Genomic DNA, 42,416 nt, shown 5'->3' on the forward strand with positions numbered 1-42,416 from the left:
CCCGCCATATTCCTTGGGCCAGAGCGGCGCGATCCAGCCCTTCTTGTGCAGGATGCGATGCCACAGCAGCATCTGCTCCTTGGAAAGGTCGGTCTCCGGATTGGGGACGCGCATCTCCGCCGGATAATTGTCCTTGATGAAGGCGCGAACCTCGTCGCGAAACGCTGCATCTTCAGGAGATAGCGCGAGCTCCATCGGACTTGCTCCCTACCACTTCTCGCCGAAGGGGCGGATTTCCAGCTCGAAGGTCCAGGCGCTCTTCGGCTGCTGGTAGAGCTGCCAATAGGCGCCGGCGACCGAGGCCGGCGGCATCAGCAGGTCGGGATTGTCAAGCGCATTGGGGCCGAGCGCCTCGATGCGGCGCTGCCGCACCCATTCGGTATCGACGCCGGAGTCGATGATGAGATGCGCGACATGGATATTCTTCGGCCCGAGCTCACGCGCCATCGCTTGCGCCACCGCACGCAGGCCGAATTTGGCGCTGGCAAAGGCCGCATAACCACTGCCGCCGCGCAGGGACGCCGTGGCGCCCGTGAAGAAGATGTTGCCGCCGCCGCGCGGCAGCATCAGCCGCGTCGCCTCGCGACCGGCGAGGAAGCCGGAATAGCAGGCCATCTCCCAGACCTTGCGGAACACGCGCTCGGTGGTCTCCAGGATCGGGAAGTTGACGTTGGCGCCGATATTGAAGATGCAGACCTCAAGCGGCGCGTGCTTGTCGGCATCGTTGAGGAAGGAAATGATCTCCTCCTCCTTGCGCGCATCGAGCGAGCGGGCGTGGATCTCGCCGCCGGCGGCCTCGATGTCCTTGACCAGCGGCGCAAGCTTGTCGCCGTTGCGGCGGCCGGCAAAGATCGTAAAGCCTTCGGACGCGAATTTCTTGGCGATCTCGCCGCCGATGAAGTCGCCGGCGCCGATGACGGCCACGGTCCTGTTTCTCTTTTGCATGGTGTGCTTCGGCCTTTGTTCGAGTGAGCTGGTTCGAGGACGGCGCGCCAGCCTCAGCTGCGCAGCGACTCCGCCAGTTTGTGCTTCAAGAGCTTGCCCGTCGACGTCGCGGGCAGCGCGTCCATCAGGATAATCTCGGACGGCCGCTTGTACGAGGTGAGTTGCGGGGCGACGTGGGCCATCAGGTCCTGCGCGGTGACCGTCGAGCCCTTGATCAGCTGCACGAAGGCGACGACCTCCTCATTGCCCTCAACCGGCCGTCCGACCACGGCGCACTGCACCACGGCGTCGTGCGTGCTCAGCACGGCCTCGATCTCGGCGGGATAAACGTTGAAGCCGGAGCGGATGATCATCTCCTTGGTGCGGCCGACGATGTACATGGCGTCATTCTCGAAGCGGGCGAGATCGCCGGTGTTGAACCACCCGTCGGGATCGATCACCTTGGCGGTCAGGTCAGGAGCGCGGTAGTAGCCGCGCATCACGTTCGGACCGCGGACGTGGAGCTCGCCGACTTCGCCGGCGGCGACAGACTTGCCGTCGTGGCCAACCAGCCTTGCTTCAACGCCCGGCAGGATCGAGCCGACTGTGTGGTCGTCCCGCGGCGTGTCGGGCCGAACGCCCGAAATGCCCGGCGAGCATTCGGTGATACCGTAGCCGTTGAGCAGTGGCAGGCCGAGCTCCTGCTCGACCCGCGATTTGAGCTCGAGGTCGAGCGGCGCACCGGCGACCGAGATCGCGCGAAGCCTGCCGCGGTCAAGCTTCGCCAGGCCGGCGTTACGCCGGTATTCGAGCAGACGCTGATAGGTTGCGGGCACGCCGTTGAGGATGGTGATGCCCTCCTCCGCCATTGCCTTCACCAGTGCGGCCGGATCGTATTTGGCGACCAGACGCACGGTCGCGCCGACCATCAAGGTCATGGCGAGCAGCGAGATGCCGACGATGTGGGAGATCGGCAGCACGCAATACTGCACGTCGTCGACCGTCATCTTGCGCCAGACCGCCGTGCCCCTGGCGCTGAACAGCAGATTGCGATGGGTCAGCATCACGCCCTTCGGCGTGCCTGTCGTGCCCGACGTATAGATCAGGACCGCAACCTGCTCTGCGCCATCGGCTTCGACCGGCTCGGGCAGCGTCGCGAGATTGAGGCCGGTGACGCCGATGCCGCGGAGCGCGCCGACATCCTGCACGGTTGCCTCGTAACGCGCGGCATGCGTGGCCGCTTCCTGCGAGACACCAGCAGTCAGCATCACGCGGCGGGCACCGCTGTGCTCCCGGATCTGATCAAGCTCGCGCGGCGACAGCCGCGGATTGACCACGATGGACCAGACGTCAAGCCGGCTTGCGGCCAGCAGCAGGCAGGCGAGCGGAATCGAATTCTCGCTGACGATCATCATGCGATCGCCGGGACGGATGCCGAGGCCGCGCAGCGCTTCCACCACGCCGCCCACAGCCTGATCCAGTTCGCGGTAAGTCAGCCTGGTGCGATCGTCGATCAACGCCGGATGATCCGGCGTCGCCACAACATGCCGATCCATCACCTCGTGGATGCGGTTCGGCAAGCCTTCAATACTTCCTTCCACCACCTGCGTCGTCGCCAGCACCGAAACCTCCCTGCGATAGCCCTTCGAATAGTGTTTGGGGCGTGTCGTCGTCTCCGATCAGGCGGTCTTGCGCCGCCCGGCGGCGAGCTGCGCCGCGATCTCTTCCTCGACCTCGCGCAGCTTGTCCTTGCCGAAGAAGATCTCGTCACCGACATAGAAGGTCGGCGATCCGAACGAGCCGCGAGCCACGGCGTTGCTCGTGTTCTCGATCAGCTTCTTCTTGACGTCGTCCTGCTGCGCACGGGCCGTGAGACGGTCGATGTCGAGGCCGGAGGACAGGAACGCATCACGGAACACCCGCGGATCGTCCATCTTCTTGGGCTCGACCCACATGTGAAGATAGGCGGCGCGGAAATAGGGCTCGAACACGCCGTCGAACTGCGCGGCGACTGCGCCGCGCATCAGCGCCAGCGTATTCACCGGGAAGAACGGGTTCGGCTTGAACTTCGTGATGTTGTAGCGCCGCAGGAAGCGTTCGGTTTCGAGCGCGTTGTATTCGGGCTTGTTCTTGATCCCGCGCAGGGACTCACCCGGCGACATGTTGCCGGTGGCCTTGTAGACGCCGCCGAGCAGCACGGGGATGTAGTCGAATTTGACGCCGGTGCGCGTCTCGATCTCCGGCAGCGCGAGCTCGGCGAGATAGGCGTTGGGACTCCCGAAATCGAAATGAAATTCGACCTTGAGCGGAGCAGCCATGAAACGCCCTTCCCTTCGACGGGCAGCCATTGCGCGGCCGCCGGGTTGATCGTGGTCAAACCATAAGTTCTATTTTAGAACTGTCAATATGATATTTATCATCCAATGGCAGCTTGGAAGACATCCCATTGAAATGACGTTAGTTCTGTTTTAGAATTTTATTTGCGCTGTCGTCGCAGACGCTGGAGACGCTGATGAAATGGGATGCCCTCGAGGAGGAGCCGTGCTCGCTGGCCCGCACGGTGGCCGTCATCGGCGATCGCTGGAGCCTGTTGATCCTGCGCGAATGTTTCTTGCGCATCCGCAGGTTTGATGACTTCCAGGCGTCACTCGGGATCACCCGCCATCTGCTCGCCGACCGGCTGAAGAAGCTGGTGCGGTTCGGCGTGCTGCGCAAGATTCCCTATCAGGAAGCGCCGAAGCGCTACGAATACATCCTGACGCAGAAGGGCCTCGACCTCTATCCGATTATCATGTCGATCGTGCATTGGGGCAACATCCACATGGTCGACTCGCGCGGACGGCCGATGCTGCATCAACACAAGGCCTGCGGGCACATGTTCGACCCGGTGATGGTCTGCTCGGAATGCGGTGAGCCGCTATCGGCAAAGGGCGTGCATGTGCATCCCGGCCCTGGGGCGCGGCGTTCCTCGCCCGTGCATGCGAAGGCTTTGGGGACGAAGGTCAAGGCAGGCTGACGACTAAGTTGCGAGCCGGCGTTGACGTTCCGCTTCCGGACGCGGTGGCGCTCGGCTGACCGGCCCTCAATTCAATCGAGGGCCGGTCCCTCCGGCGCCGGAGTGCAACACAGGCCGCTCTAGCCGGCCTTGCGCTGTTTCAGCGCATCATAGAACGTCGTCTCAAAGTTCATGTAGCCGATGAAGGACGTGGGGTCGCCGAACGGAAGGATCTGGGTGGCCCAGAATCCGCCAAAGCCGTTCTGCCGGTCGATCCAGTAGAACAGGTTGGCAAGACCGGCCCAGCCCAGCGCGCCGGCGGGCCGGCCGGTCGGTGCCTGTTCCTCGTTGATCATGAAGCTCAACGCCCAGGATTTTGACTGCCCCGGGAAGAACTCGGCATCGTTGGCGAGCGCCGTGATCACGCCGGTGATCGCCGTGACCTTGTTCTTTCCAAGATGATTCTTCTCCGCCATCCGCACGGTCTCGGCCTTCAGCACGCGGCCATGCTCGCCGACACCGTCGTTCAGCCACATGCGGATGAAGCGCATGTAATCCCCAATGGGGCCGTACAGCCCGTGGCCGCCCATGTGGATCTCGGGGTTGGCCGGCAGCTCGAAGTCCATCGCCGTCAGCGACCCGTCGGCGTTGCGCGCGTGGATCCCGGCGAGCCTTCCGCGCAGTGCGTCGGTGAGTTCGAACGTCATGTCCTTGATGCCGAGCGGCTCGAAGATCCGCGTCTTGAACACCTCGCCGAGCCGCTTTCCGGTGATCGCCTCGACGATCTGGCCGCACCAATCCATGTTGGTGCCATACTCCCACCGCTCGCCCGGATCGAACAGCAGCGGGGTCATCAACGAGGCCTTCGACGCCGTGATGACGCTCGGCTGCCCCTTCTCCTGTGCAAGGCGGTTATAGGTGTGATTGATGAAATCGTAGCCCAGGCCCGCGGAGTGGACCATCAGCATGCGCACCGTGATGTCGCGCTTGGGTGCGCGAAACCGTGGCTCGCCCTTGTCGTCGAACCCCTCGATCACCTGCAGCTTGCCGATGTCGGGCACATAGGCCTTGGCCGGCGCATCGAGATCGAGCTTGCCCTCCTCAACGAGTTGCAGCGCCGCCGTCCCGGTGATCGCCTTGGTGGTCGAGAAGATGGCGAACACGCTGTCGGCGGTCATGTCAGCCGGCTGATCGAGACGGCGCTTGCCCGCGGCGCCCTCGTAGATGTTGCGATGACGATCCGTCACCATTGCCACCACGCCGGGGACACGCGGACTTGACGTCACGACACCGTCGAGAATTGCATCTGCTGCAGCACTGAAATTCGTGCTCATTGTCTTCCTCCCAGTTCGATGATGATGTGATCAACATGGACGTGAACGGCGCCGGCCACCTGCGTGAGAGCCAGCGCCGTGTCGCGATCGGCGCTACTGCACGGCGAAGCCGCGATAGCCGCTCGCAGCAACCTCGTCGCATTTCTGGCGATATGTGCCGACGCCGCCGGTGTAGGACAGAACGCGTCGCGGCTTGCCCTCGACATTCGATCCCAGGTACCAGGAGTTGGTCTTCGCGATCAGCGTTGCATTGGCAGTCTCATCGTGATGCGCCACCCACTGATCCTCGGTATCCCTTGTCGGCTCGATGACATTCAGGTTCTTGCCGCGCATATACTTGATGCAATCGGCGATCCACTCGACCTGCTGCTGCAGGCAGGTCGTCATGTTGCAGAGTGCGGCCGAAGGCGCGAGCGGCACGGCGGTCATGAACAGATTGGGATAACCATGGACCTGCAAGCCCATCGTGGTGCGGATGTCCCTGCCCCAATCTTCCTTCAGCGATCGCCCATCGCGACCGCGAATGTCGATCCGCGTCAATGCGCCGGTGCCGGCGTCGAACCCCGTCGCCAGGATGATGATGTCGAGTTCGTGCACGGTGCCGTCGGCGGTCTGGATGCCGTCCGGCGTGATACGTGCGATCGGATTGTCCTTGACGCTGACGATCCGGACATTGGGCCGGTGGAACGCCTCGAGAAAGTTGCTCTCCAGCGGCACGCGGTGCGTGCCAAAGCCGTAACCGGACGGAATGAGCTGTTCGCACAGCTCGGGGTCCTTGATCCGCTCGCGCATCTTCGCGCGCACGAACTCGGTGATCTCGGCGTTGACGGATTCATCGAAAAACAGCTCGGCGAAGGACGACACCCATAATTTCAGTGAGCCGTCGTTCCAGCAGTCCTCGACCACCTGGCGGCGCTGCTTCGGCGTGAGGTCGGCCCAGGTGTGCTCGAAATCGAACTCGAATCCGGTAAATGTCTTCGGCAACCGCTCGGTGAGAAACTTGAACTTGGATTTGTAGGCCTCGGCGTCCGACGCAGCCCATTTCGGGTTCTTCATCGGGATGATGTATTGTGGCGTGCGAATGAAAACCTTGAGATGGCCGACGTCGCCGGCGATCGACTGGATCACCTGGATCCCGGTCGCGCCGTTGCCGACCACACCGACGCGCTTGCCGGCAAGTTCGACCGGCGTCTTGGGCCAGCGCGCGGTGTGGAACAGCTCGCCCTTGAACGTCTCCTGGCCCGGGAAAGAGACATGCGGGGCCGAGAGCATGCCGCAGCAGGTGACCAGGAACTGGGTGTCGATGACGTCGCCTTGGTCCGTCGTCACCAGCCAGCGTTGCGCCGCCTCGTCGAAGTGCGCGCTTTTGACCGTGGTCCCGAACTGGATGTCCTTTTTCAGATCGAGACGATCGGCGACGTAATTCAGCCAGCGCTCGATTTCCGGCTGGCCGGGGAATCGCTCGCTCCAGCTCCAATCCTTGTAGAGGCTCTCGGAGAACAGGTACTGATAGGTGTGACCTTCGGAATCGAAGCGCGCGCCGGGATAGCGGTTCCAGTACCAGGTGCCACCGACGCCCGACGCGGCATCGATCGCCTTCACGTTCAGCCCCAGCTCGCGCAGGCGGAACAGTTGGTAGAGACCGGCGACTCCAGCGCCGACGACAACGGCGTCGCGCCTGTCCGTTGCATGCGTACCATTGCTTCCGTTGGACCGTGCGGCGGTCTCTCCCATGGCTTCCTCCTGTGTCGGGTCTCGCACGCCCCTTGTCATCCGCCATGCCGCCGGATGTTGGTGCGTTGCGTCAAATTGGGTCTCGGACTCCGCCGAGACGCACAGGAGGCTAGAGGGACTCCGGTCTGCGGGACTTGGATGAAACCGACAATCTCTTGAACGGGGCCATCCGGCCGGCGTCGTGAACCGGTGGCCGGCTTGGCAAACGACGAAAGCGGCCTATTCTACGTGCCACCGTCCGACCAGGAGAAAAGCGAACAATCGCACCCACGGATGTCCAAGGGAGGAGGCACGCGCGATGGGCCAATTGATCACGGTCGAGGAGTTGCCACGCTACGCTCCCGGCGAGTTGAAGCTGGATAGCTCATCGGTCGGCCGGAACGATTTCCGGCTGCGGATTTTCCGCTACGCGCCATCCGATATCTGGGTCCCTCCCTCGGAAAACTTCCTGCTCGTGATTTATCGCGAAGGCACGACCTCGATGAACCGTTGCGTGGCCGGCGCGTGGAAACAAAATAAGGTTGGCCGTGGGGTCACGTCCCTCCTGACTCGCGCCGAGCCGTCGAGCTGGCGATGGAAGAACGACATCGAGGTCAGCCACTTCTACATTGCGCCCGCGCTCATGACGAAAACGGCAAGCGAGGCGTTCGATCGCGATGCCGAATCCATCGAGCTGCACGATCTGCTCGGGGCCGAAGATCCCATCCTGACGTGGATCAACGATCAGATGGTGCAGGAGATCGCGGCAGGCGGTCCGGGCGGGCGCCTCTGCTACGATGCACTCGCGCTGCAGGCGAGCGTGCACATCCTGAGGAGGTACGCGGCGATCGAGTTCAAGACACCTTGCGCCCAAGGCCGCTTCCGGCCGGCCCACGCGCGGATGATCGAAGACTATATCGAGCAGAACATCTTCAGGAATATCACGCTGGAAGAGCTCGCGAACATCTGCAATTGCACACCGGTGCAGTTTGCCCGCAAGTTCCGCATTCATTACGGCATGCGACCCCATGCCTATGTCCTTCGGCGCAAGGTGGAGCATGCCTGCCATCATCTGCGCAAGGATCGCGCGGCGCTGAAGGAGATCGCGCTGCTCAGCGGCTTCGCTGATCAGAGCCATCTCAATCGCGTCTTCCGGCAGCACATGAATGTCACGCCGGCCGAGTATCGCCGACAGGTCTGCAAGGTCACGACGCAGACTTGATTCGGAGCGATTGGTCGACGCGGCGACCCTCACCCGCGCACGCGAAGGCTTTGGAGACGAAGCTGGTCAGAGCTCGAGCCACTTCGCCCAGACGATAGCGATCGGCGGATTCACTCGAATGTTACGCACGGCTCTCCGTCGTCGAAGCGCATCAGCAATCGCAAACCGGCGCGGACGTTGATAGATTGCCCGGATGAAAAAGATCGGATTCCTTTCGTTCGGGCACTGGACGCCCTCTCCGCAATCGCAGACCCGCTCGGCCGCGGATACGCTGCTGCAATCCATCGAGCTTGCCGTCGCCGCCGAGCAATCGGGCGCGGACGGGGCGTATTTTCGGGTCCACCATTTCGCACGCCAGCTTGCCTCGCCCTTTCCGCTGCTGGCGGCCGTCGGCGCCAGGACCAGCCGCATTGAAATCGGCACCGCGGTCATCGACATGCGCTACGAGAACCCGCTGTACATGCTGGAGGACGCCGGCGCGGCCGATCTCATCGCCGGCGGCCGGCTGCAGCTCGGCATCAGCCGAGGCTCTCCCGAGCAGGTGATCGATGGCTGGAAATATTTCGGCTATCAGCCGGCCGAAGGCGAGACCGATGCCGACATGGGCCGTCGTCATGCGGAGATATTCCTCAACATGCTGCGCGGCGAAGGCTTCGCCGAGCCCAATCCGCAGCCGATGTTTCCAAATCCGCCCGGGCTGCTGCGCCTCGAACCGCATTCCGCAGCCTTGCGCGAGCGCATCTGGTGGGGTGCCGGCTCGAACGCGACGGCGGTCTGGGCGGCCAAGCTCGGGATGAACCTGCAGAGCTCGACGTTGAAGAACGACGAGACCGGCGAAGCCTTCCATGTGCAGCAGGCCGCGCAGATCCGTGCCTATCGCGCCGCCTGGAAGGAGGCCGGCCACACCCGCGAGCCGCGCGTCTCGGTCAGCCGCAGCGTCTTCGCGCTGGTCGATGATCGCGATCGCGCCTATTTCGGCAACGCACGCGAGAACGAGGACCAGATCGGCTTCATCGACCCGCGCACCCGGGCCATTTTCGGCCGCAGCTACGCCGCGGAACCGGACGTCCTGATCGAACAGCTAAGACAGGACGACGCCATCGCCGAGGCCGACACCGTGCTGCTGACAGTCCCGAACCAGCTGGGCGTCGCCTACAACGCACATGTCATCGAAGCCATCCTGAAACACGTCGCGCCCGCGCTCGGCTGGCGTTGACGCGAAACGCCCGGCAATTGCGCGCGTAGCAAGAGCCGTTACGGCCCAAGTGGTGCTGGCGATCCCGGGAAGACTCGAACTTCCGACCTACGGTTTAGGAAACCGTCGCTCTATCCGGCTGAGCTACGGGACCGCGAGCCCGCAGCGTGCGCGCGGGCGTGGCCATCCCATAGCAGAGCCGCCGCCTGATCGCCAGCCTGCGCGGACGTCCGGCGTGCATGATGTCCAGGGTATTTCAGCCACACACAGCGTGCGCTGTCCGAGATTCGGTTCCTACGCTGCCTGTCCGGCCGGCTTCGATGACGACCCGGCCGCGGTCGCAGTCCGACGGGCCGGCAGATACTCGATCGCCTCGTCCCTGATCGAGCCGAATCGCAGGCTGACGATATCGAGCGCGTAGTTCTGGTAGAGCCGCCACGGCTTGCGCGAACCCTGCTTCGGGAACCTGGCGGCGGCGCGCTGGATGTAGCCGGAGGAGAAATCCACCCACGGCAGCTCGGCGACGGTCGGATCGTTCCGGCGCGGCGTCACTTGCGCGTAGCCGTTGGCCTTCATGTAGTTGAGCATGCGGCAGACATATTCGCAGGTCAGGTCGCATTTGAGCGTCCAGGACGCATTGGTGTAGCCGAACGCCGCGGCGAGGTTGGGCACGCCGCTATACATCAGCCCCTTGTAGTTCATGGTCTTCGAGAGATCGACACTGTTACCGTCGACATTGATCTGGAGCCCGCCGAGCACCTGCAGATCGAGCCCGGTTGCCGTCACCACAACGTCGGCGTCGAGCACATTGCCGGATTTCAGCTTGATCCCCTTCGGCGTGAAGGTCTCGATCTGGTCGGTGACGACCGACGACGCGCCGCTCCGGATCGACTGGAAGAGATCGCCGTTCGGCACCAGGCAGAGTCGCTGATCCCACGGATTGTAGCGCGGCGTGAAATGGGTGGCGACGTCGTAGTCGGGACCGAGCGCATGGCGCACGCCGCCGAGGATCAGCTTCTTCACCCGGTCGGGATCGCGCTTGCACAGCCGGTAGAAATACATGCCGAGCAGCACGTTCTTCCAGCGGATGATGCCGTAGGCGAGCTTCGCCGGCAGCCATGCCCGCAGCCAGTCGGCGACCTTATCCTTGTCCGGGCGCGCCACGACGTAGGTCGGCGAGCGTTGCAGCATCGTCACATGCGACGCTGTCTTCGCCATCTCGGGCACCAGCGTCACCGCGGTGGCGCCGCTGCCGATCACCACGACCTTCTTGCCGGCATAGTCGATGTCGTCGGTCCATTTCTGCGGATGGACGACGCGGCCAGCGAAGTCGGCGATGCCGGGAAAGTCGGGCGTGTAGCCGTGCTCGTATTTGTAGTAGCCGCTGCACATGAACAGAAAATTGCAGGTGAAGCGCTCGATCGTCTTCTCCGGGCCCCGCTCGACCTCGACCGTCCATTGCGAATCCGCCGACGACCAGTCGGCACTGATGACGCGGTGGTTGAAGCGGATCTTCCTGTCGATGCCGTAGGCGCGCGCGGTCTCGCGCACATAGTTCAGGATCGAGGCGCCGTCGGCGATCGCCTTCGGTTCGGTCCACGGCCGGAACGAATAGCCGAGCGTATACATGTCGGAGTCCGAGCGGATGCCGGGATAACGAAACAGGTCCCAGGTGCCGCCGATGCAATCGCGCCCCTCGAGGATGGCGTAGCTGCGGTCCGGGCAGTTGGTCTGCAGATGATAGCCGGCGCCGATGCCCGACAGCCCTGCGCCCACGATCAACACATCGAAATGAGCGGACATGCCCTGACTCTCCCTCGGCCTCATGGCGTTTCCTGGCCGCATGATTTGACAACACGTCTTGTCAGATAACTTGACATCTGACAATGCGTCATGTCAATACCCTTTCATGGGAATCAGCCGGAAAGTCCGCCTGTATGGCGGCATGGACGCCGAGGAACGCCGCACTGAGCGGCGGCTCAAACTGATCAATGCCGCGGTCGAGGTCTATGGCGAGGTCGGTTATCGCGGCGCGACCGTGAAGGCGATCTGCGAGGCCGCCGAACTCACCGAGCGCTATTTCTATGAATCCTTCGCCAACAGCGAGGCGCTGCTGATCGCAGCCTACACCCATGTCGTCGGCCATTTGCATCAGGACATGGCCGCGGCGGCTGCCGCGGCAGGCAGCGATGCCGAGGCGAGGTTGCGCGCGGCGCTGACGCTCTATTTCACGCGGCTCAAGGAGCATCCGAAGCCCGCGCGGGTGTTCCTGCTCGAGATCTCCGGCATCAGTCCGGCGGTCGATCTCGTCAAGCATGAGGCCCTGCGCACCTTCAGCGACATCCTGGCGCTGCCGGCGGGCGATCCGAAGCAGAGCGACAAGACATCATCCGCGGCACTGCTCTCGGCCGGCATGGTCGGCGCCGTCATCGCGATCGCGCTGCGCTGGGTGTCGAAGCAATATCCGCAGCCGGTCGCGGACGTCGTCGCAATCGCCGCCGGCTTCTGCCGGGTGGCGCTCGGCGGCCAGAGGCCCGGCAACCATCTGCATTCGGTGTAGGAGACAGCCGTGCGCGCTGCCGCGTTCAGGAACGGAAACATCGTCACCGATACCATTCCCGATCCCGTGCCTGCAGCCGGACAGGTGCTGCCTGATCGCTGAGCCGGAACGTCAGTCGTCGACGAGCTGGCCCCATGGATCGGACCGGATCGGAGTGATGTCGATCACGCTGCGGCGGAATTGCCGGACGCTGCGCAGCGCAGCCGCGCCATTGCGCCGATTTCACTTGCATGTTGGGCGGCACCTGCCCTCTTAATCACGGTACCGTGCGTAAATGCGTTTCGTCTGGCGAGGCGAAGGGTTTTGGCATCGGTCGGAGGGAAGCCTTGGTCGACCTGCGCAAGCTTGACGACGTGACTACACGCCTCGGCGACGTGGTTCTCGATCCCGCGGGCTGGCCGTCCTTCATGGACGAGGTCTGCTCTGCCGTCGGCGCGACCGGCGCCGCGATGCTTCAAAGCGACATCCGCACCGAGGACATCCCGCGCACGGACTCGATCAGCGAGTACTTCACCAAGACCTACTTTCCCAGCAACCTTCACGTCACCGATATCCGCGCGGCGCGTGGCGTGCCGCTGATGCTGGCCGGCGTCGATGTCATCACCGATGCCGACCTGTTCGATTCCGAGAGCGAGATGCTGCGCGATCCGCTCTACGCCACGCTCGGCGACTTCGGCCTGAAATGGTTTGCCGGCGTCGGCTTCCGGGCGGGGCCGGCGCTTTGGGCGCTGACGATCCAGCGCTCGCCGAAGGAAGGCATGTTCGAAGCCGACGAGGTCAAGGCGCTCTCACGGCTCTCGACGCGGCTCACGGAAGCCGCGACGCTGTCGACCGTCGTCGGCCGCTCGGCGGTCACCGGCATCACCAGCGCGCTCGACCTGATCCAGGTCGCGGCAATCGCTGTCGGCCGTTTCGGCGCGATCATCGGCATGAACCAGCAGGCGAACGCCTGCCTCGGCGAAGACTTCGCGATCCGCAACAATCGCCTGCTGCTCCGCGACCGGCAGGCCAATGCCGAGCTGACCCGGCTGATCGATCAACTCGACCACACCTCGGATCTACTGACGATACCGTCATCGCCGATCGTGGTGCGCCGGATCGACAAGCGGCCGATCGTGATCCAGATGCAGCTCGTTCCTCCGGCGGCGCGCTCGCCGTTCCTCGGCGCGCGCGCGATCCTCCTGATCCGCGACCTCGAGGGCAGCATCGCGTTCGATCAGACCCTGCTGGCCGCGACCTTCGAGCTGACACCGGCGCAGGCGCGCCTCGCGGCGCGGCTCGCGCGCGGCGATTCGGTCGAGGATGCCGCTCAGGAAGCCGGTGTCGCGGTCGCTACCGCACGCAACCAGCTCAAGTCGATCTTCCAGAAGACCGGCACGCACCGGCAGGCCGAGCTCGTCGCGCTGCTGCACCGGGTGAAGTGAGCGCCGAGCCGCCTCCTTCCGCAGCGATTTCCAGGTTCCTCGTCACTATGAAGGCGGCATGACGGGCTCACACAAGGGAACTCGTCCTTGATGTTGAGAATGCACGTTAATTTTGATCGTTGTGTCCCATCCGTCACACATCGATGGGAACCGGAATCTGTCTACAAGCGACGTGACAAGTTGCCCCAAAATGGCAAAAATTGGCGCAAATCGTGACCGCTGATTTGTGCGGGGATCTTGTCCGTGATTTCGAGTCGTTCATCGGCCTTTGCCATCGCCGCGCTGGCCGCCTGCTTCGAGCTGGCGCCTGCGGTCGCGCATGCCCAATGGTGGCACAGCGGGCCGAGAGATTTCGAGGATTGCGCTGATATCGCCGAGAAGGCGAAGACCAAGCAAGACAAGACCGCGCAACTCGCCGACTGCAACTCCAAATTTGCCGGACGCCGCAAGCCCGGCGGCGGCTACACCTATTACGACTTCATGCAGGACCGCAGCTTCGATATCGCGGGCCCCAACCCGACGCCTGCAGAGCAGAAGAAGATCGACCAGGAATATACCGTCTATCTCGAGAAGCAGCGCCGCTCGGACATCGTCGCGGCGCTCAACGCCAAGCAGCTTCAGCAACAGGAAAAGCTCCAGGAGCAGGAGCAGAAGCAGCAGATGCAACAGCAGCAGCAAATCAGGCCGGCCACGCTGCGCAGAGAGCCCACGAAGGTGCCCGTTCCGGTCGCAAGCCCGATCAAGTCTCGCGCTGCCGCCCCCGGCGAGATCCGCGCGCGGACACGGGGCAGCTGCGTCAAGGGCACGTTCTCCTGCGACTGGCCGCGGCTGTCCGAAGGACTCAACGACCTGAAGAAGCTGTTCACGCCGCCATCGTCTCTGACGCAGCCGACCAAGCTGGCGAAGCGAAGCTGACGTCTTCGTATCAATCCGTAATCACCATCGCCCAGAACCTGCGGTACGGCGACTTCGCATTGTCGACGAAGGCGACACCGACGCGCTTTGCGCCGGGCATCAGCAGATTCTCGCGATGACCGGCCGAGTTCTCCCACTGCCTCAGCATCTCGACGAAGGCGATGAAGCCGGCGCCGATATTCTCGGCGGCGCGCTGCTTCTTCAGCGGCGCGATGCGGATGAAGAAGCTGCCGCGCGCGGAGTGGCTCACCGAGCCGGTCGTCGACATCGCCTGCGCCTGCCTGAGCGCCATCGCGTTCAGCTTCGCGTCGAGCTTCACCGCTGTCATGCCGTGGGCATGCCGGTAGGCGCTGATGGCGCCGGCGTAATCGGCGGCGCTGGCGGCCGCAGTCAGGCCGAGAACGAAGCCGAACGCGAGAACAAGCAATTTCATCTGAGATCGTCTCTCTTCAAGAATGGCGGGAAAAGGTGGAAGGGATCAGTGCGGGTGACCACGCTTGCGGTGCCGCGGTGCGGTCGGTTTGGCGGCAGGCGCGGAACGCTCGCTTGACGCTGTTGCCGCGGCACGTTGCTCCTGCAGCCGCGCGTCATAGCCCGGCGACGGGATCACGGTCGGCGGCGCGGCGTGGGCAGAGCCGGCAGCCACTGCCATCAGCGCGACAAGCACCGCGCAGCTTCTTTTCATGATGTCCCCCTTCGACGTTGCGACGACGATGCTGTGCGAATCGTCGCCCTTTCATGGCACTACGCCGCGCGGATCTGCTCCGGCGTCAATCCGGGCGAGCCCTTGCCGTCGGCCTCCGCCTGATGGATCAGTTGAATGACGCGGCGCGACAGCGGCGCATCCAGCCCGCGGCGGTCGGCGATCGCGGTGATCACGCCCTGCAGATAGTCGATCTCGGTGCGGCGGCCGCGCTGCAGATCCTCCCACATCGATGAGCGTGCCTCGGGATCGATCTTCATGGTGCGGCCGAGCAGCATCTCGAACAATCCGTCCGGCAGCCGCAGCAACGGCGGCATCCAGCTCGAAGGCAGCGGTGTCGGCGACACCGGCGCGATGCCCTCGGCACGGACCGCGACCATTCCCTCCGCCATCTGATCGGCGAGCAGCCGGCGCCAATTGCGTTGTGCGAGCTGCTGTCGCAGCGGAATGTTGGAGAGCGCATTCAGCGCATTGTTGAGATTGACGATCAGCTTGCCCCATTGCACGCCGTCGATGTCGTCGGTCGCGCGGACGGCAAGGCCCGGCACCGAAAGGGCAGAAGTGCCGGCGGCGTCCCTGGCGATCACGATGTCGCCCGAGGTCGAGCGATGGAAGCGGCCATCGCCGAGCGCGACCACATTGAACGGCACCATGCCGCCGAGCACGCTCCGGCCCGGCAGCCGCTCGCGCAGCAGCGGCACATTGCCGACCCCGTTCTGCAAGCTGACCACGATGGCATCAGACGGCGCATGCCGCGCGACCAGGTCGGCCATCTCGCCGGTGTCGGCGCTCTTCACCGTCACCAGCACCATTTGCGCATCGCTAAAGATCGACGGATCGTCCGACAGCGTGAGGCGGTCCGTAGGAACGGTCCGCTCGGAGCCGTCGAAATTGGTGACCCGCAAACCGCTCGTGGCAATCTCCTGGATCACCCGCGGCCGCGCCAGCAATGCGACGCGGCGACCGGACGCCGCCAGCATGCCGCCGACGAAGCAGCCGATGCTCCCCGCACCCGCAATCCCGATCGGCCGGTCCGTGTTCATCTCGCCGAACATCCGTTCATCGGGACTCGATAGCAGACCCGGCGTTGGCTGCCTATTGAGCCCCGCTGTCGGCCCCGAAGCCGCGCCTTGTAACCGTCATGGGCGGCCGTTATGTTTCCTCCGCGGGGCACGGTTGCGGCAGGAGACGATCATGGGTTTACTCGACGTACTCAACGGCATGCAGAACGGGCCCCGCGGTCCGAGCGCGCCGACCACACAATCCGACAGCTCCAGCGGCGGCGGAATGTCGCCGATGACGATGGCCATCCTGGCCCTGCTGGCCTGGAAGGCAGTCAAGCATTTCACCGGCAGCCAGCCCGGCACGGCGGCCCCCGCACCGACACCGACGCAGGCTCCGCCGCTCCCCGGCAACGTGACCGCGGGCCTCCCCGGCGGTGCTTCGGGCGGCGGTCTTCCTGACATCCTCAAGGGCGGGCTGGGCGGCCTGCTCGCGGGCGGCGCGGCCGGCAGCGTGCTTAGCGGCGGCCTCGGCGATCTGCTCAACCAGCTGCAGCAGAAGGGCCATGGCGACACGGCCAACTCCTGGGTCAGCAACGGCCCCAACAAACAGATCTCTCCCGGCGATCTCGCCAATGCGCTCGGCGCCGACCAGATCGACTCGCTGGCCTCGCAGAGCGGCATGTCGCGCGATGATCTGCTGCAGGGCCTGAGCCGGTATCTGCCCGACGCGATCAATCACCTCACGCCGGACGGACGGCTGCCGAGCGGCGACGAGCTGCACGGCCGGCTGTGACGGCGAAATCCCGATGCGTGATTAGCAGCAGAGGACGACAGACATGAGCGGCATCATCTGGGTGATCATCGTCGGCTTCGTCGCCGGCATCATTGCGCGATTCCTGTCGCCCGGGCCGAACAACCCGAGCGGGTTCATTCTCACCACCGTGCTCGGTATCGCCGGCGCGTTCCTGGCCACCTTTGTCGGCCAGGCGATCGGCCATTACGGCCCCGAGCAGGGTGCAGGCTTCATCACCGCCACGATCGGCGCGGTGGTGGTGCTGTTCATCTGGAACCGGCTGGTCGCCGCCCGCGTGATTCCGGATCAGGGAAACAGGTGACGGCGTAGGCTGTCATTTCCCCCAGCGTCATTGCGAGCGTAGCGAAGCAATCCATCTCACCGCTTGGAGGAAATGGATTGCTTCGTCGCTTCGCGCCTCGCAATGACGGAGGAGCCGCCGCAGCGCCACCTCACTGAATCAAATGCATGCCGGCGTCCATGCGGACGAACTCGCCGGTCATGTTGCTCGACGCCGGACTCGCCAGGAAGCAGACGAGGTTGGCGATATCCTCCGCCGTTGACGCGACCTTCAACGGCACCCGCGCCACCACGGCATCGCGCACCTGCTTCGCGCCCGCCTCGCCGCGGCCCTTGGTGAACCACGGCGTATCGATATACCCCGGACAAACCGTGTTGACGCGGATCAAGGGTGCCAGCGCGCGCGCCAGCGACTGCGTCATGGTGTTGAGCGCGCCCTTGCTCGCGGCATAGGCGACCGACGAACCACCGCCGGAAATGCCGGCAACCGAGGAGACGTTCACCACCGCCGACGGCCGGCCGGAAGCCTTCGCACCGGCCTCAAGCAAGGCACGCGCGGCACGCACCATCTGGAACGGGCCGATGGTGTTGACGGCATAGATGCGCTGGAAATCCTCCGCGGTCAGTCCATCGAGGTCATGATGCGGCACATGCTTGGTGGTGCCCGCATTGTTGACGAGCACGTCGAGCCGGCCCCAGCCCTGTGCGGCCGCGGCGATCTTCTTGCAATCTTCGTCACGCGAAACATCGCCCTGCACCACGAGGACGTCGGCGCCCTGCTTGCGGCACGCTTCCGCGGTCGCTTCCGCCTCCGCCTTGCTGTTGGAGTAGTTGATGATGATACGTGAGCCTTCGGTGGCGAGAATTTGCGCGGTGGCCGCGCCGAGTCCCGATGCAGATCCCGTCACGATCGCGCACAAACCTTCCTTCGACATCTGCATTTCCCCTTCGTTGTTCTCTGCCAAATGAATTCCGGCGGTGGCATACCATATCGTGCGAGGCAGTCCCGGAAAATCTGCGAAATCCGCAGTGCGGAATTAATTCATCGCATGGCGGACAGCATGCCGCAGCCGCAAGCGGCCCTGCGGGCAACGCTTGTCACGGCTATGGCTTTTCCGCATCATTGAGCGCAAGACAACACCGCAAGCAGGGCCCCACTGAGTGGCCGGTCCGCGCCAATCAACAAGAGGAACGCTGTGGCGGAGAGTGAGAACATCGTCGCCGAGACCGCGGAAAAGATTTTCGCCGATCTCGCCGATGCCCAAACCATCAATCACGACAAGCAGGGCGCATGGAAGGCGCCGTTGTGGCAGGCGCTGACCGAAGCCGGCCTGCCGCTCTCCTGGGTGCCTGACGATCTCGGTGGTTCCGGCGCCAGCCTCGCCGAAGGTTTCAGCGTCCTCAACGTCGCCGGGCGGCACGCGATCGCAGTTCCGCTGGCTGAAACAATGCTCGCCGGCTGGCTGCTGACGCAGGCCAGGATCGCGTCTCCCGAAGGCGAGATGACGGTGGTGCCGGCAGGCCCGAAGGACCGCATTACCCTCAATTCCGACGGCAGCCTCTCCGGCCGCGCCCGCGGCGTGCCGTTCGCGAAGGACGCGAAGCACTTCGCGGTGCTGGCGAGTGGCAATGGCAGTAACTCGATCGCGCTGGTCGATGCCGCGAAATGCCGGACCGAATCCGGCACCGGGCTCGGCGGCGATCACAGCGATACCGTCACGCTCGACAAGGTGCCGCCGATCACCATCAAGCCTGCGCCAAAGAACTTTGACCAGACCGCGCTGATGCTGATGGGCGGCGTGGTGCGGAGCCTGCAGATCGCGGGTGCTCTGGAAGCCATGCTGGACATCTCCGTGCGCTATTCCAACGAGCGTGTCGCCTTCGAGAAGAAGATCTCGAGATTCCAGGCCGTGCAGCACAACCTCGCCCGCCTCGCCGGCGAGTCCGCCGCGGCACTCGCCGCAGCGACCTCGGCGGCCGACACCATCGTCAGCGCGACGTCGCTCGACAACGACGCCGTGTTCCTTGAAGCGGCATCGGCAAAGATCCGCTGCTCGGAAGCGGCCGAGAAAGGCGGCGGCATCGCGCATCAGGTGCACGGCGCGATCGGCTTCACCATCGAGCACATCCTGCACCGCTACTCGCTGCGCGCACTCGCCTGGCGCGACGATTTCGGCTCGGAAAGCCATTGGGCGGTCGAGCTCGGCAAGCTCGTCGCCAACCGCGGTGCCGATGAATTGTGGCCGCTGGTGGCTTCGCGCTGAGATCAGGACAGAGACATCATGACTGCAGCCCTTCGTTTCGATCCGATCCGCCTGCCGGAAAAGTGCGAGCAGCTCCGCAAGGAAGTGCGCGCTTTCCTGGCCGAGGAAATCGCCGCCGGCACCTTCGACCCCCATTCGCCCAACCGCGAGGACAACGACGCGCCGGAATTCTCGCGCCGCGTCGGCGCCAAGGGCTGGCTCGGCATGACCTGGCCGAAGAAATATGGCGGCCAGGAGCGCTCGTTCCTCGAACGCTATGTGGTGACCGAGGAGATGCGGGTGGCGAACGCGCCGACCCGGCGGTTCTTCGTCGCCGATCGCCAGAGCGGCCCGGTGCTGCTGAAATACGCGCCCGAGCACATCAAGATGGACATCCTGCCGCGGATCTGCCGCGGCGAGGTCTGCTTCGCGATCGGCATGAGCGAGCCGAACTCGGGCTCCGACCTGTTCGCTGCGAAGACGCGCGCGACCAAGACCGACGGCGGCTATCTCATCAACGGCACCAAGATCTGGACCTCGTCGGCGCATATCGCCGACTACATGATCGCGATCTTCCGCACGTCACCGCCGACCAAGGAAAATCGCCGCCACGGCCTGACCCAGTTCCTGGTCAAGATGAAGCAGCCGGGCATCCAGGTGAACCCGATCGGCCAGATCACCGGGCAGTTCGAGTTCAACGAAGTGGTGTTCACCGATTACTTCGTGCCTGACGATCACGTGCTGGGCGAGATCGACGGCGCCTGGAAGCAGGCCACATCCGAGCTCGCCTATGAGCGCAGCGGTCCCGAGCGCTTCCTCGAGACCTACTATGTGCTGACCGAGCTAGTGCGTGCCGTGGGCAAGAACCCGGACACCCGCAGCGCCGAAGGCATCGGCCGCCTGGTGGCGCAGGTCCACACCATGCGCCGCATGTCGGTGTCGGTCGCAGGCATGCTGCAGGCCGGCAAAGAGCCGGTGGTGGAAGCCTCGATCGTCAAGGACATCGGCACGGTGTGGGAGCAGCAGCTGCCGCATCGTGTCCGCGATCTCGCCGCCTTCGTCGAGGAAACCGCCACCAACCGCGAGACGCTGGAAAAGCAGCTCGACTTCGCCATCAAGACCGCGCCCAAGCTGACGATCCAGGGCGGCACCACCGAGGTGCTGCGCGGCATCATCGCCCGCGGCCTTGGCCTGCGCTAGCACGATGGAGCCGATGATCCTACCGCGCGCGCCCTTCACCTCTCCCGGAGGGAGAGGTCGGCGCGCAGCGCCGGGTGAGGGATTACGGTCCCTTGAGAAAGCGCGCCCCCTCACCCGATTTGCTGGCGCAAATCGACCTCTCCCCTTGGGAGAGGTGGCACCTTTTGCGCCGAGAGATTGAAGCCTTACGGAGACAAGAGATGACCAAGTACACTGATATCGGCGTCGAGACCCACGGCCATGTCGGCCTGATCGAAATCCGCAAGCCCCCGCTGAACTTCTTCGACGTGTCGCTGATCAACCAGATCGCCGACGCACTGGAGGAGTTCGACAACAACATCGAGATCCGCGCCTCGGTGCTCGCCGCGCAGGGCAAGGCGTTCTGCGCCGGCGCCAATTTCGGCGATCCGGCTCGCCAGGAGCAGGAGGAGCGCGCCAAGACCGATCCGGCGTCGAACCTGCCGATCAACCATCTCTATGTTCAGGCGGTGCGCATCTTCCGCAACAAGAAGCCGATCGTCGCGGCCGTGCAAGGCGCCGCGATCGGCGGCGGCCTCGGGCTTGCCGTCTCGGCCGACTTCCGCGTCGCCTGCCCGGAAACGCGCTTCGCCGCGAACTTCACCAAGCTCGGCTTCCATCCGGGCTTCGGCCTCACCACCACGCTGCCGGAGCTGATCGGCAAGAACAACGCCGAGCTGATGTTCTACACCAGCCGCCGCGTGACCGGCGAAGAGGCCTATCGCTGGGGCCTTGCCAATGTGCTGGTGCCGCAGGACCAGGTGCGCGCTGCCGCGATGAAGCTCGCGCAGGAGATCGCCGAATGCTCGCCGCTCGGCCTGGTCTCGACCCGCGCCACGATGCGCGCCGGCCTCGCCGACCGTGTGCTTGCCGCAACCAACCACGAGCTGGTCGAGCAGAACAAGCTGCGCTCGACCGAGGACTTCAAGGAAGGCGTCAAGGCGACCGCCGAACGTCGCGTCGCGAACTTCAAGGGGCGGTAGCCTCGCGCGCAATTCTCGCCACGGGTCGTCCCTGCGAAGGCAGGGACCCATACGTCGCGGCCCGCGGAAAGGGCACAAGCGGCGTCGGCTTCTCTCATAACTCAGTTCAGTGGTTATGGGTCCGGCTTTCGCCGGGACGACGCTGGGGAGATAGCTTACTAACCCCTCGGCACCACCAGCGCATCGACGATGGTGACGCCCTGTCCTTCCGGATGCACCAGCACCGGATTGACCTCGATCTCCGCTATCTCGCCTGCGTGCTGGGCTGCCAGCACCGAAATCTCCGAGATCAATCGCGAGAGCGCCGCAACATCTGCCTTCGGGACGCCACGGAATCCCTGCAACAAAGGCACAGCCTTCAGCGCCTCCAGCATCGTCATCGCCTCCGCCGCACTTACCGGCGCCGGACGATAGGTCACATCCTTGAACAGCTCGGTGGTGATGCCGCCGAGACCGACCATCACCATCGGCCCGAACGTCGCATCGACCATCGTGCCGACGATGATCTCGACGCCCTTCTTCGCCATCGGCCCGACCAGCACGCCCTGGATCGCGGCCTGCGGCCGGTGCTTCTGCACGGTCTCCAACATGTCGCGATAGGCCGTGAATGCCGCGCCCTTGGCAGCGATGTTGACACGGACACCGCCGACCTCGCTCTTGTGCGGGATATCGGGCGACTGGATTTTCATCACAAGCGGGAAGCCGACCTGCTCGATCGCGGCGTCGAGCCCATCGCGCTCAATCACCAGCACCTCGCCCGGCAGCGCGATGCCGGCCGCGCGCAGCAGCGACTTGCTGTCGAATTCCGACAGCGTCTTCGACCTCAGATGTGCCGAAAGATCGTGCGCCGGCGACGCCGCGCTTTCTACCTCGGGCGCCAACCTGAATTTCGCGTAGTCGGCCAAGCGCCGCATCGCGACACCGACATGCGTCAGCCCCGACAACACTACCGCACCGGATTTAGCCAGCTCCTGCCGCGCGAATTGCGACGGCAGCGTGTACGAATAGAACACCACCGGCTTGCGCCGCGCCGCGATCACCGGCTTCAGCTCCGCCTCCTTGAACGGCATCCGCACCTCGCTCGACAGCGACAGCACGACCAGCGTCGCGTCGACTTCATCTGAGGTATCGAACAACTCGATGCTCTTCTGCAGGCCGCCACTGGAGACGCCCTGCGCCGTCACGTCCACGGGATTGCCTGCCGCGCCATAAGACGGCATCCACTGCTTGATCTGGCCCTGCACATCAGCCGAAAGCTCGGGCACGCGCAGGCCCTGCATCGACACGGTGTCGGCGCCCCAGATGCCGGCGCCGCCGGACACGGTCAGCACCGCGACGCGATCGCCTTTCGGCAGCGGATTGGTGGTCAGCACCGCAGCGATCGTCACGGCTTCGTCGAGATCGTTGGAGACGATGAAGCCGTATTTGGCGAACACCGCATCATAGGCCGCCGACCATCCCGCCATGCTCGCGGTGTGCGAGGCGGCCGCGCGCTCGCCGGCGCCGGAGCGGCCGACCTTGGTCACGATCACGGGCTTCTTCAACTCGGCCGCCCGCTTCGCAGCGGCCATGAACTTGTCGACGTCGCGGATGCCTTCGATGAACAGCAGGATCACGTCGGTCGACGCATCCTGCACCATGTAGTCGAGGAACTCGCCCGCCCCGAGATCGCTCTCATTGCCGGCGCTGACGATGTAGCTGAGGGCTACGCCGAGCGCCTTGGCGCGATGATAGATCGCAAAGCCGATGCCGCCGCTCTGCGCGACAATGCCGATCCGCCGCTTGCTTGCGACCATCACCGGCGCATCCGGCTTGACGTCGACGGTCGGGCTGAAGGTCGCGGCGACCTTCTGGACCTGGCTGTAAAAGCCTTCCGCATTCGGCCCGGAGATTCGCATGCCGGTCTTCCGCGCCAGCGCCACGATCGCATCCTGCATCGCCGCGCTGTCGCCGCCCTCCTCGGCAAAGCCGGACGAGATGATGACGGCGTTCTTGACACCCACCGCCGCGCACTGCTCCAGCGCCGCCAGCACCGCGCGCGCCGGGATGACAATGACGGCAAGATCGATCGGCGCACCAACGTCGGCGACCGACTTGAAGCATGTCAGTCCGTCGATCTCGTCGTAGTTCGGATTGATCGGATAGAGGCTCCCCGGATAGCCGTTCTTGCGCAGCATCCCGAGCAGCCGCCCGGGGATCTTCTCATGATCGCGCGAGGCGCCGATCAGCGCGATGCTTGCGGGCGCGAAGAATGAATCGAGCGGATGCGGCATGGCGGGCGTTCCGATTGTTGCTGTTGGCCTCGACGATATTGAATCGCCGCTGCCGGCTCAACCACCACTCCCCGCCATCCCACCCTCGCCTTTGCGCGGGATACCGGGTCGGAGAGGTCTGACCACCAAATCCATCCACGTCATTGCGAGCGAAGCGAAGCAATCCATCTCACGGCATGCGGAGCAATGGATTGCTTCGTCGCGTCGCTCCTCGCAATGACAGTAAGCGCGTAGCGCAATCCGGGGGCCGATCATCCACGGAGAGTGCGGTCCCGGATTTCGCTTCGCCCCATCCGGCTACGGATGTCAGGCCGTCAGGCGGAACGTCACGCCACAGAGGGAGAATTCATCGCCCGACACCGCGCAGCCCTTGGCCTTCGCTGCCTCCAGCACCTTCGCCTTGTTCGCGACCTTGAACGTCAGCGCGCTCATGATCTCGCTGTCGCCTTTGACGAAGCGGAAACTGCTGTTCGGCAGCTTCACCGTGGTCTCAGCAGCTGGGATGCCGATGATCCTGCCCCAGTGTTCGGCCAACGCCTGCGGGTCAGGGCTCCGCATCTCGACCTCGGTCAGCGCCAGGGTCGTGTCCTTGCGGATCGACTTCTGCCAGTCCGGACCGGCGGGCGGATACGGACCGAGAATGTCGTCGCTGCCCTCGGTGTGATTGAACTCGATGAAGGCAGCGCGGCAGTCGCGCGGGTGCAGTTGCACGCCGTGATAGGGCGCGTGGGTGATCACGTTCGCGGTGCGCACGCCCATCGCATTGGCCTTCGCACCGCGCGCGTCGGGATCCTCGCAGCAGAAGATCGCCATGTAGCCGCCGCGGCCGCCGGTCTTCTCGATGAAGCGGCCGGCCGCCGTGCCCGGCCCGGGCTGGAACGGCGCGACCACCTCCAGAAGGATGGTGTCGACCGGCAGCAGCGCGTTTTCCAGGCCGTATTTGGCGACATTACCGTCGCGGTAGCAGACATCGAGGCCCATGACCGCGGAGATGTCCGAAATCACGGGTTCGAGCTGCGGCGCCACCAGGCAGATCTGCCGCAGCCGCATGTAGTCGGCCATCGCCTACTGCCCCTGGAAGGTTGGCTTGCGCTTCTCGACGAAGGCCTTGGCCGCCTCCTTGTGGTCGGCGGTTTCGCCGGCGCGCGAGTGGTGGATCGCCTCGCCGTCGAAGCAGGCTTCGAGCGTCATCGTCTCGGCATTGTTGATGTTGCGCTTGATGTAACCGAGCGCGATCGACGGTCCCTGCGCCAGCGACCGCGCCAGCTCGAGCGTCGCCGCCTCGATTTCCGCATCGGGTACCACCTTGCTCACCATGCCGAGGCCAAAGGCCTCCTGCGCCGACAGCACCGGCGACATCAGATAGAGCTCGCGCGCCTTGGCGCTGCCGAGCATCTTGGTGAGGAAATAGGTGCCGCCGTAATCACCGGAGAAGCCGACCTTGGCAAAGGCGGTCGTGATCTTGCACGAGGCGCTGGCGACGCGCAGATCGCAGGACAGCGCGATCGACAGTCCGGCGCCAGCCGCGGCGCCATCGAGTTGCGCCACCACCGGCTTCGGCATCTGGTGCAGGATGCGCGAGACCTCCATGCCGCGGCGGAGGTTCGCCATCTTGTTCTCGAACGACAGCGGCGCCCGGCCTTCCGCCATCGACTTGACGTCGCCGCCGACGCAGAACGTTCCGCCGGCGCCCTTGATCAGCACCGCGCGCACCTCGGGATCGTCCTGCGCGCGACGGGCGGCGTCGACCAGCCCGCGCGTCATGTCGGGATTGAGCGCGTTGCGCCGGTCGGGACGGTTCATCGTGATCGTGAGCAGGCCCTGGTCGAGGGATTGGAGGACCATCTGATTATCGCTCATGGCGTTTTGCCTTTCGTTGTTGTTAGCGTGATCTTTCCGTCGTCATTGCGAGGAGCTCGCGACAAAATTGCAGAACAATTTTGCGCTGAAGCGACGAAGCAATCCATGTTTTGGTTACGCGGCCCGATGGATTGCTTCGCTTCGCTCGCAATGACCGCAAGCTATTTCTTCACCAGCGGGCAGCGCGAGTCTGCCAGCGGCTGGAACGCCTGGTCGCCCGGCACGGTCGCGAGCAGCTTGTAGTCGTCCCAGCGGCCCTTGGATTCCGACGGCTTCTTGACCTCGAACAGATACATGTCGTGCACCATGCGGCCGTCCTCGCGGATCTTGCCGTTCTTGGCGAACATGTCGTTGATCGGCGTGTCCTTCATCAGCTTCATGACGGCAGCCGAATCCGTGGTGCCCGCGGCCTTCACCGCCTGCAAATAATGCAGCACGGAGGAATAGACGCCGGCCTGCGCCGAGGTCGGCACCCGCTTGGTGCGCTCCATGAAACGCTTCGTGAAGGCGCGGGTCTCGTCGTTCATATCCCAGTAGAAGGCTTCCGCGAGCAAGAGGCCCTGCGCGGTCTCCAGCCCGACGCTGTCGATGTCGGTCACGAAGGCGAGCAGCGGCGACAGTCTCTGGCCGCCCTTGGTGATGCCGAACTCAGCCGCCTGCTTGATCGCGTTGATGGTGTCGCCGCCGGCATTGGCGAGGCCGATCACCTTGGCCTTCGAGGCCTGCGCCTGCAGCAGGAAGGACGAAAAATCCGAGGTGTTGATCGGGTGCCGTACGCTGCCGAGCACCTTGCCGCCCGACTTCACCACGACGGCACTAGTGTCCTTTTCCAGATCCTGGCCGAAGGCGTAGTCAGCGGTCAGGAAGAACCAAGTGTCGAGGCCGGATTTCACCGCGGCAAGCCCGGTGACGTTGGCCTGCGCGAAGGTGTCGAACACATAGTGCACGGTGTAGGGGCCGCAGGCCTCGTTGCTGAGACGGATCGAGCCGGGACCGTTGAAGATGATGATCTTGCCGCGGGCCTTGGCGATCTCGGCCGCGGCCAGCGCGGTGGCAGATGCCGCGACGTCGAAGATCATCTCGACGTGCTGGTTGTCGAACATGTCGCGCGCGATATTGGCGGCGAGGTCGGCCTTGTTGAGATGATCGGCGACCACGACCTCGATCTTGCGGCCGAGCACCTCGCCGCCGAAATCCTCCACCGCCATCTTTGCCGCGGTTTCGCTGCCGGAGCCGGTGATATCGGCATAGAGGCTCGACATATCGAGGATGCCGCCGAGCTTCAGCGGGGGCTTGTCCTGCGCCTGCGCCACGGTCGCCGAAATCGCAAACACGCAGGCCAAAGCACCGGCCAAAACTCGTCTCATCAAATGCCTCCCTTGAAGGCCGCGCCGCATTCCATTGCGGCGGGTCCGTTTCACGCGCGGGATCATGCCGCATGCCATTCACAGCGGCAAGCCGTGGAGCCGCCACGCGTTTTCCGCTGAACGGAATGGTCGAGATGTGCGAAGATCAGCCCATGCAGATTCCATGTAGATGTTGTCGATGCAGATTCCGTCGGCGCTGACCGGCACCGTGCTCCTCGCATGCGCGACACTGTTCGCCTGCGGCGCAGGCCGGGCCGTGGAATGCAATTTCGAGGCGCAAGGCGAAGGCCGGGTCGCGGCGGTCGTCGATGCGCGGAGCTTCCGCCTGGATGACGGACGCGAGGTCAAGCTTTCCGGCATCGAGGTGGCGGACGGCGCGAAAGCCCGCGCAGCCTTGTCGGCGCTGCTGATCGGCCGCGACGTGACCTTGCGCGGCGGCGACGATATGCCGGACCGCTATGGCCGTCAGCCCGCCTATGCCTTCCTTGCGGGTAGCGAAACACCCGTCCAGAGCGAGTTGCTGCGGCAAGGCCTGGCTCTGGTTTCACCTGAGATCCCCGACCGGAGCTGCGCTGCCGCGCTGATGGCCGCCGAGGCCGAGGCCCGGCAGGCCCGATCAGGAACCTGGGCCGGGTCCAGCGTCATAAAAAACGCCGAAAGTCCGGGCGATATTTTGACCGCTATCGGGCGCTTTACCGTGGTCGAGGGCAGGGTTTTGTCCGTGCGTCAGGCCGGCGCAACGACCTACCTGAATTTCGGTCGGAACTGGACTCGGGACTTTGCGGCGACTATTTCAAGGCGCATAGTCCCTGCGTTTGAGGCGGCCGGGCTCGCGCCCAAGTCCCTCGAAAATCGTAGGATTCGCGTCCGAGGCTGGGTGGAAGCGCGACGTGGGCCACGAATCGAATTGCTCAGGGTGGGGCAGATTGAAGTGCTCCGCGGAAACTAGGGGATGTGTCCGCATGGACCGTATCCCAGCCGTTTACTCGACAATTGTGAGTTGTAGACGTGATTGAGCGTGCAGGACGGCGTGAGGGACTGACTGGCCGCCGCCTTTCGGCTGCGCCCGCGCTCGTCTGCGCCGCGTTGACGCTCGCGGCCTGCGGCAATATCGGCCGACTTGAGCAGGTCACGCCCACGGCTACGGCCGCCGCCCCGGTGGTGAAGCCAAACCGCGTGGTGCAGCAGACGCCCGCGAGCGAGCGCGAGCACGAGCGCATCCTGTCCTCCTATGGCGGCGCCTACGACGACCCGAAGCTCGAGGCGCTGATCAGCAAGATCGTCGACCGGCTGGTCGCGGCCTCCGAGCGACCCGACCAGGCCTACAAGGTCACCATCCTCAATTCCGGCGCGGTGAACGCCTTCGCACTGCCGACCGGCCAGCTTTATGTCACGCGCGGATTGATCGCGCTCGCCAGCGACACCTCCGAGCTCTCCTCCGTGCTCAGCCATGAAATGGCGCATGTGCTGGCGAAGCACGCCTCGATCCGCGAAGACCAGGCGCGGCAGGCGGCGGTGGTGACGCGCGTCGTCACCGACATGAGCACCGATCCCGATCTCACCGCGCTGGCGCTGGCCAAGACCAAGCTGACGATGGCAAGCTTCTCGCGGCAGCAGGAATTCGAGGCCGACGGCATCGGTGTCGGCATCGCGGCCCGCGCGCATTTCGATCCCTACGGCGCGTCGCGCTTCCTGACCGCGATGGAGCGCAACGCCGCGCTCAAGATCGGCAGGACCGCGCTCGATCCGCGCGCGCAGGACTTCCTGTCGTCGCATCCGGCAACGCCGGAGCGCATCGCCAATGCGCAGACGATCGCCCGGCAATACACCTCGCCCGAGAGCAATGAGCGCGATCGCGAGACCTATCTCGCCGCGATCGACAACATCGTCTACGGCGAAGACCCGAGCGAAGGCTTCGTCCGCGGCCGCCGCTTCCTGCATCCCAAGCTCGGCTTCACCTTTACGGCGCCCGACAGCTTCACGCTCGACAATACGGCGCAGGCCGTAATCGGCGTGCGCGAGGGCGGCAGCCAGGCGATGCGCTTCGACGTCGTGCGGGTGCCGGCCGAGCAATCGCTCGGCGACTATCTCAATTCAGGCTGGATGGAAGGCGTCGAGAAGTCGTCGACCGAGGACCTCAACATCAACGGCTTCCCGGCGGCATCGGCGACCGCGCATGGCGACCAGTGGCAGTTCAAGGTCTACGCGCTGCGCTTCGGCAGCGACGTCTACCGCTTCATCTTCGCCGCCAAGCAGAAGACCACCGAGAGCGAGCGCAACGCGCGCGAGACCGTCAACTCGTTCCGCCGCCTGACGCTCGAGGAGATCCAGGCCGCGCGCCCGCTGCGCATCAAGGTCATCAACGTGCAGCCCGGCGACACCGTGGAATCGCTGTCGCACCGCATGGCCGGCGTCGATCATCCGACCGAGCGCTTCCGCGTGCTCAACGGCCTCGATGCCCATGCGCAGGTGAAGCCGCGCGACCGCGTCAAGATCGTGGTGGATTGAACCGCGCCGGCGCGCGCAGGCCGGCCGTTCCGCGTCGACGGGTTGTTCCGCTAGCCGTCGGCCTCACGCAGACCGCTCAGCCACAGCGCGAGCAGCGTCCAGACCGCGCCCGAGAGCAGATACGCACCGGCTGAGATCAGGCCGAAATGCGTTGCCAGCAACAGCGCCGCCAATGGCGCGAAGCCGGCGCCGAACAGCCAGGCGAAATCCGAGGTCAGCGCGGACGCCGTGTAGCGATAGGTCCGCGCGAAGCTCGAGGCGATCGCGCCCGAGGATTGGCCGAAGGAGAGGCCGAGCAGCACGAATCCGAGCACCATGTAGACCGTCTCGCCGAGCGGACCGGCGTCGAGCAGCTGCGGGGCGAAGCCGCTATACACCGCGATCGCAATCGCCGAGCCGATCAGCAGCGGCTTGCGACCGACACGGTCGGCGATCATGCCCGAGGCAATGATCGCGGCGACGCCGACCATGGCGCCGACCATCTCGATGAACAGGAAGCGCACCGGGCTTTCCTTGGTGAACAGGAACACCCAGGACAGCGGGAACACGGTCACCATGTGGAACAGCGCGAAGCTCGCCAGCGGCGCGAACGCGCCGAGCAGGATGTGACGTCCCTCCTGCGCGATCGTCTCGCCCACGCGCGAGGGCTGCAGGTCGCGGCTTTCGAACAGGTCGGAATATTCATCCGTCGCCACCATGCGCAGCCGCGCGAACAGCGCCACGACGTTGATGGCGAAGGCGACGAAGAACGGGTAGCGCCAACCCCAATCGAAGAAATCGTCCGCCGACAGGTTGCCGGCAAAGAAGGCGAACAGCGCGCTCGCCACGATCAACCCGAGCGGTGCGCCGAGCTGCGGCACCATCGCGTACCAGCCGCGATGCCGGGCCGGCGAATTCATCGCGAGCAGCGACGGCATGCCGTCCCAGGCGCCGCCCCAGGCGATGCCCTGCGCCGCCCGCGCGGCGGCGAGCAGCCAGATCGCGGCCACGCCGATCTCGCTGTAGCCAGGCAGAAACGCGATCGCCACCGTGGCGGTGCCGAGCAGGAACAGCGCGATGACGAGCTTGGCGCCCTTGCCGTGGCGGCGGTCGACCGCCATGAAGATGATGGTGCCGAGCGGACGCGCGGCGAAAGCCAGCGCAAACAACCCGAAGGAATAGAGGGTGCCGGTCAGCTCGTTGACGAACGGAAACACCAGCTTCGGAAACACGATCACCGACGCGATCGCGTAGACGAAGAAGTCGAAGAATTCCGACGTGCGTCCGATGATGACGCCGATGGCGATTTCGCCGGGTTTCGCATGCCCGTGACCTGAGGTCGCCGGGTTGCCGTGAGCCATTGCTGGGGCCTGTGCCATCGCGCCGTGAACCGTCCTTGGAGTGAGGCCGCGGGCAGACTTTGCCCATGGTCCATCCGACTGTTTCGCGCCCCATCTCGCAGTGCAACATTGGACAAATTGTCCAATGTCCGTTTTGTTGCATCGCAGCTACCCCTTGGCGGAACTCATAAAATTCCAGCGGGGTAAGCTGTGCGCGCCTTGAAACTATTGGCCTTATTGCCGTTTGCGGCGCTGCTTGGCGGGTGCGATTTCGTCGTCCTGTCGCCTGCCGGCGACGTCGCCGCCCAGCAGCGCGACCTGGTCGTCATCTCGACCGTCCTGATGCTGCTGATCGTCCTGCCCGTGATGGCGCTGACGGTATTCTTTGCCTGGCGCTACCGCCAGTCCAACACCGCAGTACCTTACGAGCCGGAGTGGGATCACTCCACCCAGCTCGAGCTCGTGATCTGGTCGGCGCCGCTCCTCATCATCGTCTGCCTGGGTGCGCTGACCTGGATGGGTACCCATCTGCTCGATCCCTATCGCACGCTCGGCCGCATCGACGCCGGCAAGGCGATCGAGAGCAAGGACGCACCGCTCAATGTCGAGGTCGTCGCGCTCGATTGGAAGTGGCTGTTCATCTATCCCGATTACGGCGTCGCCGCCGTCAACGAGCTCGCCGCTCCGGTCGATCGCCCGATCCGCTTCCGCATCACGGCCTCCTCCGTGATGAACTCCTTCTACATCCCGGCGCTCGCCGGCCAGATCTACGCCATGCCGGGGATGGAGACGAAGCTCCACGCGGTCGCCAACCAGCAAGGCACCTTCAAGGGCTTCTCCGCCAACTACAGCGGCGCCGGCTTCTCCGGCATGCACTTCGCGTTCAAGAGCCTGTCCGCCGCCAACTTCGACAAGTGGATCGCGGGCGCCAAGGCCAGCACCAGCATGCTCGGCCGCTCCGACTATCTGCAACTCGAACGCCCGAGCGAGAATGATCCTGTTCGTCTCTACGGCTCGGTGGATCGCGACCTCTACAAGGCGATCGTCAACATGTGCGTCGAGACCGGCAAGATGTGCGTGAGCGAGATGATGGCGATCGACGCCAAGGGCGGCCTCGGCCGCGAGGGTCTCAACAACACGCTGCCGCTCACTTACGACAAATACGCGAGGCGCGGCGCGCCGCTCGGCAATTCGCCGACCTTCGTCGCCGGCATCTGCTCGATGGACGAGATCAAGGACGCGCCGTCGCGCGACGTCTTCGCTCCATTGGACATGACACCGCTGCGCGGCGTCGGGCTGAAGCGCCCGCCATTCTCTCCTGCCCATCCGTCATCGACGTCGCTGCTGTCAGGCCAGCGCCCGAAATCAGAGTCCTAAGAGGGCCGCATGTTCAACAATCCTGAAATCATCAAGACGATCTTCGGCCGCCTGACTCTGGAATCGCTGCCACTGCACGAACCGATCGTGGTCGGCACCTTCGCCGTGGTCGCCACCGGCGGCCTCGCGCTGTTCGCCGCCGTCACTTATTTCCGGCTGTGGAGTTATCTGTGGCGCGAATGGTTCACCACCGTCGACCACAAGCGCATCGGCATCATGTACATGATCCTCGGCATCGTGATGCTGCTGCGCGGCTTCGCCGACGCCATCATGATGCGCCTGCAACAGGCGATCGCCTTCAACGGCTCGGAAGGCTACCTCACCTCGCACCACTACGACCAGATCTTCACCGCGCACGGCGTGATCATGATCTTCTTCGTCGCGATGCCGCTGGTGACGGGCCTGATGAACTACGTGATGCCGCTGCAGATCGGTGCCCGCGACGTCTCGTTCCCGTTCCTGAACAATTTCAGCTTCTGGATGACGGTCGGCGGCGCGGTGCTGGTGATGGCCTCGCTGTTCATCGGCGAGTTCGCCCGCACCGGCTGGCTCGCCTATCCGCCGCTGTCCAACATCGGCTACAGTCCTGACGTCGGCGTCGACTATTACATATGGGGCCTGCAGGTCGCGGGCGTCGGCACGACGCTATCCGGCATCAACCTGATCTGCACCATCGTCAAGCTGCGCGCCCCGGGCATGACGATGATGAAGATGCCCGTCTTCACCTGGACCTCGCTCTGCACCAACGTCCTGATCGTCGCCTCCTTCCCGGTGCTGACCGCGGTGCTGGTGCTGCTGTCGCTCGACCGCTATGTCGGCACCAACTTCTTCACGAACGACTTCGGCGGCAGCCCGATGATGTACGTGAACCTGATCTGGATCTGGGGCCATCCCGAGGTCTACATCCTGGTGCTGCCGGCGTTCGGCATCTTCTCGGAGGTCACTGCCACGTTTTCGGGCAAGCGGCTGTTCGGCTACACCTCGATGGTCTACGCCACCGTCGTCATCACCATCCTGTCCTACCTGGTCTGGCTGCATCATTTCTTCACGATGGGCTCCGGCGCCAGCGTGAACTCCTTCTTCGGCATCACGACGATGATCATCTCGATCCCGACGGGCGCGAAGATGTTCAACTGGCTGTTCACGATGTATCGCGGCCGCATCCGTTTCGAGCTGCCGATGATGTGGACGATCGCGTTCATGCTGACCTTCGTGGTCGGCGGCATGACCGGCGTGCTGCTCGCGGTGCCGCCCGCCGACTTCGTGCTGCACAACAGCCTGTTCCTGGTCGCGCACTTCCACAACGTGATCATCGGCGGCGTGCTGTTCGGCCTGTTCGCCGGCATCAACTACTGGTTCCCGAAGGCGTTCGGCTTCAAGCTCGATCCGTTCTGGGGCAAGCTGTCGTTCTGGTTCTGGGTTTCCGGTTTCTACCTCGCCTTCATGCCGCTCTATGTTCTCGGCCTGATGGGCGTCACCCGGCGCCTGCGCGTGTTCGACGATCCGAGCCTGCAGATCTGGTTCATCCTCGCCGCCATCGGCGCGTTCCTGATCTTCCTCGGCATCATCTCGATGCTGGTACAGTTCGCGGTCAGCATCATGAAGCGCGAGCAGCTCCGCGACGTCACCGGCGATCCCTGGAACGGCCGGACGCTGGAATGGGCGACCTCGTCGCCGCCGCCGAACTACAACTTCGCGTTCACGCCCGTCGTCTACGACAATGACGCCTGGTGGGACATGAAGCGCCGCGGCTACAAGCGTCCGCTGTCCGGGTTCAAGCCGATCCACATGCCCTCCAACACGGGCACCGGCATCATCCTCGCCGGCCTCGCCACCGCGATGGGTTTTGGCTTGATCTGGTACATCTGGTGGCTTGCCGCCGTGTGCTTCGTCGGACTGCTCGCGGTCGCGATCGGCCACACCTTCAACTACCACCGCGACTTCGACGTCCCGGCCGCTGAAGTCAGCCAGGTCGAGGACGCCCGAACGCGCCTGATCGCCGCGGGAGCCCAATCATGACCCTTGCAACTGTCTCGACGCAAAGCTCCGAGCCGGTCTTTCACGTCATCGACGAGCACGCCCATCCGGAAGGCGCCAGCACCATGCTGGGCTTCTGGATCTACCTGATGAGCGACTGCCTCATCTTCGCGATCCTGTTTGCGACCTTCGGCGTGCTCGGCGGCAACTACGCCGCCGGCCCCGCGCCGAAGGACCTGTTCGACCTCAAGCTCGTCGCGCTGAACACGACGATGCTGCTGCTCTCCTCGATCACCTATGGCTTCGCCATGCTGACGATGGAGAAATCGAAGGTCGGCGCGACGCAGGCCTGGCTCGTGATCACCGGCCTGTTCGGCCTTGCGTTCCTCGGCATCGAGCTCACCGAGTTCGCGCACATGATCCATGAGGGCGCGACGCCGCAGCGCAGCGCCTTCCTGTCGTCCTTCTTCACGCTGGTCGGCACCCACGGTCTGCACGTCACCTTCGGCCTGGTCTGGTTGACGACGCTGATGGTGCAGGTCGCGCGTTTCGGCCTGATCGAAGCCAACCGGCGCCGCCTGATGTGCCTGTCCATGTTCTGGCACTTCCTGGACGTGGTCTGGATCGGCGTCTTCACCTTCGTCTATCTCCTGGGAATGCTGCGATGACCTCAGACTCTCACGCTTTGCCCTCCACGGGCGATCACGGCCACCATGCGCATGATGCGGCCTCCCACGGCACGCTCTCAAGCTACCTGATCGGCTTCGGCCTCTCCGTCGTCCTCACGGCGGTGCCGTTCTGGCTGGTGATGACGGGTACGATTGCCGATAAGCAGGTCACCGCGCTGATCGTGCTGGTGCTCGCCGCCGTGCAGATCGTCGTGCACATGGTCTACTTCCTGCACATGAACACCCGGTCCGAGAACGGCTGGACCATGATGGCGCTGATCTTCACGGTCATCATGGTGGTGATCGCGCTGACCGGCTCGCTGTGGGTCATGCATCACCTCAACGTCAACATGATGCCCGTGCACGACATGAGCCAGATGCCGTGACAATACGGTCTTCCAGGCCCTCCCTGTGGCTCCTCACGCTCGGCATGCTGGGCGTGGCGCTGCTGACCGCGCTCGGCGTCTGGCAGATCGAGCGCAGGACCTGGAAGCTGGCACTGATCGAGCGTGTCGAGCAGCGCATTCACGCCGCTCCCGCCGGACTACCGGCCCCGTCATCCTGGCCGGCGGTGACCGCCGCCGGCGACGAATACCGTCGCGTCACCGTGACCGGCACGTTCCTGAACGCGGACGAGACCCTGGTGCGGGCTGTGACCGACGACGGCCCGGGCTTCTGGGTGCTGACGCCGCTGCGAACCGCCGACGGAACCACGGTGCTGGTCAACCGCGGCTTCGTCCCGGCCGATAGACGCGATCCGGCGACACGGCGCGAGGGCGATCCGCGGGGGATGGCGACCGTCACCGGCCTGCTGCGGATGTCGGAACCGAAGGGCGGCTTCCTGCGCAGCAATGACCCCGCCGCCGGCCGCTGGTACTCGCGCGACGTCGCGGCGATCGCGGCCACGCACGGATTGTCGCAGGTCGCGCCCTTCTTCGTCGACGCCGACGCCACCGCCAATCCCGGCGGCTACCCGGTCGGCGGGCTCACCGTCGTGCGGTTTCACAACAGCCATCTGATTTACGCGCTGACATGGTTCACGCTGGCCTTTATGCTGGCGGCCGCACTCCTGCGCGCCGTGCGCGGCAGGGGTCGCACCGCCGGCTCCGATCCACGACGGGCCGCCGTGCGCCGCCTGATCGGCACAGCACGCAACCTGTCTCGCAACCCAGGCCCAGATGCTCGAGCGCACATCGGATCTGCATGACGACGAAATGGCGGAAGGGACCGCCGTGACGCCGCATGCCGGCAGCGCACCGACCGGCCTGCCGATCGACCTCACCGCGCCCACACCGACCGACGCCGCGACCAACCGCAAGAACATGGCGCTGCTGATCCAGCTGCGCTGGACGGCGGTGATCGGCCAGATCGTCACCATCGGCTTCGTGCAGTTCTGGATGGGCATCGCGCTGCCGCTGCTGCCGATGGCCGCCGTGATCTGCGGCCTGGTGGCGCTCAATCTCGTCTGCCTGCTCTGGGTGCGCTACCGTGCCGATATCAACAACCGCGAACTTCTGATCGCGCTGACGCTCGATGTGGCGGCGCTGACAACCCTGCTCTATCTCAGCGGCGGCGCCACCAATCCCTTCACGTCGCTCTATCTGCTGCAAGTGACGCTCGGCGCGGTGCTGCTCGACGCGGCGTCGACCTGGTCGCTGGTGGCGCTGATCTGCATGAGTTACGCCTGGCTCACCAGCTATTACGAGCCGCTGGCGCTGCCGCAGGAAGGATATGGCGACGCATTCAGCCGCTACATCGCCGGCACCTTCATCGGCCTCGTGCTCGAGGCGGTGCTGCTCGTGGTGTTCGTGACCCGGATCAACCGCAATCTGCGCGACCGCGACGCGCGCCTGGCCGCGTTGCGCCAGGACGCCGCCGAGCAGGATCATATCGTGCGGATGGGCCTCCTGGCATCCGGAGCCGCGCACGAGCTCGGCACACCGCTGTCGTCGCTTTCGGTCATCCTGAACGACTGGCGCCGCATGCCGGCATTCACCTCCGATCCCGAACTGTCGCAGGACCTCGGCGAGATGGAGACCTCGCTCCAGCGCTGCAAGACGATCGTGACGGGCATCCTGCTGTCCGCCGGCGAAGCGCGCGGCGAAGGCTCGTCGCCGACGACAGTTGCGGCCTTCCTGACCGCATTGGTGGACGAATGGCGGACGACACGGCCCTCGGCCACTCTGTATTTCCGCAACGCGTTCGGCGCCGACCTGCCGATCGTGTCCGACATCGCGCTCAAGCAGGCGATCTTCAACGTGCTCGACAATGCCGCCGAGGTCTCGCGCGACTGGATCGAGCTGATGGCGGAGCGGAGGGACGAGAGGCTGGTGCTGTCGGTGACCGATCGTGGACCGGGCTTCGCGCGCGAGGTGCTGCCGAATATCGGAAAGCCCTATCAATCGACCAAGGGCAGACCCGGCAGCGGCCTCGGCCTGTTCCTGGTCGTCAATGTCGTGCGCAAGCTTGGCGGCGTGGTGACGGCGCGCAACCGGCCGGATATCGGTGCTGCGGTCAGGCTCGAACTTCCGCTCTCGACACTCGTGATCGGAGACGAACTTGACGGATGAACGCCAGCTTCTGATCGTCGAAGACGACGCAGGCTTTGCTCGCACGCTGAAGCGTTCGTTCGAGCGCCGGGACTACGGCGTCGTTGTCGCCGCCTCGCTCGACGAGGTCCGCCATCTGCTTGAACAGCAATCGCCCGGCTATGCCGTGGTCGACCTGAAGCTCGCCGGCGGCGCCTCCGGTCTTGCCTGCGTGGAAGCGCTGCATGCGCATGACCCGGAGATGCTGATCGTCGTGCTGACGGGATTCGCCAGCATTGCCACCGCGGTCGAAGCGATCAAGCTCGGCGCCTGCCACTATCTGGCAAAACCGTCCAACACCGACGACATCGAGGCCGCATTCCAGAAAGCGGCCGGCAATGCCGCCATCGAAGTCGGCGCGCGCCCGACCTCGATCAAGACGCTGGAATGGGAGCGCATCCACCAGACATTGATCGAGACCGATTTCAACATCTCCGAGGCCGCCCGGCGGCTCGGCATGCACCGCCGCACCCTAGCGCGCAAGCTCGAGAAGCAGCGGGTGAAGTAGCTCCGGTATGACCGACGCCGACCGCCTCTTCCAGCCCCGCTCCGACGATGCCGACGACGCGACGATGATCGCGGAGGCCATCGGCTGCGTCGAACGCTTTACGGATCGCTTCAATGCCCGCGACCTTGCCGGCATGGATGCGTTGCTGCACTTCCCGCACGTCATCCTGTCGGGCGAGCAGCTCGTGATCTGGGACGGGCCGGGCAAGCTGCCGGCGTCATTCTTCGATGAACTGTCGCGCGACACCGGATGGGCGAAGACCAGCTATCAGCGCAAGGATCCCGTGCTGGTCAGTCCGCGCAAGGTCCATCTGCTAGTTGAGTATACCCGCGATCGCGCCGACGGATCGATCGCGAGCCGCCACCGCAACCTCTGGATCGTGACATCAGAGGACGGCCGCTGGGGCATCAAGCAGCGTTCGTACTGAAGCGGAGGCGCGCTTTTGGCGTCGCGACAGGGCTCGCGACGTCAAGCGTCGGCCGCAAGTTGCGGGGTTTGCATTGGCCCGTGAGCTTGGCGCGCATTGATCGCGGCAAAAGCGCGCCATGGCAGCAGCAGCGGCGTGAGCAGCAGGAGCAGACCGCTGATCGCGATCGCGGCGCGGGCCCCGGCAAGGGCGGCCAGCACACCCCAGAACGCAGTCAGCAGCGCGATGGATGCGCTGCTGGTGATCGACCACGCCGTCAGGATACGCGCGGTTCGGTCCATCTCGATCTGCCCGAGGCGATACGCCGCCAGAACGGGGGTGAAGACGCCAATGCAGGTGACGAGCCCGAACTGGAGCAGGAACACGAGGACGATGCCGGCCGCACCTTTCGGCATGAAGGCGAGGCAGACCGACCAGCACACCCGCAGGGTGCCGGCGATGAGCAGAACGGCGTGCTGTCCGAACCGTGCGACCAAAGTGGGCGCGAGCCGCGCACCGATCAGGCCGCCGATGCACGGCGCGCCCAGTGCAAGCCCGTACTGCCACGGCGCAAAGCCGAGGTCGCCGAGCATCAGCACCGCGAGCAGCGGCGCGGTCGCCATGATCAGGCCGTTGACCAGCACGGAGTTGAAGAAGAACGAACGCAACGCGGAATGGACGAGGATGTAGCGCCATCCCGCGAGCAGATCGGCCGCACGAAAGGCCGGTGCGTCGCGGCGCGCGGGCACCGGCTCCGTCCCGGCGATCGCGCGGATCGCGGCCGCCGACAACAAATAGCTGATCGCATTGGCGACCACGGTCACCACCGAACCGAACACTCCGATCGCCGCGCCGCCGAGCGGCGGCCCGATCGCGGTCGCCGTCCAGATGGTGGCTTCAAGCCGGCCGTTGGCGATCACCAGGTCTTCCGGCTTCACCAGCGCCTTCAGGCAGGCGCCGCTGGCCGCGCGGAAGGCGATATCCGCGGCTGCGACGATCACAGACACGACGAGGAGCTGGGCGAAGCTGAGCCACCCCAGCATGAAGGCGACGGGGACGCTCAGCATCGCGGCGAAGCGGACAATATCCATCGCGATCATCACCGGCTGCTTGCGCCGGAATTCGATCCACGGACCGAGCGGCACCGCCATCGCGGCCCCGGCCAGCGGCCCGACCGCGGCCAGCGCCGAAACGGCTCCCGGCCCGACATGCAGCACGAGGATCGCGATCAGCGGGAAGGCATCGAATGCGACCCACGTGCCGACCGCGCTGATCGCGAACGCCGCCCACAACCAATCGAATCCGCGCCCCAGCGATCGTCCTGCAAGCATGCCGCGCCCCTCGCCGGTCCAGCGATGTCATGTCGTTGGCGAGGGATCAGGAGCTATGAGTCGCAGCATTCCGCCAAGCGCGATTTGTGCAAGGCCTGCATGCCGCGAAGCGCGATGTACCCTCCAAAAACAAAAGGCCCGATCTTTCGACCGGGCCTTCCGTCTGAAATCTGTCAGCGCTGCTTACGCGGCTTCGTCGGCCACGCTGGTGTCGTCGCCGTCGGTATCGAGATCGTCACCGTCGGCATCGCCCTCGGCTTCACCTTCGGCAGATTCGGCCTTGGCGCCGCGGCGCGGGCTCTTGGCGAGCTGGCTCTCGATCTCCTTGACCGCTTCGGTCTCGGTGGAGTGCTGCACCACGGCGATTTCGCGCGACAGGCGGTCGAGCGCCGCTTCATACAGCTGGCGCTCGGAGTAGGACTGCTCGGGCTGCGATTCCGAACGATAGAGATCGCGGACCACTTCGGCGATCGCGACGATGTCGCCCGAGTTGATCTTCGCTTCGTATTCCTGGGCGCGGCGCGACCACATGGTGCGCTTGACGCGGGCGCGGCCCTTCAGCGTCTCCAGCGCCCTCTTGACCAGCGACGGCTCCGACAGTTTGCGCATGCCGACATTGGCGACCTTCGCCGTCGGGACGCGCAACGTCATCTTGTCCTTCATGAAATTGATCACGAACAGCTCGAGCTTGGCGCCCGCGATCTCCTGCTCCTCGATGGCCAGGATCTGGCCGACGCCGTGAGCCGGATAGACGACGAATTCATTGGCCTTGAAGCCCTGACGCTGGGTCACGACCTTCTTCTCCTCGACGCGCGGAGCAGCGGCCGGCTTCGCGGCAACCTTCGGGGCGGCGGCGGGAACGGCAGCCTTCGGGGCAGCCGGCTTGGGCGCCGCGGCAGACTTGGGGGCGACCTTCGCAGCAGCGGGCTTCGCAGCTGCCACTTTCGCGACAGTCTTGGCAGTCTTTTCTGGCATCACGCTTCTTTTGTTCTTTGAGGACTTTGCGGCCGAAGCCTTCTTGGCATCCTTCGCGGTCGCCTTGGCACGGCCCTTGGGTGCGCTGCGAGCAACTACAGCGGCTTTCTTTGTCGTCTTTGAAGCACTCTTTTTACGCGTTTTCTGTGACACAGCCTGCGCGCGGAAACTGCCACGCCCCTGTTCGAGTTTGCGGGAACCTCGAAGCCACAAGGTACGCATGGCAGCGGGTTCTTGGCTTGTAATGTGCTCAATATAGCACATTTTCCGCAAAAATCAATGATTTACGCCCGATTCCGGACATAGGGCGGGACCTCGCGGTCATATGTCCGTCATTAGGGTTAAATCGGCAGGCCGTTCAGGGGCCGGAACGGGCCGAAGCCCGCCCGTATCAGGGTAGGATCAACGAATCAGTCGCCGGTTCCCGGATTCGGAGAAAAATATTTCTCAAATTTGCCCTCTTTGCCTTCCCACTCCTTGGCGTCTTCGGGCGAATCCTTCTTCTGGGTGATATTCGGCCAGCTCTTGGCGTAGTCGCGGTTCACCTCGAGCCACTTCTCCAGGCCCGGCTCGGTGTCCGGCTTGATGGCGTCCGCCGGGCATTCCGGCTCGCACACGCCGCAATCGATGCATTCGTCAGGATGGATGACCAGCATGTTCTCGCCCTCGTAGAAGCAATCGACGGGGCAGACCTCGACGCAGTCGGTATATTTGCACTTGATGCAGGCTTCAGTGACGACGTAGGTCATCCAAAACTCCGAAAACGGTCAACTTTTTCTGGGGTTGCCTAGCGCAGGAATACCGCAGCCGCAAGGGAATCGGGCTCCCAAAAGCGTAAAGGCGTTCCGCGCAAAACCGGATTGCAGCCTCTAGATAGCTATTCCCTGCCGGCTTGCAAATCATCATAGAGCACGCGCGCGGAGGTGGCGTCGCCGCGCCGCTCGGCAAAGCCCGCGACTTTCAGCACGCGGACGCTGTTGTCGAGCGCAACCGTGACGACATCACCGAGCTTGACCGCATGTCCCGGCGATTTCTCGCGCACGCCGTTGATGCGGACATGCCCGGACTCGACAAGCGCGGCCGCACTGGTGCGGGCCTTCACCACCCGCGCGTGCCACAGCCATTTGTCGAGCCGCTGTCTGTCCAAGGGGGTTGGATTATTCCTTACGGTTGCCCGCGAGCTGTTCCTTCAAGGCGGCGAGCTTTGCGAATGGCGAGTTCGGATCGATCGGCCGGTCACGCTCGCGCGGCGCGCTCGACGCGTAGGGCCGATGCGACGGGCCGCTCTCGCGCTTGTCGCGACCGCCCTTGTCACGGCCGAAATCGCGGCCGCCGCGATCACGATCGCCGCGGTCGCCCTTGTTGCGGTCGCCGCCCCCGAACTTGTTGTCGCGGCGCCGCTCATTGTTGTCGCGATCGCGTCCCTTGCCGTCGAAGCGCTCGCGGCGCTGGCCGCGGTCCTCTCTGTTGTCGCGGGCCTGCGCGCCGTCGGCAGGCGCCGCTGCCGCTTCCGCGGGCGCGCCGGGGCGCGGTACACGGAAATCCTGGTGCCGGCGCGGACGGCGATGATGCTCGCGCTTCTCGCCACCGCCGCCTTCGGCAGCCTGCTGCGCGCCACCCTCGGCCTGCTGGCCCTGATGGCGGCCGCGGTTGCGGTCGTGACCCCGATGATGCTGACGGCGTTGCTCGTCGGAGCGGCCGCCGGGACGCCAGACTTCGACCAGCTGCGGCTC

Annotated in this window: 41 protein-coding genes, 1 tRNA gene and 1 pseudogene; 21 read left to right on the forward strand and 22 right to left on the reverse strand. The window is 64.7% G+C overall.

Going from position 1 to position 42,416, the window contains the following annotated elements:
• From AS156_RS43850 to AS156_RS02845, 4 genes are all read right to left on the reverse strand, one after another.
• Positions 1-195: acyl-CoA dehydrogenase family protein (locus tag AS156_RS43850; RefSeq protein WP_245312524.1), on the reverse strand; the 195-nt coding region annotated here is incomplete at its 3' end.
• A 12-nt stretch (positions 196-207) separates the two neighbouring features.
• Positions 208-945, reverse strand: a complete 738-nt coding sequence (locus AS156_RS02835) for an SDR family oxidoreductase (RefSeq protein WP_066499700.1) — start codon at positions 943-945, stop codon at positions 208-210.
• A 53-nt stretch (positions 946-998) separates the two neighbouring features.
• Entirely contained in the window at positions 999-2,546 is a 1,548-nt protein-coding gene (locus tag AS156_RS02840) for a class I adenylate-forming enzyme family protein (protein ID WP_066499703.1), read from the reverse strand.
• A gap of 57 nt (positions 2,547-2,603) precedes the next feature.
• Complete coding sequence (locus tag AS156_RS02845; protein WP_066499705.1) at positions 2,604-3,242, reverse strand: 2-hydroxychromene-2-carboxylate isomerase; 639 nt, start codon at positions 3,240-3,242, stop codon at positions 2,604-2,606.
• 194 nt (positions 3,243-3,436) lie between these two features.
• Here AS156_RS02845 and AS156_RS02850 point away from each other — a divergent pair, with 194 nt between their 5' ends.
• Positions 3,437-3,940: a winged helix-turn-helix transcriptional regulator gene (locus tag AS156_RS02850; protein WP_066499710.1), complete on the forward strand. Its 504-nt coding sequence runs from the start codon at positions 3,437-3,439 to the stop codon at positions 3,938-3,940.
• Between the two features lie 119 nt (positions 3,941-4,059).
• Here AS156_RS02850 and acmB read toward each other — a convergent pair whose 3' ends face one another.
• Together acmB and AS156_RS02860 are read right to left on the reverse strand one after the other, a co-directional pair.
• A complete protein-coding gene (gene acmB / locus AS156_RS02855; RefSeq protein WP_066499713.1) occupies positions 4,060-5,253 on the reverse strand; it encodes a methyl acetate hydrolase AcmB in 1,194 nt (397 codons plus the stop codon).
• 93 nt (positions 5,254-5,346) lie between these two features.
• Positions 5,347-6,987 carry a flavin-containing monooxygenase gene (locus tag AS156_RS02860; protein ID WP_066499716.1) on the reverse strand — a complete coding sequence of 547 codons (1,641 nt, stop codon included), beginning with the start codon at positions 6,985-6,987 and terminating at the stop codon, positions 5,347-5,349.
• A gap of 298 nt (positions 6,988-7,285) precedes the next feature.
• Here AS156_RS02860 and AS156_RS02865 point away from each other — a divergent pair, with 298 nt between their 5' ends.
• Together AS156_RS02865 and AS156_RS02870 are read left to right on the forward strand one after the other, a co-directional pair.
• Positions 7,286-8,188 carry a helix-turn-helix domain-containing protein gene (locus AS156_RS02865; RefSeq protein WP_066499718.1) on the forward strand — a complete coding sequence of 301 codons (903 nt, stop codon included), beginning with the start codon at positions 7,286-7,288 and terminating at the stop codon, positions 8,186-8,188.
• 193 nt (positions 8,189-8,381) lie between these two features.
• Entirely contained in the window at positions 8,382-9,404 is a 1,023-nt protein-coding gene (locus AS156_RS02870) for an LLM class flavin-dependent oxidoreductase (RefSeq protein ID WP_066499722.1), read from the forward strand.
• 56 nt (positions 9,405-9,460) lie between these two features.
• Here the strand turns inward: AS156_RS02870 and AS156_RS02875 are convergent.
• Positions 9,461-9,537, reverse strand: a tRNA-Arg gene (locus AS156_RS02875).
• Positions 9,538-9,677: 140 nt separating this feature from the next.
• On the reverse strand, positions 9,678-11,186 hold the full coding sequence (locus tag AS156_RS02880; protein WP_066499724.1) for a flavin-containing monooxygenase: 1,509 nt from the start codon (positions 11,184-11,186) through the stop codon (positions 9,678-9,680).
• A gap of 106 nt (positions 11,187-11,292) precedes the next feature.
• On the opposite strand from AS156_RS02880, the gene AS156_RS02885 reads away from it, so the two are divergent.
• The 3 genes from AS156_RS02885 to AS156_RS02895 all read left to right on the forward strand — a co-directional run bounded on the left by AS156_RS02885 (position 11,293) and on the right by AS156_RS02895 (position 14,282).
• Complete coding sequence (locus tag AS156_RS02885; RefSeq protein ID WP_066499726.1) at positions 11,293-11,943, forward strand: TetR/AcrR family transcriptional regulator; 651 nt, start codon at positions 11,293-11,295, stop codon at positions 11,941-11,943.
• A 326-nt stretch (positions 11,944-12,269) separates the two neighbouring features.
• Positions 12,270-13,367 carry a helix-turn-helix transcriptional regulator gene (locus tag AS156_RS02890; RefSeq protein WP_066499728.1) on the forward strand — a complete coding sequence of 366 codons (1,098 nt, stop codon included), beginning with the start codon at positions 12,270-12,272 and terminating at the stop codon, positions 13,365-13,367.
• A gap of 234 nt (positions 13,368-13,601) precedes the next feature.
• Positions 13,602-14,282: a hypothetical protein gene (locus tag AS156_RS02895; protein ID WP_066499731.1), complete on the forward strand. Its 681-nt coding sequence runs from the start codon at positions 13,602-13,604 to the stop codon at positions 14,280-14,282.
• A 10-nt stretch (positions 14,283-14,292) separates the two neighbouring features.
• Here AS156_RS02895 and AS156_RS02900 read toward each other — a convergent pair whose 3' ends face one another.
• Genes AS156_RS02900 through AS156_RS02910 form a run of 3 tightly spaced genes read right to left on the reverse strand, consistent with a single transcriptional unit; the run spans position 14,293 to position 16,028 of the window.
• Entirely contained in the window at positions 14,293-14,715 is a 423-nt protein-coding gene (locus AS156_RS02900) for a CAP domain-containing protein (protein WP_066499733.1), read from the reverse strand.
• A 45-nt stretch (positions 14,716-14,760) separates the two neighbouring features.
• Complete coding sequence (locus tag AS156_RS02905; protein WP_066499742.1) at positions 14,761-14,967, reverse strand: hypothetical protein; 207 nt, start codon at positions 14,965-14,967, stop codon at positions 14,761-14,763.
• A gap of 59 nt (positions 14,968-15,026) precedes the next feature.
• Entirely contained in the window at positions 15,027-16,028 is a 1,002-nt protein-coding gene (locus AS156_RS02910; RefSeq protein ID WP_066499826.1) for a 2-dehydropantoate 2-reductase, read from the reverse strand.
• 151 nt (positions 16,029-16,179) lie between these two features.
• Here AS156_RS02910 and AS156_RS02915 point away from each other — a divergent pair, with 151 nt between their 5' ends.
• On the forward strand, positions 16,180-16,782 hold the full coding sequence (locus tag AS156_RS02915; RefSeq protein WP_066499829.1) for a YidB family protein: 603 nt from the start codon (positions 16,180-16,182) through the stop codon (positions 16,780-16,782).
• Between the two features lie 43 nt (positions 16,783-16,825).
• Positions 16,826-17,104 carry a GlsB/YeaQ/YmgE family stress response membrane protein gene (locus AS156_RS02920; RefSeq protein WP_066499744.1) on the forward strand — a complete coding sequence of 93 codons (279 nt, stop codon included), beginning with the start codon at positions 16,826-16,828 and terminating at the stop codon, positions 17,102-17,104.
• 130 nt (positions 17,105-17,234) lie between these two features.
• On the opposite strand, the gene AS156_RS02925 is transcribed toward AS156_RS02920, so the two are convergent.
• A complete protein-coding gene (locus AS156_RS02925; protein WP_066499831.1) occupies positions 17,235-18,017 on the reverse strand; it encodes an SDR family NAD(P)-dependent oxidoreductase in 783 nt (260 codons plus the stop codon).
• A gap of 261 nt (positions 18,018-18,278) precedes the next feature.
• On the opposite strand from AS156_RS02925, the gene AS156_RS02930 reads away from it, so the two are divergent.
• The 3 genes from AS156_RS02930 to AS156_RS02940 all read left to right on the forward strand — a co-directional run bounded on the left by AS156_RS02930 (position 18,279) and on the right by AS156_RS02940 (position 21,526).
• On the forward strand, positions 18,279-19,346 hold the full coding sequence (locus AS156_RS02930) for an acyl-CoA dehydrogenase family protein (protein WP_066499752.1): 1,068 nt from the start codon (positions 18,279-18,281) through the stop codon (positions 19,344-19,346).
• Positions 19,347-19,364: 18 nt separating this feature from the next.
• On the forward strand, positions 19,365-20,525 hold the full coding sequence (locus tag AS156_RS02935) for an acyl-CoA dehydrogenase family protein (RefSeq protein WP_066499755.1): 1,161 nt from the start codon (positions 19,365-19,367) through the stop codon (positions 20,523-20,525).
• A 200-nt stretch (positions 20,526-20,725) separates the two neighbouring features.
• Positions 20,726-21,526 carry an enoyl-CoA hydratase/isomerase family protein gene (locus tag AS156_RS02940; RefSeq protein WP_066499757.1) on the forward strand — a complete coding sequence of 267 codons (801 nt, stop codon included), beginning with the start codon at positions 20,726-20,728 and terminating at the stop codon, positions 21,524-21,526.
• A 158-nt stretch (positions 21,527-21,684) separates the two neighbouring features.
• On the opposite strand, the gene AS156_RS02945 is transcribed toward AS156_RS02940, so the two are convergent.
• The 4 genes from AS156_RS02945 to AS156_RS02960 form a co-directional block, all read right to left on the reverse strand.
• Positions 21,685-23,799, reverse strand: a complete 2,115-nt coding sequence (locus AS156_RS02945; protein WP_066499760.1) for an acetate--CoA ligase family protein — start codon at positions 23,797-23,799, stop codon at positions 21,685-21,687.
• 306 nt (positions 23,800-24,105) lie between these two features.
• On the reverse strand, positions 24,106-24,861 hold the full coding sequence (locus tag AS156_RS02950; protein ID WP_066499765.1) for a VOC family protein: 756 nt from the start codon (positions 24,859-24,861) through the stop codon (positions 24,106-24,108).
• 3 nt (positions 24,862-24,864) lie between these two features.
• Positions 24,865-25,659, reverse strand: coding sequence for an enoyl-CoA hydratase (locus AS156_RS02955; RefSeq protein WP_066499768.1), 795 nt, complete (start codon positions 25,657-25,659; stop codon positions 24,865-24,867).
• Between the two features lie 161 nt (positions 25,660-25,820).
• Positions 25,821-27,026, reverse strand: coding sequence for an ABC transporter substrate-binding protein (locus AS156_RS02960; RefSeq protein WP_066499771.1), 1,206 nt, complete (start codon positions 27,024-27,026; stop codon positions 25,821-25,823).
• 178 nt (positions 27,027-27,204) lie between these two features.
• On the opposite strand from AS156_RS02960, the gene AS156_RS02965 reads away from it, so the two are divergent.
• Both AS156_RS02965 and AS156_RS02970 read left to right on the forward strand, forming a co-directional pair.
• The gene (locus AS156_RS02965; protein ID WP_136625977.1) at positions 27,205-27,975 is read left to right on the forward strand and encodes a thermonuclease family protein; all 771 of its coding nucleotides are present in this window, start codon (positions 27,205-27,207) and stop codon (positions 27,973-27,975) included.
• Between the two features lie 59 nt (positions 27,976-28,034).
• Positions 28,035-29,534, forward strand: a complete 1,500-nt coding sequence (locus tag AS156_RS02970) for a M48 family metalloprotease (RefSeq protein ID WP_066499778.1) — start codon at positions 28,035-28,037, stop codon at positions 29,532-29,534.
• A 50-nt stretch (positions 29,535-29,584) separates the two neighbouring features.
• On the opposite strand, the gene AS156_RS02975 is transcribed toward AS156_RS02970, so the two are convergent.
• Positions 29,585-30,874 carry an MFS transporter gene (locus AS156_RS02975; protein ID WP_066499780.1) on the reverse strand — a complete coding sequence of 430 codons (1,290 nt, stop codon included), beginning with the start codon at positions 30,872-30,874 and terminating at the stop codon, positions 29,585-29,587.
• A gap of 189 nt (positions 30,875-31,063) precedes the next feature.
• Between AS156_RS02975 and cyoA the strand changes: the two genes are divergently transcribed.
• The 8 genes from cyoA to AS156_RS03015 are packed head-to-tail and all read left to right on the forward strand — an operon-like array spanning position 31,064 to position 38,398.
• Positions 31,064-32,230 carry a ubiquinol oxidase subunit II gene (gene cyoA, locus AS156_RS02980; protein ID WP_066499782.1) on the forward strand — a complete coding sequence of 389 codons (1,167 nt, stop codon included), beginning with the start codon at positions 31,064-31,066 and terminating at the stop codon, positions 32,228-32,230.
• Positions 32,231-32,239: 9 nt separating this feature from the next.
• A complete protein-coding gene (cyoB, locus tag AS156_RS02985; RefSeq protein ID WP_066499784.1) occupies positions 32,240-34,249 on the forward strand; it encodes a cytochrome o ubiquinol oxidase subunit I in 2,010 nt (669 codons plus the stop codon).
• Positions 34,246-34,875 (forward strand): cytochrome o ubiquinol oxidase subunit III, encoded by a 630-nt coding sequence (gene cyoC / locus AS156_RS02990; RefSeq protein WP_066499786.1) that lies wholly within the window; start codon positions 34,246-34,248, stop codon positions 34,873-34,875. The genes cyoB and cyoC overlap by 4 nt, the downstream gene beginning before the upstream one ends.
• Positions 34,872-35,261 (forward strand): cytochrome o ubiquinol oxidase subunit IV, encoded by a 390-nt coding sequence (gene cyoD / locus AS156_RS02995; protein WP_066499788.1) that lies wholly within the window; start codon positions 34,872-34,874, stop codon positions 35,259-35,261. Before cyoC ends, cyoD begins: the two co-directional genes overlap by 4 nt.
• A gap of 44 nt (positions 35,262-35,305) precedes the next feature.
• A complete protein-coding gene (locus tag AS156_RS03000; protein ID WP_066499790.1) occupies positions 35,306-36,082 on the forward strand; it encodes an SURF1 family protein in 777 nt (258 codons plus the stop codon).
• Positions 36,083-36,089: 7 nt separating this feature from the next.
• Positions 36,090-37,445: an ATP-binding protein gene (locus tag AS156_RS03005; protein WP_245312525.1), complete on the forward strand. Its 1,356-nt coding sequence runs from the start codon at positions 36,090-36,092 to the stop codon at positions 37,443-37,445.
• Positions 37,435-37,971, forward strand: a complete 537-nt coding sequence (locus AS156_RS03010) for a response regulator transcription factor (protein ID WP_066499793.1) — start codon at positions 37,435-37,437, stop codon at positions 37,969-37,971. Before AS156_RS03005 ends, AS156_RS03010 begins: the two co-directional genes overlap by 11 nt.
• A gap of 7 nt (positions 37,972-37,978) precedes the next feature.
• The gene (locus tag AS156_RS03015) at positions 37,979-38,398 is read left to right on the forward strand and encodes a hypothetical protein (protein WP_066499796.1); all 420 of its coding nucleotides are present in this window, start codon (positions 37,979-37,981) and stop codon (positions 38,396-38,398) included.
• A 41-nt stretch (positions 38,399-38,439) separates the two neighbouring features.
• Here the strand turns inward: AS156_RS03015 and AS156_RS03020 are convergent, their stop codons facing one another.
• From AS156_RS03020 to AS156_RS03040, 5 genes and pseudogenes are all read right to left on the reverse strand, one after another.
• On the reverse strand, positions 38,440-39,708 hold the full coding sequence (locus tag AS156_RS03020; protein WP_066499797.1) for an MFS transporter: 1,269 nt from the start codon (positions 39,706-39,708) through the stop codon (positions 38,440-38,442).
• Positions 39,709-39,891: 183 nt separating this feature from the next.
• Positions 39,892-40,683 carry a CarD family transcriptional regulator gene (locus AS156_RS03025; protein WP_082747290.1) on the reverse strand — a complete coding sequence of 264 codons (792 nt, stop codon included), beginning with the start codon at positions 40,681-40,683 and terminating at the stop codon, positions 39,892-39,894.
• Between the two features lie 410 nt (positions 40,684-41,093).
• On the reverse strand, positions 41,094-41,432 hold the full coding sequence (gene fdxA / locus AS156_RS03030; protein WP_066499798.1) for a ferredoxin FdxA: 339 nt from the start codon (positions 41,430-41,432) through the stop codon (positions 41,094-41,096).
• A gap of 128 nt (positions 41,433-41,560) precedes the next feature.
• Positions 41,561-41,830 carry an RNA-binding S4 domain-containing protein gene (locus tag AS156_RS03035; RefSeq protein ID WP_066499800.1) on the reverse strand — a complete coding sequence of 90 codons (270 nt, stop codon included), beginning with the start codon at positions 41,828-41,830 and terminating at the stop codon, positions 41,561-41,563.
• A gap of 10 nt (positions 41,831-41,840) precedes the next feature.
• Positions 41,841-42,416, reverse strand: a pseudogene (locus AS156_RS03040) (helicase-related protein); the annotation flags it as partial.

The sequence above is a fragment of the Bradyrhizobium macuxiense genome (assembly GCF_001542415.1).
In the GTDB taxonomy this organism is placed as follows: Bacteria; Pseudomonadota; Alphaproteobacteria; order Rhizobiales; family Xanthobacteraceae; genus Bradyrhizobium; species Bradyrhizobium macuxiense.

Coding starts and splice junctions, on each gene's coding strand:
- AS156_RS02835 (WP_066499700.1), bottom strand. CDS start 945: ATGCAAAAGAGAAACAGGACCGTGGCCGTCATCGGCGCCGGCGACTTC.
- AS156_RS02845 (WP_066499705.1), bottom strand. CDS start 3,242: ATGGCTGCTCCGCTCAAGGTCGAATTTCATTTCGATTTCGGGAGTCCC.
- AS156_RS02850 (WP_066499710.1), top strand. CDS start 3,437: ATGAAATGGGATGCCCTCGAGGAGGAGCCGTGCTCGCTGGCCCGCACG.
- acmB (WP_066499713.1), bottom strand. CDS start 5,253: ATGAGCACGAATTTCAGTGCTGCAGCAGATGCAATTCTCGACGGTGTC.
- AS156_RS02860 (WP_066499716.1), bottom strand. CDS start 6,987: ATGGGAGAGACCGCCGCACGGTCCAACGGAAGCAATGGTACGCATGCA.
- AS156_RS02865 (WP_066499718.1), top strand. CDS start 7,286: ATGGGCCAATTGATCACGGTCGAGGAGTTGCCACGCTACGCTCCCGGC.
- AS156_RS02870 (WP_066499722.1), top strand. CDS start 8,382: ATGAAAAAGATCGGATTCCTTTCGTTCGGGCACTGGACGCCCTCTCCG.
- AS156_RS02880 (WP_066499724.1), bottom strand. CDS start 11,186: ATGTCCGCTCATTTCGATGTGTTGATCGTGGGCGCAGGGCTGTCGGGC.
- AS156_RS02885 (WP_066499726.1), top strand. CDS start 11,293: ATGGGAATCAGCCGGAAAGTCCGCCTGTATGGCGGCATGGACGCCGAG.
- AS156_RS02900 (WP_066499733.1), bottom strand. CDS start 14,715: ATGAAATTGCTTGTTCTCGCGTTCGGCTTCGTTCTCGGCCTGACTGCG.
- AS156_RS02905 (WP_066499742.1), bottom strand. CDS start 14,967: ATGAAAAGAAGCTGCGCGGTGCTTGTCGCGCTGATGGCAGTGGCTGCC.
- AS156_RS02910 (WP_066499826.1), bottom strand. CDS start 16,028: ATGAACACGGACCGGCCGATCGGGATTGCGGGTGCGGGGAGCATCGGC.
- AS156_RS02915 (WP_066499829.1), top strand. CDS start 16,180: ATGGGTTTACTCGACGTACTCAACGGCATGCAGAACGGGCCCCGCGGT.
- AS156_RS02920 (WP_066499744.1), top strand. CDS start 16,826: ATGAGCGGCATCATCTGGGTGATCATCGTCGGCTTCGTCGCCGGCATC.
- AS156_RS02925 (WP_066499831.1), bottom strand. CDS start 18,017: ATGTCGAAGGAAGGTTTGTGCGCGATCGTGACGGGATCTGCATCGGGA.
- AS156_RS02935 (WP_066499755.1), top strand. CDS start 19,365: ATGACTGCAGCCCTTCGTTTCGATCCGATCCGCCTGCCGGAAAAGTGC.
- AS156_RS02940 (WP_066499757.1), top strand. CDS start 20,726: ATGACCAAGTACACTGATATCGGCGTCGAGACCCACGGCCATGTCGGC.
- AS156_RS02945 (WP_066499760.1), bottom strand. CDS start 23,799: ATGCCGCATCCGCTCGATTCATTCTTCGCGCCCGCAAGCATCGCGCTG.
- AS156_RS02950 (WP_066499765.1), bottom strand. CDS start 24,861: ATGGCCGACTACATGCGGCTGCGGCAGATCTGCCTGGTGGCGCCGCAG.
- AS156_RS02955 (WP_066499768.1), bottom strand. CDS start 25,659: ATGAGCGATAATCAGATGGTCCTCCAATCCCTCGACCAGGGCCTGCTC.
- AS156_RS02960 (WP_066499771.1), bottom strand. CDS start 27,026: ATGAGACGAGTTTTGGCCGGTGCTTTGGCCTGCGTGTTTGCGATTTCG.
- AS156_RS02965 (WP_136625977.1), top strand. CDS start 27,205: ATGCAGATTCCGTCGGCGCTGACCGGCACCGTGCTCCTCGCATGCGCG.
- AS156_RS02975 (WP_066499780.1), bottom strand. CDS start 30,874: ATGGCTCACGGCAACCCGGCGACCTCAGGTCACGGGCATGCGAAACCC.
- cyoB (WP_066499784.1), top strand. CDS start 32,240: ATGTTCAACAATCCTGAAATCATCAAGACGATCTTCGGCCGCCTGACT.
- cyoC (WP_066499786.1), top strand. CDS start 34,246: ATGACCCTTGCAACTGTCTCGACGCAAAGCTCCGAGCCGGTCTTTCAC.
- cyoD (WP_066499788.1), top strand. CDS start 34,872: ATGACCTCAGACTCTCACGCTTTGCCCTCCACGGGCGATCACGGCCAC.
- AS156_RS03000 (WP_066499790.1), top strand. CDS start 35,306: ATGCTGGGCGTGGCGCTGCTGACCGCGCTCGGCGTCTGGCAGATCGAG.
- AS156_RS03005 (WP_245312525.1), top strand. CDS start 36,090: ATGGCGGAAGGGACCGCCGTGACGCCGCATGCCGGCAGCGCACCGACC.
- AS156_RS03015 (WP_066499796.1), top strand. CDS start 37,979: ATGACCGACGCCGACCGCCTCTTCCAGCCCCGCTCCGACGATGCCGAC.
- AS156_RS03020 (WP_066499797.1), bottom strand. CDS start 39,708: ATGCTTGCAGGACGATCGCTGGGGCGCGGATTCGATTGGTTGTGGGCG.
- AS156_RS03025 (WP_082747290.1), bottom strand. CDS start 40,683: ATGCCAGAAAAGACTGCCAAGACTGTCGCGAAAGTGGCAGCTGCGAAG.
- fdxA (WP_066499798.1), bottom strand. CDS start 41,432: ATGACCTACGTCGTCACTGAAGCCTGCATCAAGTGCAAATATACCGAC.